The organism is Arthrobacter sp. KKT183 (assembly GCF_055657625.1).
Window position 1 is genome coordinate 1,364,453 of the sequence record NZ_CM145770.1, and the last position, 57,671, is coordinate 1,422,123.

Genomic DNA, 57,671 nt, shown 5'->3' on the forward strand with positions numbered 1-57,671 from the left:
TGCTCGGGAGGAGAAGGGTGCGTTTGAATCCTTCTCCGACTTCCTGCAGAAGGTGCCCGCCGTCGTCTGCAATAAGCGGACGATCGAGTCGCTCATCAAGGCCGGTGCCTTCGACTCTCTGGGTCATCCCCGCCGCGCACTGGCGATGATCCACGAGGAAGCCGTGGATTCCGTCGTCGTGCTCAAGCGTAATGAAGCCGCCAACCAGTTCGATCTCTTCAGCGCCTTCGATGATCCGGGCGTCGGAACCGGGCTTTCGGTCGAGGTTCCGGACCTGCCGGAATGGGCAAAAAAGGACAAGCTCGCTTTCGAGCGGGACATGCTGGGCCTCTACGTATCCGACCATCCCCTCCAGGGCCTGGAAGGCTTGCTCAGCCAACATGCTGATTCCGCCATCACCTCCATTATCGGCGAAGACGGCCCGGCCGACGGCGCCCCCGTGACCATTGCCGGAATGATCACCTCTCTCCAGCGCCGCATCGCCAAGAATAGCGGAAACGCCTACGCCAGGGCCGAAATTGAAGATCTTGGCGGATCGATGGAAGTGATGTTCTTCGGGCAGGTCTACGGACCGATCGCGTCGGTACTCGAGGAGGATTTAATCGTGGTGGTTCGCGGACGCCTGCAACGGCGCGACGACGGCGCGGTCACCCTCAACGCCCAGGAACTTTCCGTTCCGGATCTGACGGAGGGCCACTCCGGCCCGGTGGTCATTTCCATGCTTCACCACAGGGCTACCGAACCCGTAATCCATGAACTCGGCTCAGTGCTGAGACAGCACCGGGGCAACTCCGAGGTGCGGCTGCATGTCCGTAAGGAACGCCAGATGTCAGTGCTATCGCTGCCGGTTGACCTTCGGGTCAACCCGACGCCGGCGTTGTTCGGGGACCTCAAGGTGCTTCTTGGACCAACGTGCCTCGATGCATGAGTTCCGACAGATTGGGAACGGTTAGATGAGACGGACGCAGGAATCAGCAGCGGAGCCGGGTACGTATCCACCAGCGGTCTATGCCGGTCCCGCCGCGGAGACGGCGGTGCCGCCGTCGTCGTTGCTCTGGTGGGCCGCGGCAACGACTGTGCTCGGACCGGTGCTCGGCGTCCTCTGGTGGTTCGCGTCGCCTGGTGGCGGATTCTATGGAGACAGGGCCAACGCTGAGTCCTGGCTGATCCGGGACCTTGTGCTCGGCGGATTGCAGTTGCTGGCCGGCGTCGTCGTCGGATGGCTGTTGACTAACCGTATCGACCTGCCCGGCGCGTGGCAGCGTGTGTGCGCGGCCGTGGGCGGAAGCATGGTGGGATCCGTCCTTGCTGTGTTGGTTGGGCAGGGGCTTGGAGCCCTGTTTTCCGGCGGTGACGGCGAATTTCCTTTTGTGCTGCGTTCGCTCGGTGTGGCATTGGTCTGGCCCGCAGCCGCAGCGTTGGTGGTTTTCCTGGCCTCGCTGCTCGGGCTGCTGCTTATCCGGCGGAATCGGTAGCGCACCCTTTCCGTCGTGGGCAGAAGCCAGGACAGCCGCCGGTAGAATTGCGGCTGTGACTGCTCAGACCGCTCCCGGATCATTCGACGCCTTCCGCACGATCGACCTGCGCGGGACACATCTATCCACCGCCGAACTCCGTGCCGCGATGCCGAGGAGCACCACGTCGTCGTTCGAATCGGTCGCCTCCCGCGTTGAAGACATTATTGTTGCTGTCCGGTCACGCGGATTCGACGCGCTCAGCGAGCTGGCGCAGCGGTTCGACGGCGTTGAACAGTTCCACCCGCGGGTGCCGGCTGAGGCTTTAAGTGAGGCACTTCGGGCGCTCTCGCCTGACGTGCGGGCCGCGCTGGAGGAGTCCATTGACCGCGCCCGTGTCTTTGCCCTGGCGCAGAAACCGCAGGACGTCGTCGTCGAGATCCGACCTGGAGCTGCCCTGACGCAGCGGTGGGTGCCCGTTGGCAGGGTGGGGCTCTATGTCCCCGGTGGGCTTGCGGTCCTCGCCTCGTCGGTCATCATGAATGTTGTACCTGCACAGGCTGCCGGCGTTCAGTCCATTGCACTGGCATCGCCGCCGCAGAAGGAATTCGGGGGACTGCCGCACCCGGTGATTCTTGCCGCGGCGGAACTGCTCGGTGTCAAGGAGGTCTACGGCATCGGCGGTGCCCAGGCGATTGCCGCCTTCGCACACGGTGTGTCAGGCGAGGAGGATCGTACCGCGATTGAGCCGGTGGACGTTGTCACGGGCCCGGGGAACATCTACGTCGCCACAGCGAAGCGGCTGGTCAAGGGCATGGTCGGGATCGACGCTGAGGCCGGCACCACGGAGATCGCTGTGTTGGCAGACGGGACGGCGCAGCCGCGACTGGTTGCCGCGGACCTGATCAGCCAGGCCGAACATGACCCGAACGCCGCCTCGGTACTGATCACGCCTTCGGTTGAACTGGCTGCTGCCGTCCGGGCGGAGCTGTCGATCCAGGCGAAGTCCACCCGGCACCGCGAGCGGGTCGAAACTGCGCTGGGCGGGCCTCAATCGGGCACCATCCTGGTGGACAACATTGACCACGGTATTGCGGTATGTGACGCGTATGCCGCGGAACACCTGGAGATCCACACGGATCAGGCGCCAGCAGTAGCGGCGCGTATCAAGAACGCGGGGGCGATCTTCGTGGGCGACTACAGTCCGGTGAGCCTGGGCGACTACTGCGCGGGCTCGAATCACGTCCTGCCCACAGCCGGCACGGCGGCGTTTGCTTCCGGGCTGAGCGTGTTCACCTTCCTGCGGGCAATGCAGGTGATCGACTACAGCGCAGACGCCCTGCGGGAGGTGAGTGAGCATGTTGTTCAGCTTGCTCAGGCTGAGGATCTGCCGGGACACGGCGATGCGGTGCGGGTGCGCTTTTCCTGACGGGTACTCCGGCTGACCGCTCCTGTCCCTGAGTGCCAAACCACCACATCTAGTAATGGCATGGTTGTAGTTTCACTACATCTAGTTCTAGAATGGTTTCCGGACGCCGTTGAAAAGTTGCGTCGTATCCGATGAATACGCTGTTCGCCAGAGTTGAAACGAGGGTGGAGTGCACTGTCCGTTCTGCCGCAGTTCCGACTCGCGTGTCGTTGACAGCCGTCTCACCGATGATGGATCAGCGATCCGCCGTCGGCGCCAGTGTCCCGAATGCGGCAAGCGATTCACTACCGTGGAAACCACCAGCCTGTCGGTCATCAAACGGTCCGGCGTTGCCGAGCCCTTCAGCCGCAGCAAGGTCATCAGCGGCGTGCGCAAGGCCTGCCAGGGGCGGCCTGTCACTGAGGATGACCTCGCACTGTTGGCGCAGGACGTCGAGGAGGCTGTTCGTGCAAGCGGCGTCGCTGAAATCGACGCCCACGAGGTTGGGCTGGCTATTCTTGGGCCGCTCCAGAAGCTGGACCAGGTAGCCTACCTTCGCTTCGCCAGCGTGTACCAGGGCTTCGACTCCCTCGAGGACTTCGAGAAGGCTATCGAGAAGCTCCGCCTCGAAGCGGAGAATGCGGCGGCCCGGGTCTCATCGGGTAAGCAGCGGCCGCTCACCGCCACATAATCTCCGGTGGTGGCTGCGGAGGGGAAGCCGCCGCCACCACCGGCACCACCCGCTATTTCGCTTCGACCGGCTGGCTCTTGAAGTGAAGCGCCGCTTGAAGCGCTGCTCCCACAATGCCGGCGTGATTCCGGAGCTCGGCAGGAATGATGGGCGTTCGCAGGGAAAGATTGGGAAGGAAGTCCTTGCTTCGCTTCGAAATGCCGCCGCCCACAATGAAGAGTTCAGGCGAGAACAGGAATTCGACGTGGGAGAAGTAGCGCTGCAGCTTGACGGAGTACTCATCCCAACTCAGTCCCAGTCGTTCGCGGGCTACGGCTGAAGCCTGGGTCTCGGCGTCGTGCCCGTCTATTTCAAGGTGGCCAAGCTCTGCGTTCGGAACCAGCTTGCCGTCGAAGATGAAAGCGGAACCAATCCCGGTACCGAGTGTGATGACAAGGACCGTACCGTCGACGCCCTTGCCCGCGCCGTACTGAACCTCTGCGAGGCCGGCGGCGTCAGCATCATTGATAACGTGCACGTCGCGTCCGAGGACCTTGGTAAACAGTGCGTCCACATCGGTGTCGATCCAGCTCTCATCGACATTCGCCGCCGAGCGCGCCACACCGTGCTGGATGATGGCCGGGAAGGTCACCCCGATCGGCAGGCCTGCAGGCGGCGCTCCCTCCCGGACGGACAGTTCAGCAACAATGTCGGCGACGACGACGGCGACAGCCTCCGGTGTAGCCGGCTGGGGAGTCTCCACCCGGAACCGATCACCGACGATGGCCCCGGCGGTGAGGTCAACAATGCCGCCCTTGATGCCGGTGCCACCGATGTCGATTCCGATGACCGTGGCAGGCAGGTTCCTGCCGCCCTTCGTCTTGCCGCTGTTCTTGCCCATGTTTCTCCAGTAATTCTCTCGGGTGTGTTTGGTCCGCGCCTTGCCGGTAATGCGCGGAGGTGGTGCTTGGTCTTGCTAGGGAAGCGTCAGGACTTCGGCGCCGGTCTCAGTCACCACGAGCGTGTGCTCGAACTGCGCGGTGCGCTGACGATCCCGGGTGACCACAGTCCAGTCATCAGGCCACATATCCCACTCAATGGTTCCAAGCGTGAGCATCGGTTCGATCGTAAATACCATCCCGGGCTCGATGACGCGGTTGTAGGCCGGCGCGGCATCATAATGCGGGATGATCAGCCCGGTGTGAAAAGCCTCTCCGACTCCGTGACCCGTGAAGTCCCGCACAACACCGTAGCCGAATCTCTTCGCGTAGGACTCAATGGCACGGCCGATGACGTTAATTTCCCGTCCCGGGGCAACCACCTTGATAGCCCGGTTCAGAGCCTCCCGGGTGCGCTCCACCAGCAGGCGGGAATCCTCGTCGACGTCGCCGACGAGGAAGGTGTAGTTGGTATCTCCGTGCACACCGTCGATGTAGGCGGTGATGTCGATGTTGATGATGTCTCCGTCGCGGAGCTCGGTGGAGTCAGGTATGCCGTGACAGATGACCTCGTTGAGCGACGAGCACAAAGACTTCGGGAATCCGCGGTAACCGAGGGTGGAAGGGTACGCCTTGTGCTCGATCAGGAACCGGTGCCCAACGGCGTCGAGCTCGTCAGTGGTGACGCCGGGGGTAATGTGCCGGCCGACTTCCTGGATGGCTTGCGCGGCTATCTTTCCTGCCCGGCGGATTTTCTCGATGGTGTCAGCCGACTTGACCTCGGATCCCTCGAACCGGGCAGGTCCGGGGCGGCCGACATACTCCGGACGCTCAATTGACCGCGGCACCTTACGGGGAGGACTGATAGTCCCCCCGATGAGCGTGCCGACGGGTGCGGAGGAGGAATGCTGGGACATACTCTTGATCCTATCGGTGTGGAACCACCGAAGCCGAAAGTGAAAGCAAGACCAAGGAGGCCGCGATGGTGCAGTACTGGTACAACGTTCGGACCCACGAGGTTGAAGAAGATGCCCAGTCCGACTGGAGCCAACTCATTGGTCCCTATCCCACGCGAGCAGAAGCGGAACGCGCGCCGGAAAAGGTTCAGGAGCGCAACCGTGCGTGGGACGCACAGGACGAGGAGTAGCTTCTGCGGAAGCTGCTAGAAGCTGTGCTCGGGACCGGGGAAGCTTCCGTCACGGACCTGATCGCCGTAGGTGCGAGCGGCATCGGAAAGCACGGATCTAACATCTGCGAACTGTTTGACGAACTTGGCCTGCTTGCCCGAGCGCAGGCCCGCCATGTCCTGCCACACCAGTACCTGGCCGGTGGTCGCCGAGCCTGCACCGATGCCAATGGTGGGCACGCTGACAGCGCGGTCCACCTCAGCCGCTACATCCGCCGGCACCATCTCCATGAGAATGCAGAAGGCGCCGGCCTCCGCGAGTGCTACGGCGTCATCAATTACCTGCCGTCCGGCCTCACCCCTGCCCTGGACCCGGTAGCCGCCCAGGGAGTGCTCGCTTTGCGGTGTGAAGCCGACGTGTGCCATGACGGGAATGCCTGCGCGCACAATAGCGCGGACTGTTTCCGCATAGTGCGCTCCGCCCTCCATTTTCACCGCATGAACCAGTCCCTCCTTCATCAGACGGACGGAGGATTCCACGCCCTGGGCAGGCGAGACCTCATAGCTGCCGAAAGGTAGGTCCGCAACCACTAGAGAGCGGCTCGCTCCCCGTGTGACGGCGCGGGAGAAAAGGATCATTTCGTCGAGCGTGATCGGCAGTGTGGTGGCGTGCCCGAGCACATTATTCGCAGCGGAATCTCCAATAAGCAACACCTCTATGCCTGCAGCATCGAAGATTTCTGCTGCGTACTGGTCGTACGCGGTCAGCATGGCGAATCGTCGGCCGCTGTCTTTCGCCGCCTGGAGATGGTGTGTCCGGATCCGCGGGACCGGCTGGGACGGTGCACCACCGGCCTGTGATCCGGTTCCATAGGGGGCTGGAGTTTCCGCGAAATTCATGACCACGAGCCTACTTCACGGGTAACGCCGTCGTAACACAAGCCGGACATACTGTACGGGTGCGGCTCTCCGCACGCCGGTGCCCGCGCTGACGGTCCATTGTCAGTAAAGTGAGCAGCGGACCGGGGAGTAGGCACCTGGTTGTACGGGAGGTCGGAAAGACAACGGGATGAGTGGGAAAGAGGTTGGAATGGATCGGCAGCAGGAGTTCGTCCTACGCACCATCGAGGAACGCGACGTCCGTTTTGTCCGGCTGTGGTTCACCGACGTCGTCGGCTCGTTGAAGTCGGTTGCCCTTGCTCCCGCGGAAGTCGAGGGTGCTTTCGAGGAAGGCCTCGGCTTCGACGGTTCCTCGATTGAGGGCCTCGCCCGGGTTTTCGAGTCCGACATGCTTGCCCAGCCGGATCCCTCGACGTTTCAGATCCTGCCCTGGCGCGGTGAAAAAGAGCAGACATCCAGGATGTTCTGCGACATCCTGACCCCGGATGGCCAGCCGTCATCAGCTGACCCGCGCGGCGTGCTGAAACGGACGCTCGCTAAAGCGGCGGACATGGGATTCACTTGCTACACCCACCCGGAAATCGAGTTCTACCTTCTCAAGTCTGACGAGCTCGGCGCAGACGGTCAGCCTGTTCCGGTGGACCAGGCGGGTTACTTCGATCACGTACCGGGCGGCGTGGCGCAGGATTTCCGGCGGACCGCGGTTGCGATGCTCGAATCTGTCGGAATCTCGGTCGAGTTCAGCCACCACGAGGCCGGTCCGGGGCAAAATGAGATCGACCTGCGTTACGCCGATGCGCTGCAGACTGCCGACAACATCATGACATTCCGCACAGTCATCAAAGAGGTAGCGCTGACGCAGGACAGCTACGCCACCTTCATGCCCAAGCCTTTTTCCGATCACCCGGGCTCCGGGATGCATACGCACTTTTCGCTCTTCGAGGGGGACACCAACGCGTTTTTCGAAGCCGGCGCCGAGTTCCAGTTGTCCAAAACGGCACGCCAGTTCATCGCAGGCATCCTTCGCCACGCACCGGAATTCACGGCAGTCACCAATCAGTTCGTCAACTCCTATAAGCGTCTCTGGGGCGGCGGCGAAGCACCAAGCTACCTTTCCTGGGGTCACAACAACCGTTCCGCGCTGGTGCGCGTTCCGCTGTACAAGCCGAACAAGGGGCAATCCGCCCGCATTGAATACCGCGGTATAGATTCCGCAACAAACCCATACCTCGCGTACTCCGTGCTGCTGGGTGCCGGTCTGAAGGGAATCGAGGAGGGCTACGAACTGCCGCCGGGAGCAGAGGATGACGTCTGGAGCCTGACAGCCGCGGAGCGGCGCGCCATGGGTCACGATCCGTTGCCGGCGAGCCTTCACGACGCCGTGCGGGCCATGGAGGATTCGGAACTTGTGGCTGAGATCCTCGGCGAGCAGGTCTACGAGAATTTCCTCCGCAACAAGCGTGCGGAGTGGCATGACTATCGAATCCAGGTAACCCCCTACGAGCTCAGGCGCAACCTCGGCATCCTCTAGGCATAAAGGAAGTTGTCCATGAGCCTGAACAGGGAACTGATCAGCAGGGGTTTCACGGACCTCGACAAGAGCACCCGGTTTCTGGCTGCGGCAGAACTTGCGGATATACCGGAGGACCGGCTCTTCAACGGGCTCACTGTCGCGGCTAATCCGGACCTGGCACTTCAGTCCCTCGTTCGCCTTCTCGCGGTCCAACCCGAACTGGCCGACCTCGTGCGGCTTGGGGGCTCCGGCGCTGAGTCCCTCTTCCGGTTGCTCGGGGCCTCTGAAGCGCTCGCTGAATTCCTCATGCGCCATCCGGAGCACTCCGATGTGGTCCGGGTTGGGACAAGTGCAGAGCCCGGGCGGGTGGACGCGGCGGTGCTGCGGCAATCGCTTTTGCGGTCTGTCGGTGCTGACGCGGGAGATGCCAATCCCGTCGCGGCGGTATCCGGCGAGGACGCATACCGCGCCCTGCGCACGGTCTATCGCCGGCACCTTACCGAGCTGGCCATACGGGACCTCGGTGCGGCATCACCCACCGATTTTCTCCCCACGGTCGGCCAGGAGCTGTCCGACCTTGCCGCAGCGGCACTCGAGGCAGCCCTGGCGGTCTCGCGCGCGGAACTGGCGACAACCTTCCCGACTGCACACGTGGCGGCCGTCAAGTTATCGGTGATCGGAATGGGTAAATGCGGAGCCGGAGAGCTGAACTACATCTCGGATGTCGATGTCATCTACGTCATCGACGCTGAGGGCCTTGAGGAAGAAACCGCCGTGCGCGTCGGGACCGCATTGGCCGCCGGCATTTCTCGGGCGGTGACGTCGGCCGGACGGGAACCGGGACTGTGGGAGGTGGATGCAAATCTTCGCCCTGAGGGAAAGGACGGCCCGCTTGTCCGCACCCTGGACTCCCACCTGACCTACTATGCGCGCTGGGCCCGGACCTGGGAGTTCCAGGCGTTGCTCAAGGCACGTCCAATCGCGGGGGATCCGGCATTGGGCGAGCGTTATGCCCAAGCGGTGTCCGACCTCGTCTGGACCTCATCGGAACGCGATGGATTTGTTGAATCCGTTCAGGCGATGCGCCGGCGGGTCACCGACAACATCCCCTCCCACGAGGTCAACCGGCAGCTGAAGCTCGGGGCAGGAGGACTGCGCGATGTTGAGTTCACGGTGCAGTTGCTCCAGCTGGTCCACGGGAAAGTTGACGAAACGCTCAGGACCCGCGCCACCACGTCGGCCATCGCCGCACTGAGCTCAGCCGGCTATATCGGCCGGCGGGATGCCCAGCAATTCGACCAGGCCTACCGCTTCCTGCGCGTCCTCGAGCACCGCATCCAACTGGTTCAGATGCGCCGCACCCATCTCATGCCCGACGACGAAGCGAGCCTGAAGGCGCTCGCCAAGTCATCAGCCAGCTCTCTGCTGGAGACCCGGCCCACCGCAGCTGCGCTGACCGAAGAATGGCAGCAGACCAAACGCCTGGTACGACGCCTGCATGAGGCCATCTTCTACCGGCCGCTGCTCAACGCGGCGGCGAATCTCAGCGCTGACGAGGTCCGGTTGACTCCGGAGGCAGCCAGCGCTCGTCTTGCTGCCCTCGGTTATCTGGATCCACGCGGGGCCCTGCGACATATTGAAGCACTAACAACGGGAATCAGCCGAAGATCGGCATTGCAGCGGCAACTGTTGCCCGTCCTGCTCGACTGGCTCGCTGACGGTGTGGATCCGGATGCAGGGCTGTTGGGTTTCCGACGCCTGAGCGAAGCACTGGGGGAGACGCACTGGTACCTCGGAATGCTTCGGGACTCCAAGGCAGCGGCGGAGCGGTTGTGCCACATCCTGTCCTCCAGCAGATTCATCACCGATCTGCTGGAGGTCTCTCCTGAATCAACGAAATGGCTCGGCTCGGACAAGGAGCTGAGGCCCGTTGCGTTCGAAACACAATGGCAGGAGATCCAATCGAAGATGTCCCGCCACCCGGCACCAAAGGAGGCGATGCGCCTCATCCGATTGATCCGCCGTCGTGAAATTCTGCGGATCGCCATCGCGGACAGTTCAGGGTTGCTCAAGCAGGAGGACGTCGGGCCTGCACTTGCCGATGCGGACCGGGCCGCCGTTCTTGGCGCTCTCAACGTAGCGGAGGCGGAGGTGTATGCCGGGGAGCAGGCGCTGACCGACGTCGTCGTTATTGCCATGGGTCGCCAGGGCGGACGGGAGATCACTTATGGCTCCGACGCCGACGTCATGTATGTCCACCGGCCGCGGGATGGAGCTGATCCAGCTGCTGCGCAGAAGCAGGCCGAGCAGATCGTCGGCAGGCTGCGGCAGTTCCTACAGCAGCCCTGCTCGCCTCCGATCATGGCGGAGCGTGTTTTGGAGATCGATGCAGACCTGCGCCCGGAGGGTAAGCAGGGCCCGATCGTTCGTTCCCTCGAATCGTTCCGCGAGTACTACCGGCGATGGTCCCTGGTCTGGGAATCTCAGGCGCTGCTGCGGGCCTCGCCGATGGCGGGAAACGACAGGCTGGCATCGGATTTCCTGCAGCTGATAGATCCTCTTCGCTACGAACGGGACGTGACAGAGGGTGACCTGCGGGAGATACGCCGCCTCAAAGCGCGGATGGAATCGGAACGGCTGCCGCGCGGTGCCGATCCATCACGCCAGGTCAAGCTGGGCAGGGGCGGCCTCAGCGATGTTGAGTGGCTCATTCAGCTCTTGCAACTGCAGCACGCGCACGGCTCGCCGTCCCTGAGGACAACCTCGACGCTCGAGGCGATGGACGCGGTCGAGGAGCAGGGGCTTCTGCCTGCCGGCGACGTCGACACTCTCCGATCAAGCTGGCGGCTCGCCTCACGTGTGAGGGCTGCAAACACGGTGTGGGGCGGCAGGCAATCGGACCTGCTGCCCTCCTCCCGCCGAGACCTTGAAGCCGTTGCGCGCTGGTGTGGTTACGGTCCGGGGCAGGGGACGGAGCTTGAGGAGGACTACCTGCGCTTGACCAGGCGGAGCCGTGCAATTTTCGAGCGCTCGTTTTACGGGTATGGCGATTGACGGCGAGTGACCTTGGACAGCAGCAGTGAGACAGCAGCAGGGCCGCACCGGAGTGCGGCCCTGCTGCTGATTGAGGTGCGTGGTGCCTAAACGCCGTAGTACAGCTCAAACTCGTAGGGGTTCGGGCGTGCAGCGAGCGGAGTGATTTCCACCTCTCGCTTGTACGCAATCCAGGTGTCGATCAGGTCCTGGGTGAACACACCACCGGCCTGCAGGAACTCATTGTCGGCTTCCAAAGCCAGCAACGCTTCCTCAAGGGAACCGGGAGCCTTCTGGATATCCTTGGCCTCTTCAGCGGGGAGCTCGTAGAGGTCCTTGTCGATCGGGTCGGCCGGTTCAATGCGGTTTTTGATTCCGTCCAGGCCGGCCATCAACTGCGCGGCGAAGGCGAGGTACGGGTTGGATGAAGGGTCCGGAGCGCGGAACTCGATGCGCTTGGCCTTCGGGTTGGAACCGGTGATCGGGATGCGGATACCTGCGGAGCGGTTGCCCTGCGAGTAGACCATATTGACGGGGGCTTCGAAGCCCTTCACCAGGCGGCGGTATGAGTTCACGGTGGGGTTGGTGAACGCGAGCACGGCCGAGGCATGCTTCAGTACGCCGCCGATGTACCAGCGCGCAAGATCCGACAGGCCGGCATAACCGCGCTCGTCGTAGAACAGCGGCTCGCCGTTGCTCCACAGTGACTGGTGGCAGTGCATGCCGGAACCGTTGTCACCGAAGATCGGCTTGGGCATGAATGTTGCCGACTTTCCCCAGGCATTGGCAACGTTCTTGACGATGTACTTGAACTTTTGCAGGTCATCGGCAGCATGGACCATTGTGGTGAACTTGTAGTTGATCTCCGCCTGCCCCGCACCTCCCACCTCGTGGTGCGAACGCTCAACCTCAAGACCCACTGCATCCAGCTCAACGCAGATTGCGTCACGGAGGTCCGCCTGCTTGTCCACCGGGGCAACAGGGAAATAGCCGCCCTTGAACGGGGTCTTGTTACCGAGGTTGCCGCCAACCTCCTCACGACCGCTGTTCCAAGGGGCTTCAATGGAGTCAACCTTGTAGAAGCTCCCTTGCGGGCTGGATTCATACTGGATGTTCTCGAAGATGTAGAACTCTGCCTCCGAAGCGAAAAACGCGGTGTCCGCGATGCCTGTAGAGGACAGGTATGCTTCGGCGCGCTCTGCGACACCGCGCGGATCACGATGGTACGGATCACCCGTGCGGGGGTTGACGATGGAGAAATTCAGTGCCAGCGTCTTCTCGATCCGGAAAGGATCGATGAATGCGGTAGTGACGTCCGGAATCAGCTGCATGTCGGATTCGGCGATGCCCTGAAACCCTCGGATCGAGGATCCGTCGAAGAGCTGACCGTGAACGAAGAAGTCGGCGTCAACCGATTTCGCCGGGACATTGAAGTGCTGCTGCACGCCGGGGAGGTCGGTGAATCGGACGTCGACGAACTTCACATCTTCGTCGACGATGTACTTGAGGACTTCGTCCGCATTCTTGAACATCGGATTATGCTCCTTACGCATATTCGGGAAGAGCGACCGGGGCCGGTAGCGCGGGGGAGACGCCACAAGGGTTGACCTGCTGCGGTCGCAACAGCCTCCACACTATGAATGCGCAGTTACCCACTGGTGTCGCAAATGTTTCCGGCATGTAACTTAAGCCGGCAGCTACGCATACGTGCTCTTGTTCCACCCTATCGGTAGCGCCCCCGCGCTACGAGTAGGACTGTATCGGGGGGACTGCATCCAGTTGGACAGAGCAGGTCCACAGAGCCGGAATGCCCGAGTGATGCAGGATAGAGTGGAGCGGTGGTTGACCGCAGAGACATCAGTTCGTGGCTTGAAGGACCGCCGTCGCGGGGTGACGGCCACTGGCCGGGTCAGCGCCTGGGCCGGCCACGGAACGGCGCAGGTTCAATCGCCCGTCCTGGGCGCCGGCTAGGCGCTCTCGCTATCGACTGGGCGCTGTGCAGCCTGATCTCGGCGGCATTTTTTGGATACGACGGTACTGCAACGCTCGGCATCTTCGCACTCGAACAGATGCTGCTCGTCGGGTCACTGGGATATAGCGTGGGACACCGCGTCTTCGGCATGCAGGTGCAACGGCTGGAGGGCACGCCCGCAGGGCTGGGAGCAGCGATTGTGCGTACCCTGCTCATCTGCCTGGTGATTCCGGCAGTTGTCTTCGATGAGGATCAGCGCGGCTTGCATGACAGAGCCGTTCGAACCGCCTTGGTACGGATCTAGCGGCCCCGCATCGCCTTGCGATCCGGGCGGGCCTTGAACGGGTCCACTCCCTTGGGAATCGGCATCCGGGTACCCAGCGCGCTCAGCCGCTTGTCAACGGCAGAGACTTCCTGACGCGTGAGGTTCTTCTTCATCTTCTGCAGTTTCTTCGAGATGCGCTGAAGCGGAACCTGCCCCTCTCCGTTGCCAGCATGGACAACCTGAACCGGCACACCGGGCACAATCCTGTTCATTTTGACCCGTTCTGCGTTGACCAGCGGTTTGACGCGATTCACTGGCCCCTCCGCCACGAGGACGATGCCGGGCCGCCCGATCGCACGGAAAACGGCGTCCTGGGTACGAGCGTTCACTGCGACCGGCTCATCCTTCAGGATCCAGCCCCGGCGCAGGACACTGAGGGCCGCTCCTGATGCGCCGGGTTTCCCCTCGATCTGCGAGAACGCAGCGCGTTCAGCCCGTCTCGACAGGATGAAGAGTGCTGCGAGGAATGCCAGTGGGATGGCAATGATAAGCATGGTCACGACGTTGCGGATCAGGAAACCGATGAGCAGCCCGACGGCAACAACCGCCAGGAACGCCAGCACCATAATCCAGATAACGTTTGGATCGTTGCGCCGCGTCATCGCGAAGACCTCGCCGATACGCTTCAGCGTTCCCGGCTTTTTGGCCGGCTTGGCGGCCTTCGGCTTCCGTGAGAAGAGGCGGCGCCGCGAGCCCGATCCGTCTGGGTCCGAGGTGGCGTTTGAGCTGTTGTCAGTACTGTTGGCCATAGTGCATTAAGTCTACGGGATACCTAACGCATCGGACGTCCGCGCGCAGCGCGAACGTCCGAGCGAAGGTTTGCGCCTCGTGACGCTACGTCAGCCGGGAATGAGACTCGAAGCTTCCTGCAGAGTGCTTCCCGAATCCTCAATGTGAGCAAGCTCAGGAGGTAATTCAAGGCCCTTCTTTCGCATCGCCCGTGCCCAGAGACGGCCGGCGCGGTAGGAAGACCGCACAAGCGGACCGCTCATGACGCCGAGGAAGCCGATCTCGTCAGCCTCCTGCTGAAGTTCCACAAACTCCTGCGGCTTGACCCAGCGATCCACCGGAAGGTGCCGCTCACTGGGACGCAGGTACTGGGTGATTGTAATCAGGTCGCAACCTGCGGAATGAAGGTCGCGCAGTGCTTCCGAGATTTCCGCGCGGGTTTCACCCATCCCGAGGATCAGGTTCGACTTTGTCACCATGCCGTGGTCCCTGCCCTGCGTGATGACGTCCATCGACCGTTCATAGCGGAAGGCTGGACGGATGCGCTTGAAGATGCGCGGGACCGTCTCCACGTTGTGGGCGAAAACCTCCGGACGGGCGTCGCAAATTCCGGCGATGTGTTCCGGTTTGCCGGAGAAGTCAGGAATCAGGATCTCGACGCCGGTTCCCGGGTTGAGCGAGTGGATCTGACGAATAGTTTCCGCATAGAGCCACACCCCCTCATCTTCGAGGTCATCGCGTGCCACCCCCGTAACGGTGGCGTAGCGCAGGTTCATGGTCTGTACGGACTGCGCGACCTTGAAGGGCTCGCTGCGGTCCAGCGGTGCAGGCCGGCCTGTGTCGATCTGACAGAAATCGCACCGCCGGGTGCATTCTGAACCGCCGATCAGGAATGTTGCCTCCCGGTCCTCCCAACACTCGAAAATGTTGGGGCAACCTGCTTCCTCGCAGACGGTGTGCAGGCCTTCCTTCTTCACGAGGTTCTTCATTCCCACGAACTCGGGACCGATGTTGACCTTGGCCTTGATCCAGTCCGGCTTGCGCTCGACCGGGACTGCGGCGTTCCGTGCTTCGACGCGCAGCAGGCGCCTTCCCTCGGGGGCCAGGCTCACAGTAAGACTCCTTCCGGCCGGTCGTTGCCGACGGCCTGTGCTGTCTCGGCTAGCTGGCGATTGCCTTCGGGACCGAGCACCAGCGACGCCTCATTGTTGCGCAGTTCTTCTTCAATGCGCGAAACGATGTCGACCGGTGATACGGAGCGACCGATCTCCTTGGAGATGCTCGTGACACCGGCGTCAGTAATACCGCAGGGCACAATCTGCGCAAAGGGCGCGAGATCGTTGCTGCAATTGATCGCGAATCCGTGCATGGTTACCCGCCGGTTGATGCGGATGCCGATAGCAGCAATCTTCCGCGCCGGTCGTTGGGAATCACCTGATAACCAGACTCCGGATCTGCCTTCGATTCGAATTCCGGTGATCCCATAGTCGCTGAGGACCGCGATGATGACATCCTCGAGAATTCCGACATAGTCGGCAACGCGGGTGGGCTCAGGAAGGGCGAGGATGGGGTAGCCCACCAATTGACCCGGGCCATGCCAGGTAAGTTTGCCTCCCCGGTCAACCGGTACAACGGGGGTCCCATCGAACGGCTTTTCGTCTTCCTCGGTCCGTTTTCCTGCGGTGTAGACCGGCGAATGTTCGAGGAGGAGAACAGTGCTGGGCGACGTACCGGCAATCACTGATTCATGCAGCGTCTTTTGTCGGTCCCATCCGTCCCGGTAGTCGACGAAGTGGGGATCGAATCCGATTCGGGAGAACTCCAGCGTCATTCCTCAAGCGTAGACCCGGGTGGGCGGCGATCCCACATTCGTGAATGTGGACAGAGTGTGGATAACTTCTGCGCCGGGAGCGCGAGTAGCCAAGACTTGTCACCATGGACAACTTTCGACGCCAGACGGCCGCAGCACGGGAAGCGACTTCTACCGATCGTCCAGAGGCACAGCAGCCTCCCAGGCTCGGTGGGTATCGCACAGGAAGGCTACTGGGCGTCGGCAGTAGCGCTCATGTCTGGCTGGTCGAGGATCAACGCACGGGTATTTTCAGCGCTCTCAAAGTGTTCCCCACAACTACACCTCTTTCACGAGCAGAGCTTGAAGGCAGGGATGGGTCCCTAACTCCACTTGATCGGGAGCTCGCTGTTCTGGGCGCGCTGAAGCACCCTCATCTCCTGGGAATCCGCGACGTCGTCAGTACAGATCGTGGTCCGGGACTCCTGATGGACTATGCCGGCGGAGGATCACTCCTCAATCTGGTGACGGCCCGCGGTCGGTTGAGCGTCGGTGAATGTATCACTATCCTTGGGCCGATAGCACAGGCACTGGCATACCTGCACTCCTCCGCCATTCAGCATGGCGATGTATCGCCGGGCAACGTGCTGTTCACGGCCGATGGAAAGCCGCTACTTGCTGATCTCGGCGTCGGACGCATGCTGGGGGAAGCGGCAGATCATGCTCGCGGCACGGCGGGCTTCGCCGAGGCGGGCCTGCTGCCAAGCCTCTCCGCCGGTTTTGCTTCCGACGTGTTCTCAGCTGCCGCAGTCGGGTGGTACTCACTGACCGGCAACCCACCCGACCGGGCCAGGGATCGGGCGCCGCTGAGCCTGCTCGTGCCTGGCGTGCCGGGCGAATTGCTCCATATCCTTGAAGCCGCACTGCACGACGACCACGGCGAACGCCCGAGCGCCAATGAGTTGGCGGATGCCGTGCTGCGAGCGGCGCCAGCACAGCCGCTGGACCTCGTCGCAGCCGTGCACCCTTCTGTGTTGCCCCAACTGCTCACCAGGTGCGCCACTGCCGATTCCACGAAGGGGACCCGGCGCCGGCTGCCCGAAGCCCTCGCGCGGATATACGCGACGAAGATCCCGACGACGCTCCGGAAGCAGACGAAGTCCGCACACCCATCAACCCGCACGGAGCGGTCGCGTCGCGCGGACGGTTCTCGCGGGAAGCTGAACCGACAACCTTCCAGGGCCCGGCGCCGGAGCGCGCGTAACTCGGAAGGAACGGGGATGGGTTCTGTCATCAGGGGCGCCGCCTCACTGCTGGTGCTGTGTGGAGTTCTGCTGCTCGGTCCGCAACTTCTGGACACCTTGGGCAGCAGTGTTCCTCATTCAGAACGTGGGTCTGCTGAATTCAAGGACACGCTGGATGCGCCCTCGGGTGTTCCGGCAAAGCCTGCAGCGGGAGGCGCTCCGGCGGACTCCAGAAGCGGGAATGCCCCAGCGAAGGACACGGCACTCACTGACGAGATGACGCAGCGTCTGGCGGACGAAAACCCGGTAACAGCTCTGTCCGCCCTCGTTGCCGTGAGAGCTATGTTCCTCGCAACAGGGGAAGCGGGCCTCCTGCCGGTTGTGAACGTCAAGGATTCGGACGCTATGGCCGCCGACCGGCAGATCATGGCCGGGTTGCAGGAACGTGGCCACGTCTTCAATGGGTTGAGTATCCGTCTGGAGAAGGCCGCGCCGGCGGAGTCATTCCCCGTTCCGGAGGGCGCCACAGCGGTCACCGCGACGGCCGTCATGTCCGGCTACACCGAAATGGACGCTTCAGGTGCTGCCGTGCGCGAGGTCGCGGAATCGACGCTGCAGGACCTCGTTTTCGTCCTGGTTAGAGAGGAAGGAGTATGGAGAATCGCCAGTGTCCACAATAGCGACGCCGTCTGAGCGGGCGGTACGGGAGTGGTTATGATCGGATGATGGCTTCCTCTCACTACCTACGCTATCCGCATCTGTCCGGAGATCTCCTCACTTTCGCAGCGGAGAACGATGTCTGGGTTGTCCCGGTCTCGGGCGGGCGCGCGTGGAGAATATCGTCGCTCCAACAGCCGGTACGGAACCCGCGATTCTCCCCGGATGGCTCCACCATCGCTTGGACAGTGGTACAGGGCGCCGCACCGGAGGTAGTTGCTGCTGATGCAAACGGGGGGAACTTCCGTCGGCTTACCTACTGGGGGCATCAGAGCACCAGAGTGAAGGGCTTCACTGCAGACGGTCAGGTCATCGCGACGAGCGCTTTCCGGCACGAGGATCCCCGGCATACCTGGGCGTACACGCTTCCCGTGGATGGCTCCCCGGGTAACGTCGTGCCTTATGGACCGCTTGACGCCATTGTTCATGGGGAAGCTGTCGGGGACGAGCGCCCCGTTGTCATCAGCAGCGTCATGACTCGTGAACAGGCCTGGTGGAAGCGGTATCGGGGAGGTACCGCGGGCAAGCTCTGGATTGATCCGGATGGTTCCGGTGATTTTCGGCGCTTCCTGCCTGAACTCAACGGCAACCTGGCCGATCCGATGTGGGTCGGTGGCCGTCTTGCCTTCCTTTCGGACCACGAGGGGTACGGGAACCTCTACTCTGTGACGGCAAGTGGTCAGGATCTGAGGCGCCACACAGATAACGAGGCCTTTTATGTCCGTCATGCGAGCACGGACGGGAGCCGCGTAGTCTACGAATCCGCAGGGAAACTTTGGCTGCTCGAAGCCCTTGATGCGGAAGCGCGGCCACTCGATATCCAGCTTGGCTCAGCCTCCACCGGCAGGCGCCCACAGCCGCTCAACGTAGCGCGGCATCTCGCGGCCGCTGTTCCCGTCAAAGACGGCCGCGCCAGCGTAGTTGAATCTCACGGGACCCTGCATCTTCTGAGCCACCGGGATGGGCCCTCCCGCGTTGTGGATGCAACTGCGGGTGTGCGGGCACGGCTCGGTCGTCCGGTTGGCGAAGACCGGGTTGCCTACATTGCCGACCATGAGGGTGAGGAAGCGCTGTACATCCGCAGCGCGTTCAACGTCGATGTCCCTGTCACCACCGGTTCAACCCGCCCGGAAACTTTGGCAGCGGATGATGGTTTGCCCGCGCCGGTGCCGGCAGCGAAGCCGCACAGCACGAGCGAAGATCAGGAGTCGGGCGAAGCTGAGCCTGTTGAGCGTGGGGCGCCGGACGCCGCCGTCTTTGCCCAGGACCAGGCGGGCAGCACAGTTGTTTCCTGCATCCGGTTTGGAGACCGTTTCAGGGCAAGCAACCTCGCAGTGAGTCCCGACGCGAAAATCATCGCGGTTGCAGGTGAAATGGGCGAGATACTGATTCACGAGATTGGTACTGAAGGATTCTTCACCCTGTCCACCACCGCCCACGGCGCAATCGACGACGTGACGTTTTCACCCGACTCAGCCTGGCTTGCCTGGGCGGAGCCCGTCACGGGTGAAGGGGCGCGCACGCGCGTCCGGCTGAGCCGCGTACTTCAGAATACCGAGATCCTGAACGTCACCGATGGCCGCTTTCGGGACCATGCTCCGTCATTCACCCCGGACTGCAAATTCATTGCCTTTCTGTCCGACCGTAGTTTCGACCCGGTGTATGACACTCATCGTTTCGATCTCAGCTTCCCGGCCTCGACGAAACCGTTCCTGGTGGCTCTCGCGGCTGACACAGCGTCACCGTTCGGGCCTGCTGTGTACGATCGGCCGGCGCCGGCCGAGGAAAAAAAATCTCCCTCGCTGGTTGTCGAGGTTGATGCGGACCGCCTTGCCGAACGCATCATTCCCGTGCCGGTGACGCAGGGATCCTATGAGGGTATGCGGGCAGTGGAGAACGCGCTGCTCTGGACGGCAGCTGACACGATGGGGATCACCGGCGACGGCCGCGCCACCACGGATGCCAAAGAGCCGGCGAGGCGGCTCGAGCGCTTCGATATGGCCAAGCGTGAGACCTCCACACTCGTTCAGGAGGTGGACTCCTTCGAAGTCAGCGGCGACGGCAATCGTGCGGTAATAGTCCACGCGGGAGCCGTTACAGCGGTGCCCACCTCCGGTCCTGCGGAACCGGACTCTGCTGAGCGGGTAACGGTGGATCTCAACCGGATCCGTGTACTGCTTGATCCTCCCAGCGTTTGGCGGCAGGCGTTTGAGGATGCGTGGCGTCTGCAACGCGACTTTTTCTGGGCCGAAGACATGGGCGGCCTGGATTGGGAGGGCGTGCGCGAGCGTTACCGACCGCTGCTGGACAGTATCGGCTCGCACGATGATCTGGTCGACATCCTGTGGGAGCTGCACGGCGAACTCGGGACGTCCCACGCCTACGTCACTCCGGCCCTACCCAGCGAGGCGGGCGCGGGCGCCCAGGGTTTCCTCGGAGCCGAGCTCAGTCGAGCCGAGCGTGGTTGGAGGGTAGACCGTATCTTCGTCGGCGAGTCCTCCGACCCGCAGGCAGCTGCGCCGTTGGCAGCGCCAGGAGTTGCTGTGGAGCCTGGAGACATCATTCAGGCGGTGGACGGCGTGCCCGTGCCTCCGGAATTTGGTCCGGCCGTACTCCTCACAGGGGCAGGGGGGCGGCCCGTCGAACTCACCGTGGCACGGTACAACGATGACGGCGGCCAACCCGCCGTTCGCCGGGTCGCGGTTGTACCGTTGCGCAGTGAGGAACGGCTCCGCTACCAGAACTGGGTCAGCGCGAACCGTACGATCGTCCACGAAGCTTCGGATAGCCGGTTCGGCTACCTGCACGTTCCGGACATGGTGGCCAGGGGATGGGCGCAACTGCATAGGGACCTCGACCGCGAGACTGCCCGCGACGGTCTCATCATCGACGTGCGCCGCAATCGGGGCGGTCACACTTCACAGCTGGTAGCCGAACTCATCGGCCGTAAAGTGACGGCCTGGTCACTCCCGCGAGGTGAGCAGCCGGGTACCTATCCGGCACATGCACCGAGGGGTCCGGTCGTTGTCCTCACTGATGAGTTCGCAGGTTCCGACGGCGACATCATCACCCAGGTGGCGAAGCTTCGGGGGATCGGGCCGGTCATCGGCACCCGGACGTGGGGCGGTGTCGTCGGCATCGACGGTCGGTTCAGCCTCGCCGACGGAACCGGAGTCACACAGCCGCGCTACGCGTTCTGGATGACCGGAGGCATTGAGTGGGGCGTGGAAAACTACGGCGTGGACCCCGACATTGAGGTGCAGTTTCCGCCGCACGCGTACGCCGCACAGGAAGATCCTCAGTTAGAGCACGCCGTCGGAATTCTGCGCGAGATGCTTGAAGAACTGCCCACGGACGTACCGCCGGCACGCAGGAATCATCCGCAGCTTGCACCGCTGCCCCTGCCGCCGCGCAGCTGATCTGTCGCTGGTAGCACTGTGCCCCGGTCACCGTAGTTGGTGACGGGGGCACAGTGCTATCGGATGAAAGCAGGTATCAGGACTCCAGAGTTGCATCCAGCGAGATGTCCTTGACGCCGGCGAGTGCCTGGGAGACAGGGCACCCCGTCTTCGCTTCGTTGGCAAGGCGCTGGAAATCCTCCTCGTTCAGATCCGGCACCGATGCCTTTAGGGTGAGCCGGATGGCGGTGATGCCAACGCCTGGCTGGAAATCCACCTCGGCCTTGGTCTCGACGCGGTCCGGAGTCTTTCCTTCTCCGCCAAGAGCATGGCTGAAGGCCATGGAGAAGCATGCCGAGTGTGCTGCGGCGATGAGTTCTTCGGGGCTGGTCTTTCCTTCAGCCTCCTCTGCCCGCGCCTTCCAGGTGACGTCGTAGGTCCCAAGTCCGGAGGTGTCCAGAGAAACCTGTCCTGATCCGCTGGGCAGGTCTCCACTCCAGACGGTATGTGCTGAGCGTACTGTAGCCATCAGTTCTCCTCTTCAATGATTGAATCACGTGCACCGGACGGGCGCCCGGGTGTCTTGCGCATCAGGTGATGCGGAAGCGTTCTGCTGGTGCATCCTCAAAGGCAGAAGGCAGCGCACCCGGTCGTCGGAGCGCTGCCTTCTGCATCTGCGTGAACTACAGGCCGAGGTCGGCCTCGAAAGCGCCTTCCTCGAGGCGGGACTTCAAAGCCTGAAGGAACCTGCCTGCGTCCGCGCCATCCACCAGCCGGTGATCGTACGTGAGGGACAGGTACATCATGGAGCGGATCGCGATGGTGTCATCGCCATCTGCATCGGTGACCACTACGGGACGCTTCACGATTGCCCCGGTTCCCAGAATGCCGACCTGGGGCTGGTTGATGATCGGAGTGTCGAACAGGGCGCCGACCGAGCCGATGTTGGTGATCGTGAAGGTACCGCCCGAGAGTTCGTCCGGTCCGATCTTGCCGCTGCGCGTACGCGCACCGACATCGGCGATCTTCTTGGCAAGGCCCGCCAAATTAAGGTTGCCGGCATCGTTGATTACCGGAACCAGCAGGCCCTTTTCGGTGTCCACCGCGATAGCGAGGTGCTCGGCGTCGTGGTAGGTGACTTCCTTGGCTTCCTCGTCGAAGGACGCGTTCAGTTTGGCGTGCTGCTTCAAGGCCTCTGTCACTGCCTTGGCAATGAACGGCAGGAAGGTCAGCTTCGCGCTGTTCTGCGCCTGGAAAGTTTCTTTCGCCTTCGCACGGAGACGCGCAACGCGGGTCATATCAACTTCGATGACCTGCGTAAGCTGCGCTGAAACCTCCAGCGACTCCCGCATGCGTCGCGCAATCGTCTGGCGGATGCGCGGGGCCTTCTCCACGGTCCCGCGCAGCTTCGAAGCTGCAGGCGCGGCCGCGGGTGCGGGTGCAGGAGCGGAAGGAGTAGCACTCGGAGCGTCCTGCTGTGAAGCCTTCGAGGATTCGGCTGCCTCAAGCACGTCCTGCTTCCGGATGCGTCCACCCACGCCGGTACCCTTGATGGAGCTCAGGTCCACGCCATGCTGGTTGGCGAGTTTGCGGACCAGGGGAGTGACGTATACGGAATCTGAGCCTGTTGCTTCGTCGCTCGGTGACTTTGCGGGAGCCGGCGCTTCCTTTGCCTCAGTGGGCTCAGTGCTCCCGGACGGTTCCGGCTGTGGTTCGGGCTCCGGCCGGGCTGCCTCCGGTTCTGCAGTAGGCTCTTCGCGCTCAGCCGACGGCGCCGCAGCGACGGGTTCGGCGCTCTTCGGCTCCGCCTGTGCAGGAGCGGCGCCGGCAGATCCAATGACAGCCAGTACGGAGCCAACTTCTGCGGTCTCATCTTCGTTGACCCGGATCTCCTGCAGGGTGCCGGCGACGGGGGAAGGGATTTCCGTATCTACCTTGTCGGTGGACACCTCGAGAAGCGGCTCGTCCACCTCCACGTCATCGCCGACTGCTTTGAGCCAACGCGTTACTGTACCCTCCGTCACACTTTCCCCGAGGGCGGGCAGAGTGACTTCGGTTCCCTGACCGCCGCCCGCGGCTTCCGTGGAGCCCTCGGCTTCCGTGGACTCCTGCGTGGGAGGGGTTTCTGCTTCTTCTTCGCTCTGTTCGACAGGCTGGTCCCCACCAGCATTTTCAGCTGCATCGCCCGAAGATGACTCCACACCTGAATCCCCACTGTCGGAACTGTCCGAGCCGCCTGAGCCGTCTCCGATCCTTACCAGCGGAGCGCCAACCTCGGCGGTCTCGTCTTCGGCGACGAGGATCTCCTCGATAACTCCGGCGATGGGGGAGGGGATCTCTGTATCGACCTTGTCCGTTGATACCTCGAGCAACGGCTCATCGACTTCGACGCGGTCGCCGACCTGCTTGAGCCAACGGGTGACGGTACCCTCGGTAACGCTTTCGCCGAGGGCCGGTAAGTTCACGGATTCAGACATGGTGTCCGGTTCTCCTTGTTCGTTCTACCTTCGACCGCCGGTACCGGGAACAGCCGGTCGGTTTGAGGTTGCCAGTGATGCTTTATGTGGAGTGTGGTGCAGCGGTGCAGCAGAGGGGCCGGAGCCGGTCAGCCGTGGAGCGGTTTGCCGGCGAGAGCAAGATGCGCTTCGCCCAGCGACTCGTTTTGCGTGGGGTGCGCGTGGACCAGTTGGGCCACATCTTCGGGGTAGGCTTCCCAATTCACGATGAGTTGGGCCTCGCCGATCTGCTCACCCATGCGGGTACCGATCATGTGGACGCCCACCACCGGGCCGTCCTTCTCACGCACCAGTTTGACGATTCCGCCAGTGCCCAGAATGGAGCTCTTTCCATTACCTGCGAGGTTGTACTCCTGGGTCTCGACCTTGTCATCACCGAGCTTCTCGCGGGCAGCCTTCTCGGTGAGCCCGACAGAGGCGATCTCGGGTTCCGAGTAGGTCACCTTGGGGATGTTGACGTCCTCGACGACGACCGGCTTGAGTCCGGCGATTTCCTCGGCCACAAAGATGCCCTGCTGGTACCCGCGGTGTGCAAGCTGAAGTCCGGGAACGATGTCACCGACAGCGTAGATGTTCCCAACTCCGGTATGCAGGCGTTCGTTGGTGATGACGAATCCACGATCGAGCGTGATCCCGGCTTCGTCGTACCCGAGGCCGTCCGTAACGGGCCCACGGCCGACTGCGACCAGCATCAGGTCCGCCTCAAAGGTCTTGCCGTCGACGAGAGTCACCTTGACGCCGTCGTCGTTCTGCTCGACCTTGTCAAAGAAGGTGCCGGTGTTGAACTTGATGCCGCGCTTCTTGAAGGCACGTTCGAAGTTCTTGACGATGGAGGCATCCTCATTGGGAACCAGGGAGGGCAGTCCTTCGATGATCGTGACGTCTACGCCGAACGACTTCCACACGGAGGCGAACTCGCATCCGATCACGCCGCCGCCAAGAACGATTGCGCTGGAGGGAATCGTTTCCATGGTGAGGGCGTGATCAGAGGTGATGACCTTGCCGCCGATGTCGAGTCCGGGGAGGGACCGCGAATATGAGCCGGTCGCGAGAACGATGTTCTTGCCGGTGTACGTGGTGCCGTTGACCTCAACCGTGTTCTCACCGGTCAGCTTGCCTGCACCCTCGATCACGGTGATGCCCTTGGCTTTGATGAGTCCCTGGAGGCCCTTGAACTTGCCGGCGACGATGCCGTCCTTGTAGGCGTTCACGGCGTTCAGGTCGATCGACTCGAACGTTGCCTTGACGCCGTACTTCTCCGCGGAGCGTGCGCTGTCCGCGACCTCGGCTGAGTGCAGCAGCGCCTTGGTGGGAATACACCCGTTGTGGAGGCAGGTTCCTCCGAGCTTCCCCTTTTCGATGAGCCCGACAGTGAAGCCGAGCTGAACGGCGCGAAGAGCGGCGGCGTAGCCCCCGCTGCCTCCGCCCAATACCAGGATGTCGAACTCTTGCGCAGTTGCCGTATCGGACACGTGGACGCTCCCTCGCGTAATCGGTGACGCACTTAGGTTCGCGCGTCGATTGAGTCTGGCGGAATGCTTGGTGTGATCTGGGTTCACCCTATCGCCAGATCACACCATCAGCCACTTGATGAAGGCTGTTGCACACCCCTGTGTGTCGAGTGTCACCTCGTGACGGACGTGTTCAGGCTGAGTGCTTCTCGGCGCGTTCGATGACGTCTTCCACGTAGGCCAGGAGAGTACGGACACCTACGCCGGTGGCACCTTTGGGGGTGTAGCCGTACGCGCCACCCTCGTTGAAGGCTGGGCCGGCAATATCCAGGTGTGCCCACGGAATCTTCTTCCCATCCATTTCTCCGACGAATTCACGGAGGAATACTGCAGCCGTCATCATGCCGCCGAACTTCTCTCCGATGTTCGCGATGTCGGCAACTGTGGAATCGAGACTTGGACGCAGTTCCTCGGGCAGCGGCATGGGCCAGAACTGTTCGCCCACGCGATCTGCAGCTGCTTTCACGGCGTCCCTTACCCCGTCGTCGCCCATGACACCGGACACGCGCTTGCCAAGCGCAACCATCTGTGCACCGGTGAGCGTCGCGATGTCGATGATCGCGTCTGGATATTCCTGGCTCGCCGCAGCCAGGGCGTCGGCCATGACCAGCCGGCCCTCGGCATCGGTATTAAGAACTTCCACAGTGCGCCCGCCGAAAGTGGTCAGTACATCCGAGGGCCGCTGCGCTGTCCCGGAGGGCATATTCTCCGCGAGGCAGAGCCAGCCGCTGACGCTGACCGGAAGACCCAGCCGCGCAATCGCGGCAACGGCAGCAAGCACGACGGCGGCGCCTGCCATGTCCAGCTTCATCGTCTGCATCCCGGCGCCCGGCTTGAGGGACAAACCGCCGGAGTCGAAGGTAATGCCCTTGCCGACCAGTGCGAGGTTGATTTTTGACTTGGCGGGGGAGTACTCGAGCTTCACGAGCCTTGGCGGACGGGAAGATCCCTTCCCCACCCCAAGAATCCCGCCGTACCCGTCCTTCTCCAGTCTCTTTTCATCCAACACGGTTACTTTCACCGGTAGTCCCTTGACATGTTCCCGGGCGAATTGCGCGAACGATTCCGGGTAGAGGTGGCTCGGCGGCTGGTTGACAAGCGTGCGAGTCACATTGACTCCGCGTCCAAGTGTCTGTGCACGCTCAAGTGCCGCCTTCAGCGTCCGGTCCTGCGCGGCGGGAGTGAGTAACACGACTCGCGAGAGAACGGCGGCGGAGGGCCGCGGCGCCTTGCCGCCAACTGCCGAATAGTGCTCCGTGTAGGTGTAGCTTCCCAAGAGAATGCCCTCGGCCACCGCGGCGGCCTGTGCAACCGTGGCGGCGGGGAGGGCAACAGCCAGGCTCTCAACTCCGCCCAGCTGACGCGCAGCGGCTCCTGCTGCCCGGCGTAGCGTCTCCTCTGACAGCGGGGTCCCGGCGACGGTGCGTCCCGTACCGGAAAGAACGAGTACGTCTGCGCCGGTTTCAGGTAGTCCGGGGAATCGACGCACTTCGTCAGCGGCTCCGGTTACTCCCAGCGAGGGGAGACTGTCGGTGAGGGCGCGGGCAGATTTAGCCGAGAGCGGGTTTTCCAGAAGCACGGGACCATCCGGGCTTTGGCCGGTGCCGATCACCAGGACCTCGCACGCGGATTTCTTGATGTCCCGGGAGACTGCGGTCAGGTGAATATCGCTGGTGTTGCTCACGAAGGTTCTTCCTCGCTTCCGATGGCTGGGCAGTGCTGCAGCGGGCGTGCGGGTCTGGTGACGCCCATGCTTTCCTATCGATCGTAGTCGCAGCCTGTGACATGCGTCCTACGGACAGGCCGCGGGAATGAGAGGAGCGAGCTGGGGTGTTACACACACCGGGCACGCGATGGCGCATCAACTAGGGTTGACGCAACGGCGCAGCGCTGGAGTGAACACTGAAAAAGCCGCCGGGATGACGCGCGCTGCACTGCCCGCAGTGTCTTGATACGAATTGAGGAGGATGAAATGTTGGAGCCGCAAAGCCTGTACAACGTCAGCAGCTCGATTCGTCATGATCCTTCCCTTCGGGGGCTACCCCTTATTGCAGGTTTCACCGGGTTCGTCGATGCGGGGCAGGTGGTTGCGCAGGTGCGCGATGAGCTGCTCGGAACGCTCGACCACGAAGTCCTGGCCGTGTTCGACGTTGACCAGCTCATCGATTACCGGAGCCGTCGGCCCCGAATCACGTTCGAACAGGATCATCTGCGGGATTACCAGCCGCCTGCCCTTGAGCTCCGGGTTCTCCAGGACGGTCTGGGCGAAAAATTCCTCTTCCTGAGCGGAATGGAACCGGACTTGCAGTGGGAAAGGTTCTGCTCCGCCGTCGCACAACTCGTTTCCCTGTTCGAAGTGCCGTTGGTTTCCTGGGTCCACTCGCTCCCGATGCCCGTTCCACACACGCGTCCGCTCGGTGTAACCGTTCACGGAAACCGGGGAGACCTGATCGAAGGGATGGGTTCCACCTGGCGGCCCACCGCGGAACTGCAGGCCTCCATCGGACACCTGCTGGAGTTGCGTCTCTCACAGTCCGGGCACGACGTCGTCGGATACGTGGTGCACGTTCCCCACTATTTGGCGGAAGCGGAGTATCCGCCTGCCGCAGTGACGGCGCTGGAGTACCTCGGCGCATCCATCGGCCGTGTTCTGCCCACTGACCGGCTGCGGGAAGCAGGCCGTGACGTGGAGCGGCAGATAGCGCGTCAGGTGGACAACTCGGCCGAGGTGCAGGGCGTCGTGTCATCGCTGGAGAAACGCTACGACGAGCACTCCGACGGCGCGCGTCGGTCACTGCTTGTGAAACAGAATATGGAGCTGGCCGACGCCGAGGAGCTGGGTTCGGCCGTGGAGGCCTTTCTCGCAGGTCCGCATGCGGCCGACGAGCTCGCCGCGACGCTGGACGAGGACGCCCCGCAAAGTGACGCAGCAGGCGGAGAAAGCGGCACGTCCGGCAGCACAGGGTCTGGACGCAGTGGCGACGGCGCGGCGGGTGACACCGAAGACGGAGGCAAACAGACTGGGCGCTGATCCGGCTGCCGGAACGGACCGGCGCGCCTGGCTGGTATGGGGCGCCGGGGTACTGGCCTACCTCATAGCAGTTACGCAGCGCACCTCCTTCGGTGTTGCAGGAGTCGAGGCGACCGAGCGGTTCGACGCAACAGCGTCTGCTTTGGCTGTCTTCACGGTCGCGCAGCTAGTGGTCTACGCCGGACTGCAGATTCCGGTGGGCGTCCTGGTCGACAGATTCGGCCCGCGCGTCATGATTGTCAGCGGTGCGGTTCTGATGGCGCTGGGACAGACCCAGCTTGCATTTGCCGAGTCCATCACGGCCGGCATAGTTGGCCGTGTGTTGGTTGGCGGCGGTGACGCAATGACTTTCGTCGCAGTTCTCAGGTTGCTTCCGGCATGGTTCGAGACCCGGAAAATCCCGGTGCTGACCCAGCTCACGGGCATCCTCGGGCAGCTCGGCCAGATTCTCAGCGTCATCCCATTCCTGGCCGTTCTGCAGCTAGCCGGCTGGAGCACCGCTTTTCTGTCAGCGGCCAGTCTGGGAGTCCTGTCGGCCGTTCTGGGTTTTACCCTGATCCGGGATCATCCGGAAGGAAACGGCCAGCGAAGCCGCTCATCGCTGCGCCAGACCGGAGTCTCCCTCACCGAGGCGTGGAAGCAGCCCGGGACCCGCCTCGGCCTCTGGTGCCACTTCACTACGCAGTTCTCAGGCACGGTTTTCGTTCTGATGTGGGGCTACCCCTACCTGGTGAGTGCTGAAAAACTCGCCGCAGGGACGGCTTCGGTGCTGATGACCCTTTTTGTCGTAGTGGGCATGATCTGTGGACCGCTCCTGGGCGTCTATGTCGCCCGGCACCCGCTGCGCCGCTCGACCATGGTCCTGGCAATTACCGCGGCGACCGCGCTCGCGTGGTTGGTGGTGCTGACCTATCCGGGAAAGGCACCCGTCTGGCTGCTCGTGCTGCTGGTCGTGACGCTTGCCGTCGGCGGACCGGGGTCGATGATCGGTTTCGACTTCGCCCGCACCTTCAATCCTGCCTCCCGGCTCGGTACCGCGACCGGCATCGTCAACATCGGCGGATTCACGGCCGCGCTTCTCACCATGTTCGCCGTAGGCCTGATTCTGGACCTGCTCCTGTCGAGCGGATTCTCCAACGGTGACCTGTATGCGCTCGAATCATTCAGGATCGCTTTTGCTGTGCAGTTCGTGGTTCTGGGAATCGGAACCGTCGCAGTCCTGGTGCTCCGGCGCCGCGTGCGTGCCCAGTTGGCTCGTCAGTCGATCATTGTGCCGCCACTGCGGCAGGCAATTGCAAGGGAATTGCGACGGCGGCGCGTAGCACGCAGGTAGTAACCGTACAGGTAGCAACCGTTCCTCCACATCCGGCCGAATCACGCGCTTTACCCACATAGTGTCTTCGGCGGACCACAGGCGAGTGCTTCGGCGTCACAGTCGTATTCATGACAGCAAACGCACCCCATCCCGAAGCCCCCATCAAGGTCAGCACGCCGGCCGATATTCTCAGCTACGTTCCCCACATCCTTGGTTTCCAACCACGGGAGAGCCTCGTCTTCCTCACGATGTCCGGCAAACGCGTGGGCGCTACGCTGCGCCTAGACCTTCCGCCGACGGACTCTGATCCGCTTGACTATGCATCCACGGTGCGGGATTACCTCGAATCTGACTCCTCGGCCGACGGAGTGTTGATGGCGGTGTACACCGACGCCGAGTGGGCCGAGCCGGGCTCCCCGCCCTACGCTCCGTTGATCCACTGCCTCGACCTGGTGCTCGACGCCGCAGGACTGCCGCTGTTGGACGGATGGCTCGTCAGCTCAAGTCATTGGCGGGACTACTTCTGCGAGGATGCGTCCTGCTGTCCCTGGCCGGGCCACCCGCTTGCCCGGATCACCGAAAGCGTCCTCAACGCGGAGCTGGTCTATCAGGGGAGTACCTATGCCGCTTCCCTGGCAGCCGCGGTCGGAACACCCGACCCCGGGCACAGCGAAGAAATCAATCAACTGGCGGCCTCCTACGTGGAACAGTGGTGTGGAAGGTGGGACAAGACAAGCCTTGGCCGTGATTCCCTCATCCTCTGGGACGCGTTTCTTTCACGCACGGCAGATCCGCAGGAACCGGCAGTTTCGCCGCAGGTTGTTGCTTTCCTTCTGGCCGGTCTGACTAGCGCGCCCGTGCGGGACAGCCTCATAGTGCTGGCAGCCGCGGGTCCGGACGCTGCGCAGGAAGCCGCAGTCGCAGCCGGCGTGCTGCCGGCGGATCCGGAGGAGGAGGAACTTCCGTACGCCTGCGACGCCCTGATGACGGGCCTGCAGGCTCTGCGACCGACGGGAGGTCTTCCGCGACCCGCAGACCAGGAGGACAACGAGGATCCCTCAACACTCTTTCGGGATGTCTTCCTTGCCACGCTCAGCGTGCCGGACTGGGATCGCCTTGATGCAGCGCACACCCGCTTTCTCGGGTTGACCGCAGTGGCGAGCGGGGAGCCGCGGGCGGCTCTTCTCAGCATTCTGGGTTGGCTCGAATGGGCACGTGGCAGGGGGTCGCGTGCTCATCACTATCTGCAGGAGGCTTTGGACGAAGCTCCGGGATACACCCTCGCTGAACTCCTGATGGCGCTGGTCGGAACCGGTTCCCTTGCACCGTGGGCTCGCCGGCGCGAGACCGCCTGGACCTCCGAATCCCGCAGCGTGGCCTGAACCGTACACGGACTCGTTGAGGAAAGAAGAGCGGGATTCACCGGAAGCACCGGCTGTCGGTTCGGAATTTACGTGAGGTTCGCAAAGCGTGCGACAATGGAAACGAGACCCGGTTGGGTTCGTGTTTCAGATCGACGCGTTTCAGGCACTTCGGATGTTGGTATTCACACCACCACACGTCCGCAAGGGGAATAGCGCACTCGGCAGAGCTGTTGTACGTACGAACAGTTCCCGTTGATAGGTCTGATTTCAAACACGGACTTGACAGGGTCATAGTGGTGTTGCCCTCCTTGGCGGCGCCGCAAACCGCCGTATGAAAGGTTCTTGAGTGTCGGCCAAGAAGACAACAGCACCGGTGTTAACAGAACCCGGTACAACTGCAACCAAGCGCAAGACCGCCGCTGCTAAGCCGGCATCGAAGACCGCTACCGCTCGTGGCGCCAAGCCCGCGGCAGCCGAAGGCAGCGTAGACACGAAGGCCCCGGAGGGCAGCCCCGCAAACGTTCCTGCAGAGCAGGAGACCGCGCCGGGTGCCGCAGAAGTCGAAGGTGCAGACACTGAGGCTGCAGAGCCGGAGGCGGCTGAAGCTTCGACTGGGAGCGGGTTTGTCTACTCGGATGCTGACGACGACGATGCACCGGCACAGCAGGTCGTTTCCGCAGGCGCTACTGCGGACCCGGTCAAGGACTACCTGAAGCAGATCGGCAAGGTCGCCCTTCTCAACGCCGAACAGGAAGTAGATCTCGCTCTGCGCATTGAGGCGGGCCTGTTCGCCGAGGAGAAGCTGGCGGCGAATGAGAACATCGATCCCAAGCTGCGTCGGGAACTTGAGTGGGTCATCCATGACGGGAAGCGCGCCAAGAACCATCTTCTCGAGGCAAACCTCCGTCTCGTGGTGTCGCTGGCCAAGCGCTACACCGGCCGCGGAATGCTCTTCCTGGACTTGATTCAGGAAGGCAACCTGGGTCTGATCCGTGCTGTAGAGAAGTTCGACTACACCAAGGGTTTCAAGTTCTCCACCTACGCAACGTGGTGGATCCGCCAGGCCATCACCCGTGCCATGGCAGACCAGGCCCGCACCATCCGTATTCCGGTACATATGGTCGAAGTCATCAACAAACTGGCCCGCGTCCAGCGGCAGATGCTGCAGGACCTCGGCCGGGAACCCACACCGGAAGAACTGGCACTTGAACTCGATATGACGCCTGAAAAGGTCGTCGAAGTTCAAAAGTACGGCCGCGAGCCCATCTCCCTGCACACTCCGCTCGGCGAAGACGGTGATTCCGAGTTCGGCGACCTGATCGAGGACTCGGAAGCAGTCGTCCCCGCGGATGCGGTGAGTTTCACACTTCTGCAGGAGCAGCTTCACTCCGTCCTGGATACGTTGTCGGAGCGGGAAGCAGGTGTGGTCGCCATGCGGTTCGGTCTTACTGACGGCCAGCCGAAGACCCTCGATGAAATTGGCAAGGTGTACGGCGTCACCCGTGAGCGCATCCGCCAGATAGAGTCCAAGACCATGTCTAAGTTGCGGCACCCGTCACGTTCGCAGGTACTTCGGGACTACCTCGACTAGGAACGGCGGCAGCAGGCACATAAATAGGAAGAACCCCCTCCGCGGAGGGGGTTCTTCCTATTTATGTGCCATCCGTTCAGGAGGCTCCAACTATGCTGCGCTTCGGCGGACGGCCTGTGCGCGGCTATGCCTCTACAGTGCTCTGCGCCTTTTCGGTCAGCCGGGCGGTTTCATCCTGCCACTCTGACGTCTGCGGCCGGAGAGTGCTCTCAACGGCGCGGGCGTGGTGCCCGCAGAAGAGAAGCTCACCACCGGAGGACTGAAGGACTGCGCGCACATAGGCCTGGGCCCCGCACCGGTCACAACGGTGCAAAGCGGTTAGCTCACGGGTTGCTGTAGCTGTTGTCATGGATGCCTCCTTAGTGGTTCCTGTAGTTCATATAACCACTATTCGTTGCCGTTTCTTCGCAAGCTGGGTGTGCTTTCGCTGAGCGCGTACGCTCGCGGGGAGGTATCCGGCAGGGACGAACCGCGCGCCCGAGGGCCCGGCATGCCTGCCATCCACAGCGGGGACAAGGGAATATGCTTGGGAGGGTGCGCCGCTCCCGGCTCGCCGAGATAGACCGCAATCCCAAGGAGTTTCCAAGGAAGTGGCACCCCGCTCTGAATACACAGCCCGCCATCTTTCCGTCCTCGAGGGGCTTGAGGCGGTTCGCAAACGTCCCGGCATGTACATTGGCTCCACTGATTCCAGGGGGCTCATGCACTGCCTCTGGGAGATCATCGACAACTCGGTGGATGAAGCACTTGCGGGACACGGCCAGAGCATCAAGGTCATCCTCCATGCCGACGGTTCCGTTGAGGTGCATGACGATGGGCGCGGCATTCCGGTAGACGCCGAACCCAAGACCGGGCTGAGCGGCGTGGAAGTCGTCTTCACGAAACTGCACGCCGGCGGCAAGTTCGGCGGCGGCTCTTACACCGCGTCCGGTGGGCTCCACGGCGTCGGCGCCAGCGTGGTCAACGCGCTGTCCGCGCGCCTCGACGTCCAGGTTGACCGTGGCGGCAAGACGTACCAGATGTCCTTCCGGAGAGGTGAGCCCGGGCGGTTTGCCGATGAGCGCAAGCCGTTGCCTACAGCGGAGTTCTCCCCCTTCGTCGACAGCTCCCGCCTCGAAGTCGTCGGGAGCACCAAACGCGGCGTCACGGGAACGAGGATCCGGTACTGGGCGGACCGGCAGATTTTCACTCCTGATGCCAAGTTCTCCTACGAAGAGCTGCAGGCTCGTGCGCGGCAGACTTCATTCCTGGTACCGGGACTAAGCATTACGCTTCGCGATGAGCGTGCCTTACCCGGCACGGACGGGGTAGTCGAAGAAGTCTTCCATCACGACGGCGGAATTTCCGAGTTCGCTGAGTTCCTGGCGATTGACCACGCCGTCACTGATGTGTGGCGCCTGCATGGGTCCGGCCGTTTCAAGGAGTCCGTTCCCGTCCTCGATGATCAGGGGCACAGCCGGATCGCCGAGGTCGAGCGTGACTGCGAAGTGGATATCGCGCTGCGCTGGGGGATCGGTTATGACACCACGGTAAAAAGTTTCGTCAACATCATTGCTACGCCCAAGGGCGGAACCCACCAGTCGGGCTTCGAACAAGCGCTCCTGAAAACCTTCCGGAAAGTGGTCGAGGCCAATGCACGCAAGCTCAAGGCGGGCAGCGACAAGCTGGAGAAAGACGACGTCTTTGCGGGTCTCACCGCGGTTCTGACCGTGCGGCTCGCGGAGCCGCAGTTCGAAGGCCAGACCAAGGAGATCCTCGGAACGTCCGCCGTCCGCGCCATCGTCGGCAAGGTGGTGGAAACGCAGATCCTTGCGAAACTGAATTCATCGGCCCGCGCAGACAAAGCGCAGTCTGCGCTGCTGTTGGAGAAGGTTGTCGCCGAGATGAAGTCCCGCGTATCGGCGCGCGTTCACAAGGAAACCCAGCGCCGGAAGAACGCGCTGGAGACATCATCCATGCCAACCAAGCTTGCAGACTGCCGCATTGACGATTCCGAGCGTTCCGAGCTGTTCATCGTTGAGGGTGACAGCGCGCTGGGGACCGCCAAGCTGGCGAGGTCCTCGGACTACCAGGCGCTGCTGCCCATTCGGGGAAAGATCCTCAACGTGCAGAAGGCCTCGGTGGGTGACATGCTCTCCAACGCCGAGTGCGCCGCGCTGATTCAGGTTGTCGGCGCAGGGTCGGGCCGCAGCTTCTCTCTTGATGCGGCCCGCTACGGCAAGGTCATCCTGATGACGGACGCCGATGTCGACGGCGCGCATATCCGTACCCTGCTGCTCACGCTGTTCTTCCGGTACATGCGTCCCCTGGTTGATGCCGGGCGGGTCTTTGCGGCCGTTCCGCCGCTGCACCGGGTGGAAATACTCAACCCCGGCAGCAAAGCGAATGAAACCGTCTATACCTATTCCGACCAGGAGCTTCACCGGCTGCTCACCGCCCTCGAACGTGAGGGCAGGCGCTACAAGGAACCCATTCAGCGGTACAAGGGACTGGGGGAAATGGATGCCGGACAGTTGGCGGAAACCACCATGGATCCGCGCCATCGCACCCTGCGTCGAGTACGGATTCAGGAGGCCGAATCGGCTGAGCGGGTCTTCGACCTTCTCATGGGCAGTGACGTTGCACCGCGCAAGGACTTCATTGTGGCCGGCGCCGCGTCGCTGGATCGCGAACGCATCGACGCCTAGTACAGGGCAATAGTCTGCACAGCCAGCTTGCGCAGGAGCTGAATCAGGGAGCCCTGGGAGCCCGGCGCGTCAGCCCAGGAAACCGGGCGCGATCAGCAGGGCGGTAGGCACAGTCAGCAGCAGCGTCGATGTGGCGAGGGCCGCGAAGGTCTGTGCGGGGGTGAGCGGCGCCTGCGGCTCGAGCAGGCGGCGCAGCCGGTGAACCGTTGAGAGCGAGGCATCATCCTGCTCGGGATCCTGCGCTGCTGCGGCATCGGTCAGTGCATGATCCGGTGTCTCGCCCGAACGCCCGTGTGAAACAGACGGACCGTGCGAGCCCGTCGCCACAATGGCTATTGCTCCTACAAGGGTCTCCTGGTCCACTTCCTTGACGGCCTCGTCGTCCGCGAGCATCTCGATCAGCTCATTGACCGACCGCTGCGCCAGGCGCGACGTCGGCAGCCACGGGAGCGCTGAACGCCAGGCCGCAAAAGCCCAGAGCAGCAGGTGATGCCGCTGGCTCAGATGGGCACGCTCATGCACGAGAACGGCCCGCAGTTCATCTTCGGAGAGCAGCCCCATCAGTCCGTCGGAGAGGACCGTCACGGAGCGCGCGCCGCCGGGCAGGCAATAGGCAACCGGGGCCGGGTGCTTGATCACCAGCGTGGAGGGGTTGGTGTGTGAGGGTGAACTCAACAGATTCAGCAGGTTGCGGTGCCGCCGTCGTTGGCCCTTGATCCGCGCATAGGTGATCAGCAGGGTGAACACGAGGTGCGCGGTCAGGAGGCTTGCGGCGCTGAGGGCGAAGACGTGGACGAGGCCGAGAGTGCCTGCCGGGCGGTTATTCACCAGGATGTCCCAGAGGCCCTGCAACGCTTCGAGCAGATTATCTCCCAGCGGTTCCAGTCCCCACACCAGCATGGCGCCGATCATTGACAGACCTCCGGCGAGCGCGATTGCCTGCCACAGGATCATCGCGGTGAACGGCGAGCGTGAGGGCCACTGTGCGCGGGAGAGGGCGATCGGTGCGGGCCATGCCAGAATCACGGCCAGCGCCGCCAGGAAGTGGGAGGCCCAGAACATGGCGGCTAGTTGCTGCCCAGGAGCCGCCGGAGTGTGCGGGCCTCGCTCTCAGAGACACTGCCGATGAAGCGTGCCAGTACAGCTTCGCGGTCAGGAGCGGTTACCAGTACCTCATGCATGAGCTCCGCCGTGTGGTCTTCGCGGCTGGTCACGGCGCGGTAGCGGTGAGGGCGGGTGTCGCGTTCACGCTCAACCAGGCCCTTCTTCTCCAGCCGGGACAGGACGGTCAACACCGTGGTGACCGCGAGTTCCTTGCCTTCCGCCGTACCTTCAGGAGCTAGCGCCAATGCATCACGAAGAGTGTTCGCGGTCATGGCCTCCTGGGTGCCCCACAGCAGGTCCATCACTGTGCGTTCGAGTTCACCGAGCGTGGCCATTCTTATTCCTTTGTTGATCCTGATCTGCGGCTGGACGGACTGATTGCGGTGCAAAACCACTTCCAATCTCTCTTAATCTACAGCTTTTTCGCGCAAGGTTCTACGTCATGTAGAAGTGTGCGGGAAAGTTGTTCTACGATATGTAGAAGAACGTTTCTACAAAGCGTAGAAATCGCTCACACATCGCCAGTGCTTGAGGAATTGAGGACCTGTGGAAGCACTTGAAATTGCACGGTGGCAGTTCGGTATCACCACCGTGTACCACTTTCTGATGGTGCCGCTGACGATAGGGCTTGGCCTCGTTGTCGCTGTCATGCAGACCCTCTGGTACCGGACGGGCAAGGACCATTACCTGCGGATGACGAAGTTCTGGGGGAAGCTCTTCCTCATCAACTTCATCATGGGGGTTGCAACCGGACTGGTGCAGGAGTTCCAGTTCGGGCTCGCGTGGAGCGAGTACAGCCGGTTCGTAGGCGATGTCTTCGGTGCGCCGCTTGCGATGGAAGCGCTGCTTGCGTTCTTCGTCGAATCGACCTTCCTGGGCCTGTGGATCTTCGGTTGGCAGCGGCTGCCGAAGGTGCTGCACCTTGGAGCGCTGTGGGCCGCAGTCGTGGCGTCGGTATTCTCCGCCTACTTCATCATCGTGGCGAACTCCTGGATGCAGCATCCCGTGGGCGTCGAGCTCGTGGACGGCCGTGCCCGCATGGTGGACGCCTGGGCAGTGTTCACGAACAACACCGCCCTGGTCGCCTTCACCCACACCATCTTCGGTGCCCTCGCTGTTGCGGGCGGCTTCCTGCTCGGTATTGCCTGGTACCACCTCTGGAAGCGGCGCCATGACGGGCTGGACACGGTCGACGGCGACGGGAAGGTCGTCGTCGGAACTGACACTTCCGGTTCCCGCGGAGTGATTGACCACCAGGTGTGGCTGCGCTCAGCGCGGATCGGCGCCGTCGTCGCGTTGATTTCCTTCGCCGGAACCGCAGTGTCAGGTGATCTGCAGGCAAAGCTGATGTTTGAGCAGCAGCCCATGAAGATGGCGGCAGCGGAAGCCGCCTGCCACGATGGAACCGGCTTCTCGGTCCTCTCGGTCGGCAACCTGGGATCGCAGGACTGCGACGACATCGTTGCGGTTTTCGAGGTTCCGGGCCTGCTGTCCTTCCTTGCGAACGGTGACTTCACTACCGAAGTCAAAGGCGTGAACACGCTCCTGCCCGAGTACAAGGAGCAGTACGGACAGACACTGCCGGACGATCCGATGTACGGCGAGCGCGCCGGCATGAGCATCGACTACCTGCCGGTCATGGAAGTCACCTATTGGGGCTTCCGCATCATGATCGGCTTCGGCGCACTCGCCGCCTTCGCTGCGCTGGTAGCCCTGTGGATTCTGCGGAAGGGGACGGTCCCTGAGTCCCGCTGGCTGATGCGGCTTGCGGTGTTCGGAATCCTCGCGCCTTTCGGGGCCAACTCCGCGGGCTGGATCTTCACGGAAATGGGCCGCCAGCCGTTTGTCGTGGCGCCCAACCCTGACCCCAGCGGCATCGACGGCGTCTTCATGTTCACGGCCGCCGCAGTGTCGCCGGGGGTATCGCTCGCCGAACTCGTCTTCTCGCTGGTCGCACTCACTCTGGTCTATGCCGTCCTGCTGGTCGTCGAAGTGAAGCTGCTCTTCACCTACGTGCGCGGCGGGGTTGCCTCCGCCATGCCGGAGTTGGCTGCCCGGCACGACGACGACAGTTCCTCACGCGGAAAGGACGACGACGATGTGCTCGCCTTTGCCTACTGAGCCGAACTCCACTGCGCCGCGCGGAAAGGAACCACGCACATGACCGAGCTCCTGCCCACGATCTGGTTCATCCTGATCAGCGTGCTGTGGACCGGCTTTCTCTTCCTTGAGGGATTCGACCTCGGCGTCGGCATGCTGATGAAGCTGTTCGCGCGAACCGACCGGGAACGGAGGGTCCTCCTCAACACGGTTGGGCCGGTCTGGGACGGCAACGAGGTCTGGCTCGTCACCGCGATAGGTGCAACTCTCGCCGCCTTTCCGCTCTGGTATGCCTCGCTGCTTTCCACGCTCTACCTGCCCTTCATCCTGGTGCTCCTCGCACTCATTTTCCGGGCAGTCGCCTTCGAGTACCGCGGAAAGATGAACAGCGACCAGTGGCGCCGCCGCTGGGATCTGGCGATCTTCCTCGGCTCCTTCACCGCAGCGGCTGGAATCGGCGCCGCCCTCGCCTTGACCACCTCCGGACTTCCGCTCAACGAGAACGGTGACCGGGTGGGCGGGCCATTCGTCTGGGTTACGTTTGACGCCTTCCTTGGCGCGGCCGCCGTCGTCCTCTTCTGCCTCGCCCACGCTCTGGCGTTCCTAGTGCTGAAGACCGACGGGCCCATCCGGGAACGAGCGAGAAAGCTCCTGATACGGCTGCTGCCGCTCGCCGTCGTGCCGTTGCTGCTGTGGGCAGCGACAGTGCACCTCGCCGGCGGAACGGTGTGGACCGGTCTTATCCTTGCCGTCGCCGTAGCTGCGGCGGCTGCGTCCTGGTTTGCCGAGTGGTCCTCACATGATGGCTGGGGTTTCATCTGGCTGGGTGCCGCGCTGGCGGCTTCGCTGGCATGCATCTTCGGCTCGGCCTATCCGGTCGTGTTGCCGTCAACGCTCAGCGACGCCTTCAACCTCACGGTGGAGAACGCTTCGAGCTCGCCATACACCCTCGGATTGATGAGCATCGTCGCCGCTATCGGGGTGCCCCTCGTGCTCGCTTACCAGGGCTGGACCTACTGGGTCTTCCGGAAGCGCGTCACCGAAAAGAGCATCCCCGACGCACACTCGGTGAGTCCCCTGTGATCGACCGGCTCCTGGCCCTCGGCCCCGCCGGCATGTCCGTTCCGGTTCGTCCCGTGTACCTCCTCGGTGTCCTTGCTGCGGTCAAGGCAGTGGGGCTGGTCCTGATCGCGGAAGCAATCGCCCGCGGCATCGCGGCGCTCGCCGGCGGTGCCCTGCCGTCAGCAGACCTGTTGGAGGTCGGGGTGGCCGGTGCAGTGCTGCGCGCAGGCGCTGCCTGGGCGCAGCAAGGAACCGCTCAGCGCCTGGCATACGGGGTGAAGGAGCGGCTGCGGCGGGAGGCGCTTGAGCGGGTGCTTGCCGACGGCGGGACCACGAGTGGGAAGCAGGGTACGGGCGCGCTCAGCGTGCTCCTCACCCGCGGGTTGGACGGCCTCGACAAGTACCACACGCAATACCTCCCCGCGCTCATCACCTGCGCAGTGGTTCCCCTCTTGGTCGGCGCGCGCATTCTGGCCGCGGATTGGGTGAGCGCCGCCGTGATCGTCCTGACCATCCCGCTGATCCCGGTCTTCATGGTGCTGATCGGTTGGCACACGCAGGACAGAACAGCCGAGGCGAGGGCATCGCTCGATCGGCTCTCGGACCATCTGCTGGAACTCGCAAAAGGGCTGCCCGCCCTCGTTGGCCTCGGCAGGGCAAGTGCCCAGACGCGTGCGCTGGAGGATATCGGCGCCGGCTATTCCCGCCGGACCATGGAGACACTGCGCATCGCCTTCCTGTCATCGCTCGCGCTCGAACTGATCAGCACGATTTCAGTGGCGGTCGTGGCCGTGTTCGTGGGCGTGCGGCTGATCCACGGTGATGTGGGGCTTGAAGTGGGCCTGCTCGCCCTGATCCTCGCGCCGGAGTGCTACCTGCCGCTGCGGGACCTGGGGGCCGCGCACCATGCGAGCGATGACGGGCTGGAGGCAGGACGGGCCGTGCGGCACATCATCGATGCGCCACGGACGTCCGCCGCCGTGCCGGTCGGCCGCCCGGAAAACGCCGACGACGGTGCGTCCGGCGCCGAAGGCCTCACCCTGCGCTTCGAAGGCTCAGAAGCACCGATCGTTGAGAATCTCACCTTCACCCTGTCCCCGGGGATCACCGCGCTGAGGGGTCCCAGCGGTTCCGGCAAGTCAACGCTGATGGGGCTGCTGGCAGGAGTTCCCCAGCCCGGCCTTCACATTGATGGCGCGGTCAGGCCGCTCAGCGGCCCGCTCGGTTGGGTGCCGCAGCATCCCGAGCCGCTGATGGACACCGTTCGTGAAGAACTTGCCTTCTACGCAGAGTCACCGCTGGAAGACCAGGCGCTTCTTGGGCTGCTTGCGGCAGTGGACGGAAGCCAGTTGCTGGAGAAGTCCACCGGAGAACTGAGCCCGGGCGAACTCCGGAGGGTTGCGCTGGCCAGGGCCCTGCTGCGCACCGGGCCCGCCGGGGGAACATTGCTGCTCGATGAACCCACCGCCCACGTGGATGAGAACACCTCGGCGGTTATCCGCCGGACAGTACGAAACCTGCCGTCAACGGTCACTGTTGTGCTGATCGCCCATGATGATGAGACCGCACGCCTCGCCGACCGCACGGTCGACCTCGGGTCAGCCCGAAGCCTGGCTACAGCGCCGCACACTGCGCACACCCCGAATCGAGCGGGCGGAAATAACCCCGACCCGCGCGAAACCTCGCCATCTGCGCCCGCTCGATCCGGCTTGGCCGAGCCGATGATGGGCCACGGGGCCGTTCGGACAGCCCTGCGAGCGCTCTCGTTGGTGCGCCCGTGGTCCCCCCGGTTCCTCGCAGCACTCGCTTTCGGCACGGGCTCGTCTGTTTTCGCCGTGGCCCTCACAGCATTGTCCGGCTGGCTGATCGTCCGAGCGTCCGAACAGCCGCCCATCCTCTACCTTCTCGCAGCCATCGTGGGGGTTCGGTTCTTCGGCATCGGACGCTCCCTCTTGCGCTATTGCGAACGGCTGTGGCTGCACGAGAGCATCCTGCAGACGTCTGACGCTGTGCGCCTGCGGCTGTGGCATGCGTTGCTCGGCCGTGCGGAATCCTGGCGCTCGCTATCACGCGGATCCGGTGGCATCGAACGGCTCGTGGGCGACATTGACGAACTGAGGGACACCGCCGCGCGGGCGGTCTTCCCGCCGCTGACGGCGGTCCTGACCGGTCTGGCAGCCATTTGTACGACGGCGCTGCTGCTGCCGGAGGCGATTCTCTGGCAGATCTTCGCCGTCGTTACCGGTCTACTGGCCGCCCCCGCCGCCGCATTGCTGGCGGAACGGTCAGCGGGAGCAGCGGGCATCAGGCTGCGTGCGGCTTCCCTTGCCCAGACCACGGGTCTTCTGCGGGCATCACGCGATGTCGCGGTCAACGGGCTCACTGCAGGCGCCCTGAACCGCCTCGCTCGGCTGGAATCCCGTGCCGCCCGCGGCCTGCGCCGCAGCTCCTGGGCCGCCGGCATCGGGCAGGCACTCGTCGTCTTCGCGTGCGCCCTGGCCGCTGTCGCCGTCCTTGCAGGCTCTGTCGGGCAGAGCGCGGAAGTAGTGGCCGTCGTCGTGCTTATGCAGCTTGCGCTTATCGAGCCTCTCGCAGCCGGGGTGAGCGCCGTGCAGCAGTGGGCGCCGCTTGGAGCCGTGACGCGCAGGCTCGATGCTCACCTGGATCCTGCCGGCGCCGCAGCCGGCTTGGAGGTCCGGCGGAGTATGCCGGAGCCGGCGCAGGGCGTGGACGCGGCGGTGCTCGCGCTGGTGGACGCCGCTGTGGGGTACGAGCCCGGTGCTCCAGTGGTAGAGGGCGTCACGCTCTCGGTGCGGAGTGGATCCTGGACCGCACTCACGGGTCCCTCGGGCAGCGGCAAATCGACCCTCATCGGCGCACTGCTCGGGTTCCTGCCACTCAGCAGCGGCAGCTACCTGGCAGGGGCCGCGGCTGACGGCGGAATGCTGCCCGCCGCCTGGTGCCCGCAGGAAGGCCACCTGTTCGACTCCTCGGTGCGGGCCAACCTCCTGCTTGCCCGTTCCCCGCAGGAACACGCTGATGATGATGAGCTGTGGCGGGTTCTCGAAGCCGTAGGGCTGGCCGATACCGTGCGGGGGCGCACGGACGGGCTGGACACCAAAATTGGCCCGGGCGGGAACAGGTTCTCCGGCGGCGAGCGGCAGCGCCTCGCGGTTGCCCGCGCGCTGTTGACCAGAGCGTCGGTGCTGATCCTCGACGAGCCCACTGCCCACCTTGACGACGACGGCGCTTTCCGCCTCCTGCGTGACCTGCGGAGCGGGCTGGGGAATCGGCCGGTGCTCCTGGTCACCCACGACCGCGCCGAAGCGTTCCGCTGTGACACCGGCGTCGAACTGGCTGCCGGCAGCGAGGGCAATCACTTAAGCTGGGAGCATGCCTACGCCTGAGCTCATTCCAACCCACCAGCAGCTGAGCTGGCGGGCAATAACAGCCACAGACCTTGAGGACTGGGAGTCGCTGCTACGCCGGATGGCGGTCGCTGACAAGCCGGACTGGATCGAACAGCGCGCTGACCTGGAGGAAGTCCTCGAAGCTTCCAAGAATGATCCCGTGCTGGACACCGTCATGGGTTTCGATGATGGCGGCACACCGCGCGCCTTCGGGCGGATCAGTGCAAATCCGGGTTCACAGCTGGTGCACGTTTTTGGGGGAGTCGATCCGGAATGGCGACGGCGGGGGATCGGCCGGGCGATTCACGGCTGGCAGGTCGAGCGTGCGGGTAAGAGACTGGCGGAAGCAGGGGTGGAAGGAGGCTTCATCCGTTCCTACGTGGAGGAGCTCAATCCGGGGCATCGCGCGCTCATGGAGTCGGCCGGCGGCACCATCACCCGGTGGTTCACGGAAATGACCCGCGATCTCTCGGCGGACATCCCGGAGGTCGATCTCGACCCGGAATTCGAGATCGTAGCGTTCAGCGACGACCTCTCCGAGGCCATCCGCCTGGCGCATAACGAGGCTTTCCAGGATCACTGGGGGAGTGAGCCTCGGGATGAGGAGAGCTGGCGGTTCACCGTCACCCACCCGGAGTTCCGGGCGGAGTGGAGCCTTGCCGTCATCGACAACTCCTCCGGTGAGGTGGCCGCGTACGAGATCGCGAGCTATGACCCCGAGTCCAGGGAACTGGTCGGCCACAATGAGGGCTACACCGAGCTGCTGGGCGTGAGACGCGACTGGCGTGGGCGTCGTCTCGCACCTGCGCTCCTGGCCGAAGCCATGCGCCGTTTCAAGGCAGACGGCATGGAGAACGCCGGGCTGGGCGTGGACACCGAGAACCCCTCCGGCGCCCTCGGCCTGTATGAGCGCATGGGGTACACCCCAACGCGCCGGTCGATGGTCTTCGAGAAGCAGCTCGCGCAGCCGGAGTAGTACCGGCTCCTACTCCGGACTTGGCCCGATCGCCTCGACGGGTTGTGACAGCGCCACCCCTGACCCGTCGCGGCGCCCGTGTTCGGTCGGAAGTGCCCGGGCAACGCCGGTGGCTGATACGGCCCGCGCCGGCCCGTGTCCCGCCCACGCAAGCACCAGATGGTCCTCGCCCTTCAGGAAGCGGTGGCAACGGACGCCTCCCGTTGCCCGTCCCTTGGCCGGGTACTCTGCGAATTCCGTCACCTTCACCGATCCGGGGGTGGTTCCGGGCAGCGCCTCGCTCCCGGCTGCGATGGTGACGACGACGGCGGCAGGATCTCCCGCGCGCACCGCACCGAAAAAGAGGACGGTGTCCTCAGCTCCCAGCTTGATGCCGGCCACGCCGCCTGCGGTGCGTCCCTGAGGCCGGACGGCGCCACCCGGGAAGCGCAACAGCTGCGCTTCCCGGGTGATGAAAACGAGGTCGTCGGAGTCCTCAGCGGCCGCAAGGCCGACCACACTGTCCCGCGACTTGAGGGTGATTGCCTCCCAATCATCCCGGTTGAGCGGGTAGTCCGGGACTACACGCTTGACGATCCCCTGGGCGGTTCCAAGCGCGAACGTCTTGTCCAGCGGGACGAGGCCCACCAGCGATTCGCCGCGCTCCAGCGTAATGAACTCCTTGATGGAAACCCCGCCGGCCAGATTCGGTGTGGTGTTCGTCGGCGGCAGAGCGGGCATGTCCACAACCTGGAGCCGCAGCATGCGGCCCGCCGAGGTGAGGGCGCCGATCTCCGCTCGGGCGGTGGTTGCGACAACAGAGGTGAAGGCGTCGTGCTTGACGCGTTGGCCGCCGTCGGACATCGGCTCCCGTCCCGTGGTGCGGGCGAGCTGTCCTGAGGTCGAGAGAAGAACCCAGCAGGGGTCGTCGGCGATCTCCAGGGCAAGAGGCGCTTTGGCTCCGTTGCCGGCAGGCGTGGGCAGAACTGTGCCCTTCAAGGGCGCGCTGGCCTCCGACTCCAGAAGCACGGTGCGCCGCGGCGTGGCGAACTGTTCCGCGATGGCGGCGAGTTCATCCGATACCAGCCCGCGCAGCCTCTGCTCGGAGCCGAGGATTTCCTCAAGTGCGGCAATCTCCCTGCGCAGCTCGTCCTGCTCCTTCTCCAGCTCGATGCGGGAGTACTTGGTCAGCTGGCGCAACCGGAGTTCAAGAATGTAGTTGGCCTGGATCTCGGTCAGATCATAGATTGCCATCAGCCGCTCGCGGGCAGCTGCGGCCTCATCCGAGGACCGGATGATTTGGATGACCTCGTCGATGTCCACAATGGCAATCAGCAGGCCCTCAACGAGGTGGAGCCGGTCCTTCTTCTTCCCGAGCCGGTAGGAGGTACGGCGCCGGACAACCGAGATCCGGTGGCTGACGTACACCTGAAGCAGTTCGACCAGACCGAGGGTGCGGGGCTGGCCGTCCACCAGGGTGACGTTGTTGATGCCGAAGGAATCCTCCATCGGCGAGTACCGGTAGAGCTGCGCCAGCACGGCGTTGGGATTGAAGCCGTTCTTGAGCTCGATGACCAGCCGCAGCCCGTGCGTACGGTCAGTCAAATCCACGATGTCGGAAATGCCCTGCAGCTTCTTCGCTGTTACAGCATCCTTGATCTTCTCGATCACCTTTTCCGGCCCCACCATGTAGGGCAGTTCCGTGACCACCAACCCGGTGCGGCGGGCCGAAAGCTGCTCAACCTCCACGGTGGCGCGGGTCTTGAAGGAGCCGCGGCCGCTCGCATACGCGTCACGGATGCCGTCCAGCCCGACGATCTTGCCGCCGCTCGGGAGATCCGGCCCCGGAACGAAGCGCATGAGGTCTTCCAGCGTGGCGTCCGGGTTGTCGATCAGGTGCCGTGCCGCTGAAATGACCTCCCCGAGGTTGTGCGGCGCCATGTTGGTGGCCATGCCGACAGCGATTCCGGTTGCCCCGTTGACGAGGAGGTTCGGGAAGGCTGCCGGGAGGACCTCGGGCTGGGTGAGCTGATTGTCGTAGTTCGGAATGAAATCGACGACGTCCTCGCCGAGGTGGTCCGTCATGGTCAGGGCCGCAGCAGCGAGCCGCGCCTCGGTGTAGCGGGCAGCGGCCGGGCCGTCATCGAGCGAACCGAAGTTTCCGTGCCCGTCAATCAGGGGAAGGCGGAGCGAAAAGTCCTGGGCCATGCGCACCATGGCGTCGTAGATGGCTGCATCGCCATGGGGGTGAAGCTTGCCCATGACCTCCCCGACCACGCGCGCCGACTTCACGTGACCGCGGTCGGGACGCAAACCCATGTCAGTCATCATGTACAGGATCCGGCGCTGTACCGGCTTCAAGCCGTCGCGGGCGTCCGGGAGGGCACGCGAGTAGATCACCGAATAGGCGTACTCCAGGAAGGAGCCCTCCATTTCGGAGGTGACGTCGATGTCGATGATCTTCTCGGTGTAATCCCTCTCGGGGGGTGTGGCTTGGCGCCTTGCCATGGTGTGTCGAATCCTTCGGCAGCTGATCGCGTAGGTGGTATGCGGTGGTCGGTAGGTCGTGTGGGCGGACGGCAACCGGGCTCCGGCTGACGGAAAAGGCAGCCGCCCACTACTGTGAGTCTATGGTGGCTGACGGACTATACCCCGAATATTGGGAGGCGGACGTCGTGTTGCGGGACGGCTCGACCGGCCATCTCCGGCCCATCTCGCCGCTGGATGCGGACGCCGTCCAGGCATTCCATATGAGGCAGTCCCAGAACTCCATCTACCTGCGGTTCTTCACATATAAGGCCTCGCTGAGCGCCAGGGAACTCAAGCGGTTCACCGAGGTGGACCACGCGGGCCGCGTGGCCTTCGTCGTGACCCGTGGCCAGGACATCATAGGCATCGGCCGTTATGACCGCCTCGATGATCCCGACGAGGCCGAGGTCGCCTTCAACGTATCTGACGCCTATCAGGGCCGGGGGTTGGGGTCTATCCTGCTCGAGCACCTCGCCGTCGCAGCCCGGGAGAACGGCATCCGGCGATTCACCGCCGAGGTGCTGCCCGAAAACCGGAAGATGATCACGGTGTTCGCCGAAGCCGGCTACGAGGTGGACCGCCGCTTCGATGACGGTGTCGTGGAGCTGACGTTCAATATCGACCCGACCGACAAGTCCCGCGCAGTGATGGAAGCACGTGAGCACCGCGCCGAGGCGCGCAGCATGCAGACCCTGCTGGCGCCGTCGTCGGTTGCAGTGATCGGTGCCAGCCGCAGCTGGGGGAGCGTGGGCTACTCGCTGCTCGAACACATCGTCGACGGTGGATTCACTGGACCGGTTGCCGGCGTCAACCCCGAGGCGTTCGAGCTTAACGGCATGGTGGCCTACGGCTCCATTGCAGAGATACCCCATCCTGTGGATCTCGCCGTGATTGCGGTGCCCTACAATCAGGTGCTCGCTGTCGCCCGGGAGTGCGGGCGGGCAGGTGTGAAAGGGCTGCTTGTCGCGACGGCGGGGTTCGCCGACGACGACGGCGAAGGACTCGCGCGCCAGCGCGCGCTGGTGCACAGCGCCCGTTCCTACGGCATGCGGGTTGTGGGTCCGGCATCCCTGGGCATCATCAACACGGATCCAGCCGTGCGGCTGAATGCATCGATGGCGCCCGAATTGCCGGAGCGTGGCGGGCTGGGCCTCTTCAGTCAGTCAGCAGCAATCGGCGTCATGCTCCATGCCGCCGCCAGCCGGCGAGCCATCGGATTGTCCTCGGCGCTGTCCGCCGGCAACCGGGCGGACGTCTCCGGTAATGACGCCATGCAGTACTGGGAGGATGATCCGAACACCCGGGCCGTAGCACTGTACCTGGAGTCGATCGGCAATCCGCGCAAATTCTCCCGGATCGCACGCAGACTTTCCCGCATGAAGCCGGTTATCGTCGCCAAGTCCGACGTCATGGGACTGCAGCTGCCGCCCGGCCATGCGGTACGCACAACGCAGGCGCCCAGTGGCGCACTCGACGCGATGTTGCGGCAGTCCGGGGTAATCCGCGTCGAGACCACCGAACAACTGATGGACGTAGCGCAGATTGTGGTCGGCCAGCCTGTTCCCGGCGGAACGGGAGTGGCTGTCTTCAGCAACTCACTGGCCCTGGGGAAAGTGCTCGCGGACGCGGCGCTTGCACAGGAACTGAACGTGGTGCGGCTGAATGCGCACCTTGATCTCGACGCAGGGCAGTCCGTGGCACTGTCCGCCCTCAAAACGGCGTTCACCGAGGCACTCGCGGATCCGGAGGTGCACTCCCTCATTCTCACCCTCATTCCGGTGGTCGGGCTCTCCTTCGAGGCGATCCTGCCGGTGCTGCAGGAGTGCGGCGCCGCTGCGGCCAAGCCAGTTGTCGCATGCTTCACCGGCGTGCTGGATCCGGCCGCGCAGCTTGAGGGGTTGCGTGCCGCCCGCGGTACTTATTCACGCCGCGGGGACGAGCCCGGAGACGGTGACGCCTCCGTACCTTGCTTTGCCAGTCCCGGAGCCGCTGTGTCTGCGTTGGGCGCGGTCGTCCGGTACAGCCGCTGGAGGGAGCGCGAGCATGGTGTGTTCGCGCAGCTGGACAGCGTCGATGAGGAAGGCGCTGCTGCCCTGCTCGGCAGTGTCCTGTCCGATGTGCGGGATGTGGGGCTGCGCCGTCTCGACAGCGGCCAGCTGCACGAGCTCCTCGACTGTTACGGCATCAACGTGCTGCCCTCGATTCCCTTCGATTCAGCTGACGAGGCTGTCGAGGCCGCAGACTCGCTGGGATGGCCGGTTGCGCTGAAGACGGTTGAAGAGAATTTGCGGCACCGCCTCGATTTCGGCGGAGTGCGGCTCAACATCCCGGATGCCTCCGGCCTGCGCGCGGGGATCGAAGCCATGCGGGCCGAACTTCGCCCCTTCGGGAGTCCCGGCCTGGAAGTCCAGCCCATGGCGCCGCCGGGGCAGGCCTGCGTGATCAGGGCGATCGAGGACCCCCTGCTTGGACCTGTAGTGTCATTCGGGATGGCCGGAGATGCGGTGAACCTGCTCGACGACTGGGCGCACGGCATTCCGCCGCTGACCACTTTGGACGCTGCAGATCTTCTCCGGACGCCGCGGGCAAGCCGACGGCTTTTCGGCTACCAGGGGCTGCCGCCAGTGGACGTTCCAGCCATCGAGGATCTCCTCCTGCGGGTTGCCCTGCTCAAGGACCGGCATCCCGAGATTGCGTTGCTGCGTTTCAACCCGGTTCTGGTCTCAGCCAGCGGGCTCGCCGTCCTCAGCGCAGAAATCAGCGTAGGAAACCCCCAGCAACGCACTGACAGCGCACGCCGGGCGATGCGCGACTGACTCGCCCCAGGCAGCCCCGCCGGGCCGGTGCCTCGGTCCACACCGGTTAGGCGTGCGCCCTCGGCATAAGTCACACTGGAACCATGACTCCATCGCTGTCGGCGGAACGCCGCGACCTGGATGCCTCCCTCGAACGAGCGGGCTTCTACCCGCGGCTGGTGGCCGACGTCGTCCATGATGCCCTGGATGGCAGGGAACCCCTCTCGCACGTGGTTCATCTGGAGACCCATTTCGAGCGGACCGAAATTCGACGGCACATCACCGTCCTTGTTCTGACCGAGGACATGCTGGTGGTCACGCATGTGGATGACCAACAACTGGACGACACCGGAGAGCAAGTAACGGCGCAGGTGTCCACCGAGTCGGTTCCGGTCAGCCAGATCCGCTCGGTTGTGCTCAGCTACCAGTACGCGCAGCCGCAGAACTACAAACCGTCCGATCCCGTCCGTGAACTCACCCTCGGCATTGCCTGGTCCGGCGGTCAGCGGCTGGACATGGGACCGGCGAGCTGCGGCGATCCGCAGTGCGATGCCGATCACGGGTACACCGGCACCATCGCACAGGAAGACATCGTGCTTCGCGTCAGCGCGGAAGCTGACGGTCTGCAGGCTGTGCAGAACGCCAAGTCCTTCGCCCGTGCCCTGCGCACGGTGAGCACCGCCAATCCGGCCGTCTCCGGCGTCGTCGTGAACCAGCCGGGACCAAACCGGAGGCAGCCCGGGCTGGCCACCCGTTTCAGCCGAGCCCATCACGGGCGGTAGTCCTGCCCGTGCCAACCTCACCGCTCCACACGGAGCCTCTCCCAGCCGCGCCCGCCTACGGCCGCTCAACCATCGCCGAGGTCTTCACCAGTTCTGCGTCAGCTCTCGGACTCCCCGGATTTCCCAATGCACTGGACCTGCCGGCCGCGCCTCGGGTGTGTGTGGTGCTGGTGGACGGACTCGGCGCCGCGCTGCTGCGCAAACGCTCCGGCCATGCACCTTTCCTGCGGCAGTTCCTCGACTCGTCCCGCAAGCTGGGATCCGTCTTTCCGAGCACGACGGCGGCCGCGCTCGCCTCACTCGGCACCGGATTGGCGCCGGGACAACACGGGCTGGTGGGCTACGACGTCCTGGACCCTGCACAGGACAAAGTGGTGAACATGCTCGGCGGCTGGGATGCCATGGTGCAACCCGGACGATGGCAGCCCCACCCCACGGTGTTTGAGAGGGTCGCAGCCGAACTTCCAGTCACGAGCGTAGGGCTCGCGCGCTTCGACGGGTCGGGGCTGACCCGGGCAGCGCTGCGAGGCGGCAGGTACGTGGCAGGAGGTACCCCCGAGGCACGGGTGCAGGCGGTGTGCAAGGCGCTGGGTGCGAGCGATCAGGCGCTCGTCTACCTCTATCTGAATGAGCTCGACAAGACCGGGCACCGCTCAGGCTGTGCTTCTCCCGAGTGGGGGGACCGGCTTGAAGACCTGGACCGGACCATGCGATCCCTCGCCGCGAAGGTCCCGCCCCACACCCTGCTGCTGCTGACGGCGGATCACGGCATGGTGGATGTTGCCCCGGAGCAGCACGTCGACTTCTCGGCTGATGCCTCGCTGGTCGACGGCGTCGCGCATACCGGAGGAGAGCCGCGCATGGTTCACCTCTATACAGAGCCGGACCTGCCTGACGTCGGCATGCAGCGTCTAGTCGATTCCTGGCGGACGGCGCACAGTGCGCATGCGTGGATCCTCACCCGAAAGGAGGCGATCACCGCAGGACTGTTCGGGACAGTCTCGCCGGACGTCGAGCCTCGGATCGGGGATGTCCTGATCGCAGCGAGGGAACCGGTAGCGTTCTACGACACCCGCCGGGTCCCGGCGTCAGCACTCGAGATCGTTGGTCAGCACGGCTCCCTCACGCGTGCCGAGCGTGAAGTGCCGTTGCTCACCCTGGTGAAGCCGGGGCCCGGTCCGGTTCGGATGGTCGGACGCTAATCCATGGCCGAGCTCATTTTCTTCTCCGGGACCATGGATTGCGGCAAGTCCACCCTTGCCCTGCAGATGGATCACAACCACAGCGCCCGCGGACGCGCCGGGCTGCTCTTCAGCTCTCATGACCGTGCGGGGGAGTCTGTCATCTCGAGTCGGCTGGGACTCATGACCCAGGCAATTGAGGTCCGCTCTGACACCGATTTCTGGGAGGAGCTGGTCAGAAGCCGCACTCACGGAACCCGTGTCGACTACCTCATCTGCGATGAGGCGCAGTTCTACACGCCCGTGCAGATTGAGCAGCTTGCGCGCATCGTCGACGACATGGCCATAGACGTCTTCGCCTTTGGAATCACCTCCGACTTCCGCACGCAGCTGTTTCCGGGGTCGCGGCGGCTGGTTGAACTGGCCGACAGGACGCAGGTCCTTCAGGTGGAGGCATTGTGCTGGTGCGGGCGCCGGGCCACGCACAACGCGCGCACGGTTGACGGCGTCATGGTCGTCGAGGGAGAACAGATGGTGGTCGGAGATGTTGAACCGTCCAGCACCGAAAGCGATCCCGGCCAGCCGCGGCTGACGGGCGGAGGGCTCGATGAACTCGATCTTCCGGCCGGTCCGGTGATCGGTTATGAGACGCTCTGCCGGAGGCACCATATGCGCAGAGTGACGGCGCATACTGCGCGCACCCACGCCGGCAGCGACGTGCCGCTGCCCTTCGATCCGGCTGCCGCACGGCTCTGAGACCGGGGACTGTTAGTCGCCCTTGGTCCCGAACACGATCTCGTCCCAGCTGGGCACGCTGGAACGCCGGGGCTTCAGTTTCCGGTCAGCGTTCTGATCAGTTGCTTTGGCTGGAGCATCGTCCGGTTCCGATTCCGGAACTCGTTCCGGTGAACCTTCCGAGCGGCGGTCCGACCCCCTGCTCTCGGACCGCGGAACCGCAGCCTCGTCTGTGTCGCGGGCGAAGCGCTGCGGCCTCGCGATGACGCTTACTTCACGCGTGTCGGTGCTGACGCCTTCGAAAAGACGGGGAGTGCCGTCGTCGTACGTGTGGTCTTCGGAGTTTTCGCCTTCAAAAATGGAGGGAGCCAGGCTCAGCCCCGGGAAGGGAGTCGGATCAGCGCTGCCGGAATCGTCGGTGCCCTCTGCCTCGTCAGCTCCCTGGCGGGGGTGAGCGGCTGGAATGTGGCCCTTGGCGAGCATCAGGGCCAGCGCATCATCGCCGTCTTCATCCGCACCCAGCCGCTGCCCTCGGCGTGAGCGCAGTACCTCGAGCAGTTCGTCGGAATCGTCCTCTTCAGGAGAGTCAACGGCCGCATCCGTTTCAAAATCGAAGACCCTGTCCGCGACCGCACTCAGCTTCCGGGAGGGCAGCGGACCATCCAGCGGCTCAAGCTCGCTCAGGACCTGCGCCCAGCGGTTTGCGTTGAGGACCGCGCGCCGGGACGGGTTGAACGTCCACTGCGCCGGCGGCTCCTCACCGACGGAGGCGGCGGATCCTGTGGGCAGCTCGAACCTGACCACGACCGCCCACAAACCATCCGGCTTTCGCCAGGCGTCCCATTGCGCTGTATCAGGGTCCACTCCGAAGGCGCGCAGCCGGAAGCGCACCATATCCTCAAGCTGGGCCGGGTTTTCGCCGAACGCGGAGCGGTATCCGTCATTGGACGGCAGCGGGGAGGCGACTTCCACGCGCTGCGCCAGGTGAGCCATGTAGTCGCGTTCGGCGCGGACCGGGCCTTCGTAGCGCAGCACGTGCTGCAGTTCGACGCCCGTCTCATCGACGATGTCCTGGGCGGTTGCGCCGCTGCGGATCCTCGCCTGAATATCTCGGGGCGCAAGGGAGGGGCGCTTGGCTGCACCGCCCGGCCGCTCGGTATCAGCGGACGGCTCCTGCCGTGCCGCCGGACGTGTGGATGGCCTCGAGCTCGCCATCCGCAACGCCTCGTTGACGGGCAGGCGGAACGAAGCCCCGCCCTCACCGCTCAGCAGCAGATGACCTCCGCCCTCATCCACGCCTACCAGCCGTAGCTCCTGCATGAAAAACCCTCCAGCCGACATACATTACTTTCAGTGAAACTCTGCCATTCAAAGGGGTTGGCTCCTACTCCATCCCTGGTGTGGCGCGGAACTTGTGCTCTGATTGGCTTTTGAGGGAGCGATCAGCAACAATCTCTGCGGTGCGGGCACAAAAGTGGCCCTCTCAGCGTTGTGACACGGACAGGATTCCTGCGCTTTACGGCACCGTTCCTGTAGCGCGGATTTGACCATGGCACCTATGACCACTTACATCCACCGGAGCGTGAACTACTAACTATGGCGACTGACTATGATGCGCCGCGGAAGACTGATGACGAAGTCAGCGAAGACTCGATTGAAGAGCTGAAGTCCCGCCGCACGGACAAGCAGTCCGCGGTTGTCGACGAGGATGAGACGGAGGCTGCGGAAGGCTTTGAGCTTCCCGGCGCCGACCTCTCCGGCGAAGAACTGCTTGTGCGCGTGCTCCCCGCCCAGGCCGACGAATTCACGTGTGCCTCGTGCTTCCTGGTGCGTCATCGCTCACAGATTGCGAAGGAAAAGGGCGGGTTGGCCTACTGCAAGGACTGTGAAGGCTGACTTCCGCTATCTTCCGGATGCTCTCACCCGTTCGTGTCGCGTGCCGAAGCGTCACACTCCCTGCGCCGGGGCGGTCAGCGCGGCTTTGAGCTGCTCCGGCCGCCTCGTCGACGTCAACCAGTACGGCGTGGGATCCTCTGCGTCCTCGATCGTGATCCTGACGACGGGCGAGATCCACCCGCGAATGCAGAGGTAGGCCCTCCCATGCAGCTCGGTTCCGCGCTGCGCGGTGGCGTCGGCGCCTGTGAACGCCGTGACGTCGCCGAGGTACCGGCGCTCGATCTGTGCCTTGCCCACCTGGAGTTCCGCAGCGGTTACCCGAATTCGCGGTGTGGACAGCACCAGCAGGGTGGTCAATACGGCCGCAACAACGACGGCGGCAACAATCCCCGCCTCGATGCTGATCGGTATGAACGTGAACACCGAGGCGACGGCTGCGCCGGCCACCACCATCCAGATCCACGGTGCCGGCCACAACTTCTCTTCGTAAAGAACCGATTCACCGGCGGATCCTGTAGGCATGTCAGCTAGCTAAGCACCTTTCCGACCGCTTTTCATCCTGGCGCGAAGGCGCTGGCCCGCAGGTGGAAGCGCTAGAGTAAAAGGAGCAAAGGGCTCCGGCGCATTCCGCGCTTTCGGCGCATCGCGCCGGTGAGCAGCGCGTGCAGTGCCCGCCCCCAAAGAACCGTGCCATCAAAGAATCGTGCAGGAGAAGACATGCTTGATACCGCGGAAGCTCTATCCGTGCAGATCAAAATGCTCGACGACGGACTCGAACCACCTGCTTATGCACACGCCGGTGACGCCGGCGCCGACCTGTCCACGAGGATCGACTTTGAACTCCAGCCGGGCGAGCGCGCACTCATTCCTACCGGTGTCTGCATCGCACTGCCGATAGGGTACGCGGCGTTCGTCCACCCCCGGTCGGGGCTGGCTGCACGGCACGGAATCACTGTGGTCAACGCGCCCGGCACGGTAGACGCCGGTTATCGCGGAGAAATTGCCGTGACGCTGCTCAATACCGATGCGTCGACGCCGTTGACTTTCCGCCGGGGCGACCGCATCGCCCAGCTGGTTATTCAGAAGGTGGAGCAGGCGACATTCGTAGCGGTGGAGAACCTTCCGGACTCAGCGCGCGGAGCCGGCGGTTTCGGATCCACGGGCGGATTCGCTCCGACCGCAGAAGCCTCACGCTGACGCAACCGACCGGCAGCGACCAGCTGCCCATGACCATCGAAGGAGGAACCCGATCATGATCTTCGGGCGCCGCAAGAAAAGCCAGCATCAGAGCGAAGCAGCAGAGACAGCTCAAGACGACACGGCATCGATCTCGCCTGACGAAACCGCAGGGGACCGCGAAGAACGTGGTGCAGAGAATGCTCCAGCTCAGGCTGAGCCGACTCCCGGACGTGCTTCAACAGGCCCATTCGATGAGTCGGAGAAAGACACAGCGGCGGGGTACATCGACCTCGGCGCCCTCCGCATTGCCGCTGCCGAGAACCTTCAGCTCCGCCTCGAGGTTGAGGAACGGACCAAACGCGTGATCGCTGTGACGCTGGATATCAATGGTTCCAACCTGCAGCTCCAGGCCTTCGCCGCTCCACGGTCGGAGGGGCTCTGGGATGAAATCCGTGAGCAGATTGGTGCCTCGGTGGGCTCGCAGGGCGGAACCGTCTCGGAGCGGCAGGGCGAGTTCGGGACTGAACTGATTGCCAAGCTACCCGCGCAGACACCGGACGGCCGCGCCGGTTTCCGCGTTGCCAGATTTGTCGGCGTTGACGGTCCGAGGTGGTTCCTCCGGGGAGTGTTCGGCGGCCCCGCTGCCATGGATCCTGCCATCGCCGGGCCCATGGAGCAGCTCTTCCGCAACGTGGTTGTGGTTCGAGGAGACCATCCGCTGCCTCCGCGTGAACTCCTTCCGCTCAAGCTGCCGAAGGACGCCGGAGCCCCGAAGCAGCCTGAGCAGCCGAAAGCGACACCGGATGACCCGCTTCGGCGGGGCCCCGAGATCACTCACATTGGCTGACCAGGGTGCACCAGGGAACCCGGCAGCGGCACCGGCTCCATTACCGGCGCGCGGACGGTTCGCCGGCAGCGGCTTCGTCGAACGGGTGAGGATTCTGCCACGCAGCTCCGCGCCGCAGTTCGACGCCACGATTGCCCTGCACACCCAGCGGGCTGCCTCCCCGGCCGCGGAAGCCGCGCCCCCGGGAACCCGCGTCCGGCTTGTCTGGATCGGTCAGCGCCGCATCCCGGGGATCGACCCCGGAGTCGATCTGGCTTTCGAGGGCATGGTCAGCCTCATCGACGGCATTCCCACCATCCACAACCCGCGGTACGAGATTGTCTGCCGTCCTGAGGAGTCACTGTGAACCAGCCCGCTGAGGACCGCACCGGCGGCGACGCCTCGGATAATCCCGGGGAACCGGTTCCAGACTTGAGCATGAGTGCGCTTGCCGGCCAGTATGCGGCAAAGGCCGGGGTTCGTCAGGACGAAAGCGGGCGAATTGACGTCCTCCAGTCGATCGGGGGTATGCGTGGTCTGGCCGAGAGCATCCTTCCGGGTCTTCTGTTCACGGTGGTTTTCACCATCCTGCGGGACCTGCAGATCTCGCTCATCGTTGCCCTTGCCGTCTCGGCCGTCTTCACGATCACTCGATTGCTGACCAAGACACCGCTCACCCAGGCTCTGTCCGGGCTGATTGGTGTGGGAATCTGCGCGTTCGTCGCCAACCGGACCGGCAACGCGGAAGACTTTTTCCTTCCGGGTTTTTTCACCAATGCCGCGTATATCGTGGGCATGGTCGTTTCCATTGCGGTCAAGTGGCCGCTGGCCGGGCTGCTCTTCGGCTTCATCCGGGGAGAGGGAACCGAGTGGCGCAGGAACGCGTCGAGGATCCGGGCCTACTCGCTGGCCACCTGGCTGATCGTTGCCGTGCTCGCGCTGCGGCTCATCGTGCAGGTGCCGCTGTATCTGGCAGACAATATCGCGGCGCTCGGCACCGCCCGGGTTGCGATGGGAGTTCCGCTCTATGCGCTCGGGCTCTGGTTCGCCTGGCTCGTCTCCCGGCCGGCGCTTGTGAAGAAGGAGCATCCCCCGGCCTGACACAGGCTTGTCAGGAAGCGGGCCGTAGAGCTGCTCTCAGTGCGTCTTCCGCGGCAATTGCAGCGACGAAGAACAGTTCATCGCCGGCTTCGACAACATCATCGGGGCTGGGCGTGATGGGGGCATCGTCACGGAGGATCGCCACGGCCGTGCAGTCGGCCGGCAGTTCAATCGATCCGAGAGTCCGTCCCACGAGCGGGGAATCCTGCGGAACAGTGAACTCCACAATCGCTGAGACACCGGTCTGTAGCGTCAGCAGTCGCACCAGGTCGCCGATCTCCACCGCTTCCTCCACGAGCGCGGTCATCAGTCGCGGAGTGTTCACCGCTACATCCACGCCCCAGGAGTCGTCGAACATCCAGTCGTTCTTCGGGTTGTTGACCCGGCCCACTGTGCGCCCTACCCCGAACTCGCTCTTCGCGAGGAGGGAAACCACCAGATTCACCTTGTCATCACCGGTAGCCGAGACAACGACGTCGGCCTCGTCCAGCCGGGCGTCCTTCAGGGTGGTGAGTTCACAGGCATCGCCGATCAGCCAGCGCGCGCCCTTCAATCCGCTTCGGCCGACCACCTCCGGCTTCTCGTCAATCAGCAGGATGTCGTGGTTATTGGAGAGAAGTTCGCGCGCGATGGATGACCCGACACTCCCGGCCCCGGCAATGACAACCTTCATTCCTGCTCCTCCCGAGGCGGCTTCGACAGTACCCGAGCCACTTCGTCTGTTGCGACAGTTTCCATCATGGCGTGGACTACATCGCCTTCCTGGTAGCTGGTCCCGGAGACCG

Annotated in this window: 47 protein-coding genes (2 of these 47 running past the window's edge); 28 read left to right on the forward strand and 19 right to left on the reverse strand. The window is 63.6% G+C overall.

Translation table 11 applies throughout. The features are described from left to right. The 4 genes from dnaE to nrdR form a co-directional block, all read left to right on the forward strand. Positions 1-928: the 3' portion of a DNA polymerase III subunit alpha gene (dnaE, locus tag ACZ2GY_RS06465; RefSeq protein WP_471673559.1), read on the forward strand. Its footprint begins 2,549 nt before the window's first position; the window shows 928 of its 3,477 coding nt (coding positions 2,550-3,477); the start codon falls outside the window, past its left edge; it ends in the stop codon at positions 926-928. 25 nt (positions 929-953) lie between these two features. Further along, positions 954-1,475: a hypothetical protein gene (locus ACZ2GY_RS06470; protein ID WP_277357813.1), complete on the forward strand. Its 522-nt coding sequence runs from the start codon at positions 954-956 to the stop codon at positions 1,473-1,475. A 46-nt stretch (positions 1,476-1,521) separates the two neighbouring features. Then, positions 1,522-2,883 (forward strand): histidinol dehydrogenase, encoded by a 1,362-nt coding sequence (hisD, locus tag ACZ2GY_RS06475; protein ID WP_404800707.1) that lies wholly within the window; start codon positions 1,522-1,524, stop codon positions 2,881-2,883. Between the two features lie 169 nt (positions 2,884-3,052). After that, positions 3,053-3,553 (forward strand): transcriptional regulator NrdR, encoded by a 501-nt coding sequence (gene nrdR / locus ACZ2GY_RS06480; protein ID WP_277357811.1) that lies wholly within the window; start codon positions 3,053-3,055, stop codon positions 3,551-3,553. Between the two features lie 52 nt (positions 3,554-3,605). Here the strand turns inward: nrdR and ppgK are convergent, their stop codons facing one another. Both ppgK and map read right to left on the reverse strand, forming a co-directional pair. Beyond that, the gene (gene ppgK, locus ACZ2GY_RS06485; RefSeq protein WP_346028366.1) at positions 3,606-4,433 is read right to left on the reverse strand and encodes a polyphosphate--glucose phosphotransferase; all 828 of its coding nucleotides are present in this window, start codon (positions 4,431-4,433) and stop codon (positions 3,606-3,608) included. Positions 4,434-4,508: 75 nt separating this feature from the next. After that, on the reverse strand, positions 4,509-5,387 hold the full coding sequence (gene map / locus ACZ2GY_RS06490) for a type I methionyl aminopeptidase (protein ID WP_277357809.1): 879 nt from the start codon (positions 5,385-5,387) through the stop codon (positions 4,509-4,511). Between the two features lie 65 nt (positions 5,388-5,452). Between map and ACZ2GY_RS06495 the strand changes: the two genes are divergently transcribed. Beyond that, positions 5,453-5,617 (forward strand): SPOR domain-containing protein, encoded by a 165-nt coding sequence (locus ACZ2GY_RS06495; RefSeq protein WP_157359053.1) that lies wholly within the window; start codon positions 5,453-5,455, stop codon positions 5,615-5,617. Between the two features lie 15 nt (positions 5,618-5,632). On the opposite strand, the gene panB is transcribed toward ACZ2GY_RS06495, so the two are convergent. Continuing rightward, positions 5,633-6,496: a 3-methyl-2-oxobutanoate hydroxymethyltransferase gene (panB, locus tag ACZ2GY_RS06500; RefSeq protein WP_346028365.1), complete on the reverse strand. Its 864-nt coding sequence runs from the start codon at positions 6,494-6,496 to the stop codon at positions 5,633-5,635. A 190-nt stretch (positions 6,497-6,686) separates the two neighbouring features. On the opposite strand from panB, the gene glnA (ACZ2GY_RS06505) reads away from it, so the two are divergent. Together glnA (ACZ2GY_RS06505) and ACZ2GY_RS06510 are read left to right on the forward strand one after the other, a co-directional pair. Then, a complete protein-coding gene (gene glnA, locus ACZ2GY_RS06505; RefSeq protein ID WP_056547176.1) occupies positions 6,687-8,027 on the forward strand; it encodes a type I glutamate--ammonia ligase in 1,341 nt (446 codons plus the stop codon). An 18-nt stretch (positions 8,028-8,045) separates the two neighbouring features. Further along, positions 8,046-11,063, forward strand: coding sequence for a bifunctional [glutamine synthetase] adenylyltransferase/[glutamine synthetase]-adenylyl-L-tyrosine phosphorylase (locus ACZ2GY_RS06510; RefSeq protein WP_471673320.1), 3,018 nt, complete (start codon positions 8,046-8,048; stop codon positions 11,061-11,063). Positions 11,064-11,149: 86 nt separating this feature from the next. Here ACZ2GY_RS06510 and glnA (ACZ2GY_RS06515) read toward each other — a convergent pair whose 3' ends face one another. Continuing rightward, the gene (glnA, locus tag ACZ2GY_RS06515) at positions 11,150-12,574 is read right to left on the reverse strand and encodes a type I glutamate--ammonia ligase (protein ID WP_277357806.1); all 1,425 of its coding nucleotides are present in this window, start codon (positions 12,572-12,574) and stop codon (positions 11,150-11,152) included. A gap of 306 nt (positions 12,575-12,880) precedes the next feature. On the opposite strand from glnA (ACZ2GY_RS06515), the gene ACZ2GY_RS06520 reads away from it, so the two are divergent. Next, positions 12,881-13,318, forward strand: coding sequence for an RDD family protein (locus ACZ2GY_RS06520; protein WP_277357805.1), 438 nt, complete (start codon positions 12,881-12,883; stop codon positions 13,316-13,318). Here ACZ2GY_RS06520 and ACZ2GY_RS06525 read toward each other — a convergent pair. The 3 genes from ACZ2GY_RS06525 to lipB form a co-directional block, all read right to left on the reverse strand. Next, positions 13,315-14,088, reverse strand: a complete 774-nt coding sequence (locus ACZ2GY_RS06525) for a DUF4191 domain-containing protein (protein ID WP_277357804.1) — start codon at positions 14,086-14,088, stop codon at positions 13,315-13,317. The two genes, ACZ2GY_RS06520 and ACZ2GY_RS06525, sit on opposite strands and share 4 nt — an antisense overlap. A 90-nt stretch (positions 14,089-14,178) precedes the next feature. Beyond that, positions 14,179-15,180 carry a lipoyl synthase gene (gene lipA / locus ACZ2GY_RS06530; RefSeq protein ID WP_056547190.1) on the reverse strand — a complete coding sequence of 334 codons (1,002 nt, stop codon included), beginning with the start codon at positions 15,178-15,180 and terminating at the stop codon, positions 14,179-14,181. Beyond that, the gene (lipB, locus tag ACZ2GY_RS06535) at positions 15,177-15,899 is read right to left on the reverse strand and encodes a lipoyl(octanoyl) transferase LipB (protein WP_277357803.1); all 723 of its coding nucleotides are present in this window, start codon (positions 15,897-15,899) and stop codon (positions 15,177-15,179) included. The genes lipA and lipB overlap by 4 nt, the downstream gene beginning before the upstream one ends. A 104-nt stretch (positions 15,900-16,003) precedes the next feature. Here lipB and ACZ2GY_RS06540 point away from each other — a divergent pair, with 104 nt between their 5' ends. Together ACZ2GY_RS06540 and ACZ2GY_RS06545 are read left to right on the forward strand one after the other, a co-directional pair. Beyond that, positions 16,004-17,794 (forward strand): serine/threonine protein kinase, encoded by a 1,791-nt coding sequence (locus ACZ2GY_RS06540; RefSeq protein WP_471673321.1) that lies wholly within the window; start codon positions 16,004-16,006, stop codon positions 17,792-17,794. A gap of 32 nt (positions 17,795-17,826) precedes the next feature. Next, positions 17,827-21,237 carry a S41 family peptidase gene (locus ACZ2GY_RS06545; protein ID WP_471673560.1) on the forward strand — a complete coding sequence of 1,137 codons (3,411 nt, stop codon included), beginning with the start codon at positions 17,827-17,829 and terminating at the stop codon, positions 21,235-21,237. 76 nt (positions 21,238-21,313) lie between these two features. Here ACZ2GY_RS06545 and ACZ2GY_RS06550 read toward each other — a convergent pair whose 3' ends face one another. The 4 genes from ACZ2GY_RS06550 to ACZ2GY_RS06565 all read right to left on the reverse strand — a co-directional run bounded on the left by ACZ2GY_RS06550 (position 21,314) and on the right by ACZ2GY_RS06565 (position 26,927). Further along, a complete protein-coding gene (locus ACZ2GY_RS06550) occupies positions 21,314-21,745 on the reverse strand; it encodes an OsmC family protein (RefSeq protein WP_056547199.1) in 432 nt (143 codons plus the stop codon). Positions 21,746-21,899: 154 nt separating this feature from the next. Further along, positions 21,900-23,693 carry a 2-oxoglutarate dehydrogenase, E2 component, dihydrolipoamide succinyltransferase gene (gene sucB / locus ACZ2GY_RS06555; protein ID WP_471673322.1) on the reverse strand — a complete coding sequence of 598 codons (1,794 nt, stop codon included), beginning with the start codon at positions 23,691-23,693 and terminating at the stop codon, positions 21,900-21,902. Positions 23,694-23,821: 128 nt separating this feature from the next. Then, positions 23,822-25,204 (reverse strand): dihydrolipoyl dehydrogenase, encoded by a 1,383-nt coding sequence (lpdA, locus tag ACZ2GY_RS06560; protein ID WP_471673323.1) that lies wholly within the window; start codon positions 25,202-25,204, stop codon positions 23,822-23,824. Between the two features lie 172 nt (positions 25,205-25,376). Continuing rightward, positions 25,377-26,927, reverse strand: a complete 1,551-nt coding sequence (locus ACZ2GY_RS06565; protein WP_346028359.1) for a leucyl aminopeptidase — start codon at positions 26,925-26,927, stop codon at positions 25,377-25,379. Positions 26,928-27,215: 288 nt separating this feature from the next. Between ACZ2GY_RS06565 and ACZ2GY_RS06570 the strand changes: the two genes are divergently transcribed. The 4 genes from ACZ2GY_RS06570 to ACZ2GY_RS06585 all read left to right on the forward strand — a co-directional run bounded on the left by ACZ2GY_RS06570 (position 27,216) and on the right by ACZ2GY_RS06585 (position 32,544). Beyond that, the gene (locus tag ACZ2GY_RS06570) at positions 27,216-28,274 is read left to right on the forward strand and encodes a proteasome assembly chaperone family protein (RefSeq protein ID WP_277357797.1); all 1,059 of its coding nucleotides are present in this window, start codon (positions 27,216-27,218) and stop codon (positions 28,272-28,274) included. Then, entirely contained in the window at positions 28,264-29,607 is a 1,344-nt protein-coding gene (locus tag ACZ2GY_RS06575; protein ID WP_471673561.1) for an MFS transporter, read from the forward strand. Before ACZ2GY_RS06570 ends, ACZ2GY_RS06575 begins: the two co-directional genes overlap by 11 nt. Positions 29,608-29,717: 110 nt before the next feature. After that, on the forward strand, positions 29,718-30,971 hold the full coding sequence (locus ACZ2GY_RS06580) for a DUF4192 domain-containing protein (protein ID WP_471673324.1): 1,254 nt from the start codon (positions 29,718-29,720) through the stop codon (positions 30,969-30,971). Positions 30,972-31,299: 328 nt separating this feature from the next. Further along, positions 31,300-32,544 (forward strand): RNA polymerase sigma factor, encoded by a 1,245-nt coding sequence (locus tag ACZ2GY_RS06585; RefSeq protein ID WP_277357795.1) that lies wholly within the window; start codon positions 31,300-31,302, stop codon positions 32,542-32,544. A 124-nt stretch (positions 32,545-32,668) separates the two neighbouring features. Here the strand turns inward: ACZ2GY_RS06585 and ACZ2GY_RS06590 are convergent, their stop codons facing one another. Then, positions 32,669-32,893 carry a DUF7455 domain-containing protein gene (locus ACZ2GY_RS06590; protein WP_056547219.1) on the reverse strand — a complete coding sequence of 75 codons (225 nt, stop codon included), beginning with the start codon at positions 32,891-32,893 and terminating at the stop codon, positions 32,669-32,671. 241 nt (positions 32,894-33,134) lie between these two features. Between ACZ2GY_RS06590 and ACZ2GY_RS06595 the strand changes: the two genes are divergently transcribed. Next, the gene (locus ACZ2GY_RS06595; RefSeq protein WP_277357794.1) at positions 33,135-35,231 is read left to right on the forward strand and encodes a DNA gyrase/topoisomerase IV subunit B; all 2,097 of its coding nucleotides are present in this window, start codon (positions 33,135-33,137) and stop codon (positions 35,229-35,231) included. A gap of 69 nt (positions 35,232-35,300) precedes the next feature. Here ACZ2GY_RS06595 and ACZ2GY_RS06600 read toward each other — a convergent pair whose 3' ends face one another. Both ACZ2GY_RS06600 and ACZ2GY_RS06605 read right to left on the reverse strand, forming a co-directional pair. Beyond that, on the reverse strand, positions 35,301-36,293 hold the full coding sequence (locus ACZ2GY_RS06600) for a M56 family metallopeptidase (protein WP_471673325.1): 993 nt from the start codon (positions 36,291-36,293) through the stop codon (positions 35,301-35,303). Positions 36,294-36,298: 5 nt separating this feature from the next. Beyond that, positions 36,299-36,670 (reverse strand): BlaI/MecI/CopY family transcriptional regulator, encoded by a 372-nt coding sequence (locus ACZ2GY_RS06605; RefSeq protein ID WP_056547226.1) that lies wholly within the window; start codon positions 36,668-36,670, stop codon positions 36,299-36,301. Between the two features lie 211 nt (positions 36,671-36,881). Here ACZ2GY_RS06605 and ACZ2GY_RS06610 point away from each other — a divergent pair, with 211 nt between their 5' ends. From ACZ2GY_RS06610 to ACZ2GY_RS06625, 4 genes are read left to right on the forward strand one after another with little or no spacing between them, the layout of a single operon-like run. Next, positions 36,882-38,456 carry a cytochrome ubiquinol oxidase subunit I gene (locus ACZ2GY_RS06610; protein ID WP_471673326.1) on the forward strand — a complete coding sequence of 525 codons (1,575 nt, stop codon included), beginning with the start codon at positions 36,882-36,884 and terminating at the stop codon, positions 38,454-38,456. Positions 38,457-38,495: 39 nt separating this feature from the next. Next, the gene (cydB, locus tag ACZ2GY_RS06615; protein ID WP_277357791.1) at positions 38,496-39,518 is read left to right on the forward strand and encodes a cytochrome d ubiquinol oxidase subunit II; all 1,023 of its coding nucleotides are present in this window, start codon (positions 38,496-38,498) and stop codon (positions 39,516-39,518) included. Further along, positions 39,515-42,904 carry a thiol reductant ABC exporter subunit CydD gene (gene cydD / locus ACZ2GY_RS06620; protein ID WP_471673327.1) on the forward strand — a complete coding sequence of 1,130 codons (3,390 nt, stop codon included), beginning with the start codon at positions 39,515-39,517 and terminating at the stop codon, positions 42,902-42,904. The genes cydB and cydD overlap by 4 nt, the downstream gene beginning before the upstream one ends. Next, entirely contained in the window at positions 42,891-43,883 is a 993-nt protein-coding gene (locus ACZ2GY_RS06625) for a GNAT family N-acetyltransferase (RefSeq protein WP_471673328.1), read from the forward strand. The genes cydD and ACZ2GY_RS06625 overlap by 14 nt, the downstream gene beginning before the upstream one ends. 9 nt (positions 43,884-43,892) lie before the next feature. On the opposite strand, the gene ACZ2GY_RS06630 is transcribed toward ACZ2GY_RS06625, so the two are convergent. Beyond that, the gene (locus ACZ2GY_RS06630) at positions 43,893-46,370 is read right to left on the reverse strand and encodes a DNA gyrase/topoisomerase IV subunit A (RefSeq protein WP_346028352.1); all 2,478 of its coding nucleotides are present in this window, start codon (positions 46,368-46,370) and stop codon (positions 43,893-43,895) included. Positions 46,371-46,492: 122 nt separating this feature from the next. On the opposite strand from ACZ2GY_RS06630, the gene ACZ2GY_RS06635 reads away from it, so the two are divergent. The 4 genes from ACZ2GY_RS06635 to ACZ2GY_RS06650 all read left to right on the forward strand — a co-directional run bounded on the left by ACZ2GY_RS06635 (position 46,493) and on the right by ACZ2GY_RS06650 (position 51,905). Then, on the forward strand, positions 46,493-49,207 hold the full coding sequence (locus tag ACZ2GY_RS06635) for a bifunctional acetate--CoA ligase family protein/GNAT family N-acetyltransferase (protein ID WP_471673329.1): 2,715 nt from the start codon (positions 46,493-46,495) through the stop codon (positions 49,205-49,207). 83 nt (positions 49,208-49,290) lie between these two features. Continuing rightward, entirely contained in the window at positions 49,291-49,968 is a 678-nt protein-coding gene (locus ACZ2GY_RS06640; RefSeq protein ID WP_277359511.1) for a DUF5998 family protein, read from the forward strand. A gap of 8 nt (positions 49,969-49,976) precedes the next feature. Beyond that, positions 49,977-51,170 (forward strand): alkaline phosphatase family protein, encoded by a 1,194-nt coding sequence (locus tag ACZ2GY_RS06645; protein ID WP_471673330.1) that lies wholly within the window; start codon positions 49,977-49,979, stop codon positions 51,168-51,170. Positions 51,171-51,173: 3 nt separating this feature from the next. Next, the gene (locus tag ACZ2GY_RS06650; RefSeq protein WP_471673331.1) at positions 51,174-51,905 is read left to right on the forward strand and encodes a thymidine kinase; all 732 of its coding nucleotides are present in this window, start codon (positions 51,174-51,176) and stop codon (positions 51,903-51,905) included. Positions 51,906-51,917: 12 nt separating this feature from the next. On the opposite strand, the gene sepH is transcribed toward ACZ2GY_RS06650, so the two are convergent. Continuing rightward, entirely contained in the window at positions 51,918-53,204 is a 1,287-nt protein-coding gene (gene sepH / locus ACZ2GY_RS06655) for a septation protein SepH (protein WP_471673332.1), read from the reverse strand. 276 nt (positions 53,205-53,480) lie between these two features. On the opposite strand from sepH, the gene ACZ2GY_RS06660 reads away from it, so the two are divergent. Beyond that, positions 53,481-53,780, forward strand: coding sequence for a DUF4193 domain-containing protein (locus tag ACZ2GY_RS06660; RefSeq protein ID WP_056547253.1), 300 nt, complete (start codon positions 53,481-53,483; stop codon positions 53,778-53,780). A 51-nt stretch (positions 53,781-53,831) separates the two neighbouring features. Here ACZ2GY_RS06660 and ACZ2GY_RS06665 read toward each other — a convergent pair whose 3' ends face one another. Next, the gene (locus ACZ2GY_RS06665) at positions 53,832-54,302 is read right to left on the reverse strand and encodes a DUF3093 domain-containing protein (RefSeq protein ID WP_056547256.1); all 471 of its coding nucleotides are present in this window, start codon (positions 54,300-54,302) and stop codon (positions 53,832-53,834) included. Positions 54,303-54,497: 195 nt separating this feature from the next. Between ACZ2GY_RS06665 and dut the strand changes: the two genes are divergently transcribed. Genes dut through ACZ2GY_RS06685 form a run of 4 tightly spaced genes read left to right on the forward strand, consistent with a single transcriptional unit; the run spans position 54,498 to position 56,886 of the window. Next, positions 54,498-54,977 (forward strand): dUTP diphosphatase, encoded by a 480-nt coding sequence (gene dut, locus ACZ2GY_RS06670; RefSeq protein ID WP_056547259.1) that lies wholly within the window; start codon positions 54,498-54,500, stop codon positions 54,975-54,977. 55 nt (positions 54,978-55,032) lie between these two features. Continuing rightward, positions 55,033-55,806 carry a DUF3710 domain-containing protein gene (locus tag ACZ2GY_RS06675; RefSeq protein ID WP_471673333.1) on the forward strand — a complete coding sequence of 258 codons (774 nt, stop codon included), beginning with the start codon at positions 55,033-55,035 and terminating at the stop codon, positions 55,804-55,806. Next, a complete protein-coding gene (locus tag ACZ2GY_RS06680) occupies positions 55,799-56,152 on the forward strand; it encodes a hypothetical protein (protein ID WP_471673334.1) in 354 nt (117 codons plus the stop codon). Before ACZ2GY_RS06675 ends, ACZ2GY_RS06680 begins: the two co-directional genes overlap by 8 nt. Beyond that, a complete protein-coding gene (locus tag ACZ2GY_RS06685) occupies positions 56,149-56,886 on the forward strand; it encodes a DUF3159 domain-containing protein (RefSeq protein WP_404800757.1) in 738 nt (245 codons plus the stop codon). The genes ACZ2GY_RS06680 and ACZ2GY_RS06685 overlap by 4 nt, the downstream gene beginning before the upstream one ends. Before the next feature lie 10 nt (positions 56,887-56,896). Here the strand turns inward: ACZ2GY_RS06685 and ACZ2GY_RS06690 are convergent, their stop codons facing one another. Continuing rightward, entirely contained in the window at positions 56,897-57,559 is a 663-nt protein-coding gene (locus tag ACZ2GY_RS06690) for a potassium channel family protein (protein WP_056547268.1), read from the reverse strand. Continuing rightward, a protein-coding gene (locus ACZ2GY_RS06695) for a potassium channel family protein (RefSeq protein WP_056547271.1) crosses the window boundary here: on the reverse strand, positions 57,556-57,671 show its final stretch. The gene runs 559 nt beyond the window's last position; 116 of the gene's 675 nt are visible here — the last part of the coding sequence; its start codon lies off the right edge, out of view; its stop codon occupies positions 57,556-57,558. The genes ACZ2GY_RS06690 and ACZ2GY_RS06695 overlap by 4 nt, the downstream gene beginning before the upstream one ends.

Excerpts from the sequence above, each read along its gene's own strand:
- sucB (WP_471673322.1), bottom strand. The coding sequence starts at position 23,693 with ATGTCTGAATCCGTGAACTTACCGGCCCTCGGCGAAAGCGTTACCGAG.
- ACZ2GY_RS06635 (WP_471673329.1), top strand. The coding sequence starts at position 46,493 with ATGGTGGCTGACGGACTATACCCCGAATATTGGGAGGCGGACGTCGTG.
- ACZ2GY_RS06580 (WP_471673324.1), top strand. The coding sequence starts at position 29,718 with ATGACAGCAAACGCACCCCATCCCGAAGCCCCCATCAAGGTCAGCACG.
- sepH (WP_471673332.1), bottom strand. The coding sequence starts at position 53,204 with ATGCAGGAGCTACGGCTGGTAGGCGTGGATGAGGGCGGAGGTCATCTG.
- ACZ2GY_RS06605 (WP_056547226.1), bottom strand. The coding sequence starts at position 36,670 with ATGGCCACGCTCGGTGAACTCGAACGCACAGTGATGGACCTGCTGTGG.
- ACZ2GY_RS06665 (WP_056547256.1), bottom strand. The coding sequence starts at position 54,302 with ATGCCTACAGGATCCGCCGGTGAATCGGTTCTTTACGAAGAGAAGTTG.
- ACZ2GY_RS06470 (WP_277357813.1), top strand. The coding sequence starts at position 954 with ATGAGACGGACGCAGGAATCAGCAGCGGAGCCGGGTACGTATCCACCA.
- glnA (WP_056547176.1), top strand. The coding sequence starts at position 6,687 with ATGGATCGGCAGCAGGAGTTCGTCCTACGCACCATCGAGGAACGCGAC.
- ACZ2GY_RS06650 (WP_471673331.1), top strand. The coding sequence starts at position 51,174 with ATGGCCGAGCTCATTTTCTTCTCCGGGACCATGGATTGCGGCAAGTCC.
- lipB (WP_277357803.1), bottom strand. The coding sequence starts at position 15,899 with ATGACGCTGGAGTTCTCCCGAATCGGATTCGATCCCCACTTCGTCGAC.
- ACZ2GY_RS06570 (WP_277357797.1), top strand. The coding sequence starts at position 27,216 with ATGTTGGAGCCGCAAAGCCTGTACAACGTCAGCAGCTCGATTCGTCAT.
- cydB (WP_277357791.1), top strand. The coding sequence starts at position 38,496 with ATGACCGAGCTCCTGCCCACGATCTGGTTCATCCTGATCAGCGTGCTG.
- ACZ2GY_RS06630 (WP_346028352.1), bottom strand. The coding sequence starts at position 46,370 with ATGGCAAGGCGCCAAGCCACACCCCCCGAGAGGGATTACACCGAGAAG.
- map (WP_277357809.1), bottom strand. The coding sequence starts at position 5,387 with ATGTCCCAGCATTCCTCCTCCGCACCCGTCGGCACGCTCATCGGGGGG.
- ACZ2GY_RS06550 (WP_056547199.1), bottom strand. The coding sequence starts at position 21,745 with ATGGCTACAGTACGCTCAGCACATACCGTCTGGAGTGGAGACCTGCCC.
- ACZ2GY_RS06510 (WP_471673320.1), top strand. The coding sequence starts at position 8,046 with ATGAGCCTGAACAGGGAACTGATCAGCAGGGGTTTCACGGACCTCGAC.
- glnA (WP_277357806.1), bottom strand. The coding sequence starts at position 12,574 with ATGTTCAAGAATGCGGACGAAGTCCTCAAGTACATCGTCGACGAAGAT.
- ACZ2GY_RS06590 (WP_056547219.1), bottom strand. The coding sequence starts at position 32,893 with ATGACAACAGCTACAGCAACCCGTGAGCTAACCGCTTTGCACCGTTGT.
- ACZ2GY_RS06660 (WP_056547253.1), top strand. The coding sequence starts at position 53,481 with ATGGCGACTGACTATGATGCGCCGCGGAAGACTGATGACGAAGTCAGC.
- ACZ2GY_RS06600 (WP_471673325.1), bottom strand. The coding sequence starts at position 36,293 with ATGTTCTGGGCCTCCCACTTCCTGGCGGCGCTGGCCGTGATTCTGGCA.
- ACZ2GY_RS06625 (WP_471673328.1), top strand. The coding sequence starts at position 42,891 with ATGCCTACGCCTGAGCTCATTCCAACCCACCAGCAGCTGAGCTGGCGG.
- panB (WP_346028365.1), bottom strand. The coding sequence starts at position 6,496 with ATGAATTTCGCGGAAACTCCAGCCCCCTATGGAACCGGATCACAGGCC.
- ACZ2GY_RS06690 (WP_056547268.1), bottom strand. The coding sequence starts at position 57,559 with ATGAAGGTTGTCATTGCCGGGGCCGGGAGTGTCGGGTCATCCATCGCG.
- ACZ2GY_RS06545 (WP_471673560.1), top strand. The coding sequence starts at position 17,827 with ATGGCTTCCTCTCACTACCTACGCTATCCGCATCTGTCCGGAGATCTC.
- ACZ2GY_RS06540 (WP_471673321.1), top strand. The coding sequence starts at position 16,004 with ATGGACAACTTTCGACGCCAGACGGCCGCAGCACGGGAAGCGACTTCT.
- ACZ2GY_RS06675 (WP_471673333.1), top strand. The coding sequence starts at position 55,033 with ATGATCTTCGGGCGCCGCAAGAAAAGCCAGCATCAGAGCGAAGCAGCA.
- ACZ2GY_RS06495 (WP_157359053.1), top strand. The coding sequence starts at position 5,453 with ATGGTGCAGTACTGGTACAACGTTCGGACCCACGAGGTTGAAGAAGAT.
- dut (WP_056547259.1), top strand. The coding sequence starts at position 54,498 with ATGCTTGATACCGCGGAAGCTCTATCCGTGCAGATCAAAATGCTCGAC.
- ppgK (WP_346028366.1), bottom strand. The coding sequence starts at position 4,433 with ATGGGCAAGAACAGCGGCAAGACGAAGGGCGGCAGGAACCTGCCTGCC.
- ACZ2GY_RS06640 (WP_277359511.1), top strand. The coding sequence starts at position 49,291 with ATGACTCCATCGCTGTCGGCGGAACGCCGCGACCTGGATGCCTCCCTC.
- ACZ2GY_RS06525 (WP_277357804.1), bottom strand. The coding sequence starts at position 14,088 with ATGGCCAACAGTACTGACAACAGCTCAAACGCCACCTCGGACCCAGAC.